Source organism: Pseudomonas sp. S44 (assembly GCF_016624805.1).
GTDB lineage: Bacteria > Pseudomonadota > Gammaproteobacteria > Pseudomonadales > Pseudomonadaceae > Aquipseudomonas > Aquipseudomonas machongensis.
Window position 1 is genome coordinate 1 of the sequence record NZ_JACVTY010000019.1, and the last position, 57,671, is coordinate 57,671.

The 57,671-nt window shown below is 66.0% G+C and carries 36 protein-coding genes, 1 pseudogene and 1 riboswitch (1 of these 38 running past the window's edge); of the genes and pseudogenes, 21 read left to right on the plus strand and 16 right to left on the minus strand.

The genetic code is table 11. From position 1 onward, the window contains the following. Positions 1-69 precede the first annotated feature (69 nt). Positions 70-681 carry an FMN-dependent NADH-azoreductase gene (locus IAE40_RS15445; RefSeq protein ID WP_197889526.1) on the minus strand — a complete coding sequence of 204 codons (612 nt, stop codon included), beginning with the start codon at positions 679-681 and terminating at the stop codon, positions 70-72. A 133-nt stretch (positions 682-814) separates the two neighbouring features. Here IAE40_RS15445 and IAE40_RS15450 point away from each other — a divergent pair, with 133 nt between their 5' ends. Beyond that, positions 815-1,717 (plus strand): LysR substrate-binding domain-containing protein, encoded by a 903-nt coding sequence (locus tag IAE40_RS15450; RefSeq protein WP_112898011.1) that lies wholly within the window; start codon positions 815-817, stop codon positions 1,715-1,717. Continuing rightward, positions 1,710-2,072, plus strand: coding sequence for an MmcQ/YjbR family DNA-binding protein (locus IAE40_RS15455; RefSeq protein ID WP_200603484.1), 363 nt, complete (start codon positions 1,710-1,712; stop codon positions 2,070-2,072). Before IAE40_RS15450 ends, IAE40_RS15455 begins: the two co-directional genes overlap by 8 nt. An 18-nt stretch (positions 2,073-2,090) precedes the next feature. Here IAE40_RS15455 and IAE40_RS15460 read toward each other — a convergent pair whose 3' ends face one another. Next, positions 2,091-2,525: a DUF1294 domain-containing protein gene (locus IAE40_RS15460; protein WP_200603485.1), complete on the minus strand. Its 435-nt coding sequence runs from the start codon at positions 2,523-2,525 to the stop codon at positions 2,091-2,093. Then, entirely contained in the window at positions 2,525-3,355 is an 831-nt protein-coding gene (locus IAE40_RS15465; RefSeq protein ID WP_054893935.1) for an undecaprenyl-diphosphate phosphatase, read from the minus strand. Before IAE40_RS15465 ends, IAE40_RS15460 begins: the two co-directional genes overlap by 1 nt. 399 nt (positions 3,356-3,754) lie before the next feature. On the opposite strand from IAE40_RS15465, the pseudogene IAE40_RS26090 reads away from it, so the two are divergent. The 11 genes and pseudogenes from IAE40_RS26090 to IAE40_RS15515 form a co-directional block, all read left to right on the plus strand. Beyond that, positions 3,755-4,426: pseudogene (locus tag IAE40_RS26090) on the plus strand (cache domain-containing protein); the annotation flags it as partial. A 138-nt stretch (positions 4,427-4,564) separates the two neighbouring features. Beyond that, positions 4,565-5,299, plus strand: a complete 735-nt coding sequence (locus tag IAE40_RS26095; protein WP_370671098.1) for a methyl-accepting chemotaxis protein — start codon at positions 4,565-4,567, stop codon at positions 5,297-5,299. A gap of 95 nt (positions 5,300-5,394) precedes the next feature. Beyond that, the gene (pnuC, locus tag IAE40_RS15475) at positions 5,395-5,961 is read left to right on the plus strand and encodes a nicotinamide riboside transporter PnuC (protein WP_054893933.1); all 567 of its coding nucleotides are present in this window, start codon (positions 5,395-5,397) and stop codon (positions 5,959-5,961) included. Continuing rightward, entirely contained in the window at positions 5,958-6,479 is a 522-nt protein-coding gene (locus tag IAE40_RS15480) for an AAA family ATPase (RefSeq protein WP_200603486.1), read from the plus strand. Before pnuC ends, IAE40_RS15480 begins: the two co-directional genes overlap by 4 nt. Before the next feature lie 331 nt (positions 6,480-6,810). Continuing rightward, a complete protein-coding gene (locus IAE40_RS15485; RefSeq protein ID WP_063544474.1) occupies positions 6,811-7,263 on the plus strand; it encodes a hypothetical protein in 453 nt (150 codons plus the stop codon). Positions 7,264-7,265: 2 nt separating this feature from the next. Next, complete coding sequence (locus IAE40_RS15490; protein ID WP_054893966.1) at positions 7,266-7,847, plus strand: hypothetical protein; 582 nt, start codon at positions 7,266-7,268, stop codon at positions 7,845-7,847. A 51-nt stretch (positions 7,848-7,898) separates the two neighbouring features. Beyond that, on the plus strand, positions 7,899-8,864 hold the full coding sequence (locus IAE40_RS15495) for a hypothetical protein (protein ID WP_054893930.1): 966 nt from the start codon (positions 7,899-7,901) through the stop codon (positions 8,862-8,864). 60 nt (positions 8,865-8,924) lie between these two features. Continuing rightward, positions 8,925-9,605: a C39 family peptidase gene (locus IAE40_RS15500; protein ID WP_200603487.1), complete on the plus strand. Its 681-nt coding sequence runs from the start codon at positions 8,925-8,927 to the stop codon at positions 9,603-9,605. Between the two features lie 35 nt (positions 9,606-9,640). After that, positions 9,641-10,387 carry a hypothetical protein gene (locus IAE40_RS15505; RefSeq protein WP_054893928.1) on the plus strand — a complete coding sequence of 249 codons (747 nt, stop codon included), beginning with the start codon at positions 9,641-9,643 and terminating at the stop codon, positions 10,385-10,387. A gap of 46 nt (positions 10,388-10,433) precedes the next feature. Then, on the plus strand, positions 10,434-11,714 hold the full coding sequence (locus tag IAE40_RS15510; protein ID WP_054893927.1) for a transporter: 1,281 nt from the start codon (positions 10,434-10,436) through the stop codon (positions 11,712-11,714). A 145-nt stretch (positions 11,715-11,859) separates the two neighbouring features. Continuing rightward, the gene (locus IAE40_RS15515) at positions 11,860-14,055 is read left to right on the plus strand and encodes an LTA synthase family protein (RefSeq protein ID WP_234465166.1); all 2,196 of its coding nucleotides are present in this window, start codon (positions 11,860-11,862) and stop codon (positions 14,053-14,055) included. Positions 14,056-14,111: 56 nt separating this feature from the next. Here the strand turns inward: IAE40_RS15515 and IAE40_RS15520 are convergent, their stop codons facing one another. Beyond that, a complete protein-coding gene (locus IAE40_RS15520) occupies positions 14,112-15,437 on the minus strand; it encodes a sigma-54 dependent transcriptional regulator (RefSeq protein WP_125930165.1) in 1,326 nt (441 codons plus the stop codon). Between the two features lie 332 nt (positions 15,438-15,769). Between IAE40_RS15520 and IAE40_RS15525 the strand changes: the two genes are divergently transcribed. After that, complete coding sequence (locus IAE40_RS15525) at positions 15,770-16,039, plus strand: hypothetical protein (RefSeq protein WP_054893924.1); 270 nt, start codon at positions 15,770-15,772, stop codon at positions 16,037-16,039. Between the two features lie 102 nt (positions 16,040-16,141). On the opposite strand, the gene IAE40_RS15530 is transcribed toward IAE40_RS15525, so the two are convergent. The 5 genes from IAE40_RS15530 to IAE40_RS15550 all read right to left on the minus strand — a co-directional run bounded on the left by IAE40_RS15530 (position 16,142) and on the right by IAE40_RS15550 (position 23,854). Beyond that, positions 16,142-16,756, minus strand: a complete 615-nt coding sequence (locus IAE40_RS15530; protein WP_234465167.1) for a vWA domain-containing protein — start codon at positions 16,754-16,756, stop codon at positions 16,142-16,144. A 53-nt stretch (positions 16,757-16,809) separates the two neighbouring features. Beyond that, entirely contained in the window at positions 16,810-17,808 is a 999-nt protein-coding gene (locus IAE40_RS15535) for an ATP-binding protein (protein WP_200603489.1), read from the minus strand. A 1-nt stretch (position 17,809) separates the two neighbouring features. Further along, positions 17,810-21,559, minus strand: coding sequence for a cobaltochelatase subunit CobN (cobN, locus tag IAE40_RS15540; protein ID WP_200603490.1), 3,750 nt, complete (start codon positions 21,557-21,559; stop codon positions 17,810-17,812). A gap of 3 nt (positions 21,560-21,562) precedes the next feature. Continuing rightward, entirely contained in the window at positions 21,563-22,630 is a 1,068-nt protein-coding gene (gene cobW, locus IAE40_RS15545) for a cobalamin biosynthesis protein CobW (protein WP_054893920.1), read from the minus strand. 99 nt (positions 22,631-22,729) lie between these two features. Further along, positions 22,730-22,927, minus strand: a riboswitch (cobalamin riboswitch). A 45-nt stretch (positions 22,928-22,972) separates the two neighbouring features. After that, a complete protein-coding gene (locus IAE40_RS15550) occupies positions 22,973-23,854 on the minus strand; it encodes a LysR substrate-binding domain-containing protein (protein WP_054893919.1) in 882 nt (293 codons plus the stop codon). A gap of 163 nt (positions 23,855-24,017) precedes the next feature. On the opposite strand from IAE40_RS15550, the gene IAE40_RS15555 reads away from it, so the two are divergent. Then, positions 24,018-24,665, plus strand: a complete 648-nt coding sequence (locus IAE40_RS15555) for an ankyrin repeat domain-containing protein (protein WP_200603491.1) — start codon at positions 24,018-24,020, stop codon at positions 24,663-24,665. 114 nt (positions 24,666-24,779) lie between these two features. Here IAE40_RS15555 and pobA read toward each other — a convergent pair whose 3' ends face one another. Then, positions 24,780-25,967, minus strand: coding sequence for a 4-hydroxybenzoate 3-monooxygenase (gene pobA / locus IAE40_RS15560; RefSeq protein WP_197889517.1), 1,188 nt, complete (start codon positions 25,965-25,967; stop codon positions 24,780-24,782). A gap of 165 nt (positions 25,968-26,132) precedes the next feature. Between pobA and IAE40_RS15565 the strand changes: the two genes are divergently transcribed. From IAE40_RS15565 to IAE40_RS15585, 5 genes are all read left to right on the plus strand, one after another. Beyond that, entirely contained in the window at positions 26,133-27,017 is an 885-nt protein-coding gene (locus tag IAE40_RS15565; protein ID WP_197889516.1) for a helix-turn-helix domain-containing protein, read from the plus strand. A 53-nt stretch (positions 27,018-27,070) separates the two neighbouring features. Beyond that, on the plus strand, positions 27,071-27,463 hold the full coding sequence (locus IAE40_RS15570) for a MerR family transcriptional regulator (protein ID WP_054893249.1): 393 nt from the start codon (positions 27,071-27,073) through the stop codon (positions 27,461-27,463). A 20-nt stretch (positions 27,464-27,483) separates the two neighbouring features. Further along, positions 27,484-28,383, plus strand: coding sequence for a hydroxymethylglutaryl-CoA lyase (locus IAE40_RS15575; RefSeq protein ID WP_197889515.1), 900 nt, complete (start codon positions 27,484-27,486; stop codon positions 28,381-28,383). 120 nt (positions 28,384-28,503) lie between these two features. Continuing rightward, positions 28,504-29,403: a LysR family transcriptional regulator gene (locus IAE40_RS15580; protein ID WP_125930170.1), complete on the plus strand. Its 900-nt coding sequence runs from the start codon at positions 28,504-28,506 to the stop codon at positions 29,401-29,403. 144 nt (positions 29,404-29,547) lie between these two features. Then, the gene (locus IAE40_RS15585; protein ID WP_153774892.1) at positions 29,548-30,342 is read left to right on the plus strand and encodes a class II aldolase/adducin family protein; all 795 of its coding nucleotides are present in this window, start codon (positions 29,548-29,550) and stop codon (positions 30,340-30,342) included. Between the two features lie 39 nt (positions 30,343-30,381). On the opposite strand, the gene IAE40_RS15590 is transcribed toward IAE40_RS15585, so the two are convergent. Further along, the gene (locus tag IAE40_RS15590) at positions 30,382-31,842 is read right to left on the minus strand and encodes an aspartate/glutamate racemase family protein (RefSeq protein WP_153774891.1); all 1,461 of its coding nucleotides are present in this window, start codon (positions 31,840-31,842) and stop codon (positions 30,382-30,384) included. Between the two features lie 13 nt (positions 31,843-31,855). Then, a complete protein-coding gene (locus tag IAE40_RS15595; protein WP_200603492.1) occupies positions 31,856-33,139 on the minus strand; it encodes a dicarboxylate/amino acid:cation symporter in 1,284 nt (427 codons plus the stop codon). 363 nt (positions 33,140-33,502) lie between these two features. Here IAE40_RS15595 and IAE40_RS15600 point away from each other — a divergent pair, with 363 nt between their 5' ends. Then, positions 33,503-34,405: a LysR substrate-binding domain-containing protein gene (locus tag IAE40_RS15600; RefSeq protein WP_153774889.1), complete on the plus strand. Its 903-nt coding sequence runs from the start codon at positions 33,503-33,505 to the stop codon at positions 34,403-34,405. A 50-nt stretch (positions 34,406-34,455) separates the two neighbouring features. Here IAE40_RS15600 and IAE40_RS15605 read toward each other — a convergent pair whose 3' ends face one another. The 4 genes in view from IAE40_RS15605 to IAE40_RS15620 are tightly spaced (at most 60 nt apart) and all read right to left on the minus strand, a layout consistent with a single transcriptional unit that may run on beyond the window. Continuing rightward, positions 34,456-37,434 carry an autotransporter outer membrane beta-barrel domain-containing protein gene (locus IAE40_RS15605; protein WP_200603493.1) on the minus strand — a complete coding sequence of 993 codons (2,979 nt, stop codon included), beginning with the start codon at positions 37,432-37,434 and terminating at the stop codon, positions 34,456-34,458. A 45-nt stretch (positions 37,435-37,479) separates the two neighbouring features. Continuing rightward, on the minus strand, positions 37,480-38,466 hold the full coding sequence (locus IAE40_RS15610; RefSeq protein WP_200603494.1) for an alpha/beta hydrolase: 987 nt from the start codon (positions 38,464-38,466) through the stop codon (positions 37,480-37,482). 60 nt (positions 38,467-38,526) lie between these two features. After that, positions 38,527-47,124 (minus strand): non-ribosomal peptide synthetase, encoded by an 8,598-nt coding sequence (locus IAE40_RS15615; RefSeq protein WP_325167281.1) that lies wholly within the window; start codon positions 47,122-47,124, stop codon positions 38,527-38,529. 12 nt (positions 47,125-47,136) lie between these two features. Further along, on the minus strand, positions 47,137-57,671 hold the 3' portion of the coding sequence (locus IAE40_RS15620; protein ID WP_200603495.1) for a non-ribosomal peptide synthase/polyketide synthase. 1,846 nt of this gene lie beyond the right edge of the window; 10,535 of the gene's 12,381 nt are visible here — the last part of the coding sequence; its start codon lies off the right edge, out of view; its stop codon occupies positions 47,137-47,139.

The following is a 57,671-nucleotide window of genomic DNA, read 5'->3' on the forward strand; positions in this document are numbered from 1 at the left end:
ACCCCCCTAAAAACCCACCAAAACCCGGCGGGCCCCCCCGGGCCACCCCGGGCTTTTTCGGGGTTCGGATCAGGCTGCGGCGAACAGCTCGTTGGCAATCTGCGCCTGGGCAGCGTCGATGGCCTTGCTGCGATGCTCAGGGCCATACGCCAGGCCGTGGGCGCGGACGATTTCCAGGTCGGTGATGCCGATGAAGCCCAGGAACACCTTGAGGAAGTCTTCATGGCCGACGCCGCTTGGCTGGCCCTGGTGCAGGCCACCGGCAGTGGACACCAGCACGACTTTCTTGTCGCCGCACAGGCCTTCCGGGCCCGCTTCGGTGTAGCGGAAGGTCTGACCGGCGACGGCCACGCGATCGATCCAGGCCTTGAGCTGGGTCGGCACGGTGAAATTGTACATCGGAGCACCGATCACCACGGCGTCGGCGGCGAGGAACTCGGCCAGGGTTTCGGCACTCAGGCGGGCTTCGTGGGCCAGGGCGGCGTCACGGGCTTCTTCGGGGGTGCCGGCGGCAACCAGGGTCGCGGCCGAGAAGTGGCTGATGGCATCGGCAGCGAGGTCGCGGTAGATGACTTCGACGCCAGGATCGGCGGCCTTCCAGGCATCGACCACTTCGCGGCTCAACTGGCGGGAGGCGGAATTGTCGCCCAGGATGCTCGAATCGATGTGCAACAGTTTCATGGGACTCTCCTGTGAATGAAGACCGCGGCGGTGGGCGATCACGATGGAGAGAATCCTACACAGGCGACGAATAGCTGATTAGTCGGCAAAAATGCGTTAGTTTGTTCCACTGATGGAACAGTGAGATATCCATATGCAAGACCTCAACGACCTCTTCTACTTCGCCCGAGTGGTCGAGGCCGGTGGCTTCGCCGCCGCCGGGCGCCAGTTGGGCATCCCCAAGTCGCGCCTGTCGCGGCGTATCGCCGAACTCGAGGAGCGCCTGGGCACGCGCCTGCTGCAGCGCACGACCCGGCAACTGAAGCTGACCGCCGTCGGTGAACGTTACCTGCACCACTGCCAGGCCATGCTGCTGGAGGCCGAGATGGCCGACGAAGCCGTCGCCAGCATGACCAGCGAGCCGCGTGGACGCCTGCGGGTGTCTAGCCCGGTAGCCCTGGCACATGCCTTTTTACCCGACATCATCAGCCGCTTTCTCGCCCAGTACCCGCTGGTTCAACTGGAGATGGTGCTGCTCAATCGCCGTGTCGACCTGATCGCCGAAGGTATCGATGTGGCGCTGCGGGTGCGCGACCTGGGGGACGAGGACCCGGCCCTGGCCACCCGCCGCTTGCGCCAGGCGCAGATGTACTTGGTGGCAGCACCTGGATTCGCCGACGGGCTCGAGCACCCGTCGCAATTAGCGGGGCTGCCGGTCCTGGGAGCAGCGGATGCCGATCGCCTGGTGCACTTTCGCCTCATCGGGCCTGGCGGTGAGGAGCAGGAGATCGCCCTGGAACCGCGCCTGACCATCGATGACTTCGTTGTGCGCAAGGCCTCGGCCCGTGCAGGCCTGGGCTTCACCGCCCTGCCAAGCAACTATTGCGAAGAAGAACTGGAAAGCGGTGAACTGGTGCACCTGCTGCCGGAGTGGTCACTGCCAGGGGGTTACCTGCAGGCAGTGTATCCGCACCGACGGGGTGTGTTGCCTGCGGTGCGAGTATGGATCGATCACCTGGCAGCCTCGTTCGAGGCCTGTGGAGAGCGTTATGTCTGAACGACGCATCAGCCCCGAGCAGGTGGCAGCGTTCTGCCTGAGCCTGCCCGGCGCGCGGGAGGATTACAAATGGGGCGGAATCCGGGTGTTCTCGGTGGCCGGCAACAAGATGTTCGCCGTGCTTGACCTGCCGGGAGCAGGCTTGATGTTCAAGGTCGCCGACGAGCTGTTTCTCGGTTATTGCGACCGTCCCGGCGTACGCCCGGCGCCTTATCTGGCGAGGGCGCGCTGGATCAGCATGCTGCCTCCCTACCCCATGGGCCGGGAGGAGCTGACCGATCTGCTGCAGCGTTCGCACCAGCTGGTGGTGCGACGCTTGCCCAAGCGCTTGCAGGTGGGCTTGTTGGCGGATTGAGGATTGCGCGGCGCTCGCTCAGCCCATCAATCCCAGCCAGCGCCCACCCAGCACCAGGCGATCCAGCCAGAACACCTGGTGCAACGCGACGATTGCCCAGAACACCATCTGGTACGACAGCTTGCGGGTCTTGTGCCGGAACAGTTGCTGCGCCAGCAAGGCCCCCGGCCAACCGCCGAGCAACTCGCAGGCATGGAGGATTTTCTCTGGCGTGCGCCAGGCCTGGGTGCGGGCCTGCCGCTTGTCCTGCCAGTACAACAACAGGCAGATCAGACTGGCCGCCGGATACAGCGCCAGGGGCAGCCAGGACTGGCCGCTCCAGGCCATCTGCGCCACCCCCACGCCCGGTAGCAGGCACAAGACCAGCAGCACCAGCAACTTCAGACGCAGGTTGCGCACGCCCTCGCCTGCCTGGCCAGCGTCGCGCCGCCCGGCACTTTGCCCGCGTGCCATCAGCCGTGCGCCGTGGCCCAGTCAACCCAGCCGAACTGCCAGGTCGCCAGGATCAGCAAGCCGAAGGCAATGCGGTACCAGGCAAAGACCGCGTAGCTGTGGTTGGCGATGAACTTGAGCAACGCACGCACCGCGATCATGGCGAAGATGAACGACACCACGAAGCCGATGGCGAACACCGGCAGGTCGGCCGGCTGGAACAGGTCGCGGTACTTGTAGCCCGAATACACCGCGGCACCGACCATGGTCGGCATCGCCAGGAAGAACGAGAACTCGGTCGCGGCCTTGCGCGACAGGCCGAACAGCAAGCCGCCGATGATGGTCGAGCCCGAACGCGAGGTCCCCGGGATCATCGCCAGGCACTGCACCAGGCCAACCTTCAGGGCATGGGACCAGCGCATGTCATCGACATGGTCGACCTCGATACGGTGATCGCGGCGCTCGGCCCAGAGCATGATGAAGCCACCCACCACCAACGCCACCGCCACGGTGATCGGGTTGAACAGGTACTCGTGGATCAGGTCGGCGAACAGTACGCCAAGCACTACCGCCGGCAGGAAGGCGATCAGCAGGTTGGCCGTGAAGCGCCGCGCCCTGGGCTGGCTCGACAGGCCGAATACCACTTCGAAAATCTTGCTGCGAAACTCCCACACCACCGCCAGGATCGCGCCCAGCTGAATGATGATGTTGAACGCCATCGCGCGCTCACCGCCAAAATCGATCAGGTCGGCCACGATGATCTGGTGGCCGGTACTGGAAATCGGCAGGAACTCGGTCAAGCCCTCGACGATACCCAGGATGATTGCCTGGAAGGCACTCCAAAAATCCATCAACTCCCCCAATGGACACTGCTCCTGGCAGCACCCTAGTTCTTTTCGATTACAAATATTCACCGCACGCGCGGCGACGCGTGTTTTACAGCCTTCGTTAGTCACAACACCAGCGAAAAAGTGCGCCGCGGCTAAAGGTTTCATCTTGCGCGGCCGAAATCCTATCAGAGGCCCCGCACGAAGGCTTGCGCGGGATGCAACATGGATTGTCGAGCGCGGCACTTAGCCGTTGGTCGACTGGGTTGCCGGCATCCGGTCATGGTTGGATGCTGCTCATATAAAAAGAACAAGACATGGAGTGACCTTTTGATGAAGACCTTGAGATCGATGTCGATCAGCCGTCGTCTGTGGCTGATCCTGCTCGTGGCCGTCGCCATGCTGTTGGTCCTGGGGCTGCTGATGCTGCGCCAGATCCATGGCGACCTGTACCAGGCCAAGGCGCAGAAGACCCAGCACGTGGTCGAGACTGCCGTGGGCGTGCTCGCCTACTACCAGGGGCTGGAGGCCGCCGGCAGCCTTGATCGGCAAAGCGCCCAGCAGCAGGCGCTGCAGGTGGTGCGAAGCCTGCGCTACGACAAGGATGACTATTTCTGGATCAACGACCTGCAACCGAAGATGGTCATGCATCCGGTCAACGCCAAGCTCGATGGTCAGGACCTGTCGGCGATCCGCGATCCTGACGGCTTTGCCGTGTTCAACGAGATGGTGACCCTGGCCAAGGCCCAGGGCGCAGGTCCGGTCAACTACCGCTGGCCCAAGCCCGGCGCCAGCGAGCCGGTGGCCAAGACCTCCTATATAGAACTGTTCAAACCCTGGGGCTGGATCATCGGCTCGGGAGTCTACGTCGACGACGTCCAGGACGAATTCGCCCGCCAGGTCCGCGAGGCCTCGCTGGTCGGGCTGGTCATTGCCCTGGTGATGGGGCTGGTGGTGTGGCTGATCGCCCGCAGCATCGCCCGTCCGCTGCACGAGGCGGTGCAGGCCATGGGCAACATCGCCAGTGGCGAGAGCGACCTGACCCGCCGCCTGGACACCCACGGACGCGACGAAATCACCCACCTGGGCGAGTACTTCAACCGCTTCAACGGCAAGCTGCAGGGCGTGGTCGGCCAGTTGCAGGGCACAGCCCATGCCTTGGCCCAGTCTGCCGGGCACGTCGGCGACAACGCCGGCAGCGCCCAGCAGCGCAGTGCCCAGCAATCATTGCAGATGGACCAGGTGGCCACGGCGGTCAACGAGGTCACCTACGCGGTGCAGGATGTGGCAAAGAACGCCGAGCAGGCGGCCGTGGAAATGCGCGCCGCGCAGCAGCAGGTCGGTCAGGGCCAACAGGCGATCCATGGCAGCCTGCAGCAGATCGACCGGTTGTCGGCGACCATCGATCAGGCCCAGGGGGTGATCCGCGACCTGGCCGGGCACAGCACCAAGATTGGTGGCGTACTGGAAGTGATCCGCTCGATCGCCGAGCAGACCAACCTGCTGGCCCTCAACGCCGCCATCGAGGCCGCCCGCGCTGGCGAGCAGGGCCGCGGCTTTGCCGTAGTCGCCGACGAGGTACGTCTGCTGGCCCAGCGCACGGCGCAGTCCACTGCCGAGATCCAGACCATGATCGAGCATCTGCAGGGCCAGTCGGATGCCGCCGTCCGGGCCATCGACACCAGTAGCGAAGCATCGCGCCAGACCGTCGAACAGGCCCGCGAAGCCGGCACCAGCCTTGCGGCCATCGAACAGGCACTGCATACCCTGGCAGCGCTGAACACCTCGATCGCCAGCGCCACCCTGCAGCAGTCCCATGTGGTCGAGGAAATCAACCGCAACGTGCTCGACACCGCGGGCCTTTCGCAACAGACCGCCGAGGCGGCGCGCCAATCCAGCGATGCCGGTGTTGCCCTGGCCCGCCTGAGCGAGGAGCTCGAGCAGTTGCTGCGTCAATTCAGGGTCTGACCTCCAGGGGGCGCTACGGCGCCCCTTGTTGCAGAGATTCACCTTCCCCTGCCCTCAAGCTACAATCGCGCCCTTTCCCTTCCGAAGGATCGCCGATGTCCGGCCTCGAACTCTTCGCCGCCGCGCTCGGCGTCATCGCCGTCTGGCTCACGGTCAGGCAAAACATCTGGTGCTGGCCGATCGGCCTGGTGATGGTGCTGCTCTACAGCTGGATTTTCTACGACGTGAAGCTGTATTCGGACATGCTCCTGCAAGTGGTCTATGCCGTGCTCAACCTCTATGGCTGGTGGCAATGGACGCGGCCGGACCGCGTCGAGGACGCGCGCCGGGTATCACGCCTGGACACTGCCACGGTGCTGCGCGGACTGGGCTTGGGCCTGCTGGCGAGCGCAGCCCTGGGGGCCGCCATGGCCCACTGGACCGACGCCGCCCAACCCTGGCTGGATGCAGCGCTGACCGGGTTCAGTCTGGTCGCGCAGGTGTGGATGGCACAGAAACGCCTGCAATGCTGGGCGTTGTGGTTCGTGGTCGATGTGATCTTCGTCGGACTGTTCCTGTACAAAGGCTTGTACCTGACCGCCGCGTTGTACGCCCTGTTCACCCTGATCGCCGTGCGCGGTTGGCTGGAGTGGCGGCGCGATCCGGCGCTGGCCGGCGCATGAAGGTCCTGGTCCTGTGCGGCCCTGAATCCAGTGGCAAGAGCTGGCTCAGTGGCGAGATCCAGCACCGTTTCGGTGGCATCACCGTCGGCGAATACGTACGCCATTTCATCGACACCGAGCAGCGCGATACCTGCTACGCCGATATCCCGGCCATCGCCCGCGGGCAACTGGCCTGGGAGGACGAGGCGCGGGCAGCCTCGCCTTCGCTGCTGATCCTCGATACCCACCTGCTGAGCAACATGTTGTGGAGTCGTGTGTTATTCGGCGACTGCCCTGCATGGCTGGAACAAGCGCTGCTGGCCAGGCACTACGACCTGCACCTGCTGCTCAGTCCCGAGGGTGTGGAATGGATTAGCGATGGCCAGCGCTGCCAGCCGCGGCTTGAGGAGCGCCAGGCGTTCTTCGATGACAGCCTGCACTGGCTACAACAGCATCGCCAGCCACTGCGGGTGATTGACGGGGACTGGCAGCAGCGCCGGGATGACGCGCTGGCGGCGGTGGCCGAGCTCATGGGGTGAGCCCAGCCCGGCCCCTCAGCCCGGCCGGGCTGTTAACTCACTGATACACCCACTCGCCATCAAACCCCTATTGCCGGGGCCTTTCCCACACTTTCGTGGGAACTGTCACAGTGCTGATACACCCCCTCCGCATCCCGCCAGATCGCCCGTGCTTCAGCCCTTGACGGGCGGCGACCCGGCACCTTGTATCAACGCTGATACAGCAGAAAACCGGCACTGCCACCCCCCTCGCACAACCCACTGATAAATCGGCAAAAAGCAAAACCGGCACGGCTTTCGCTCTCTGTTCTGGCAACGCTCAAGGGCCAGCGCACAGAAAGGGAGCACCGCCGTGGGGAACCAGCACAACACACTGCCTGCACTGCTCGTTCTGGCTTGCCTTGCCGCCACATCGATTGCACCGCCGGTCTTCGCTGGTGGCAACGGGGTGATCGTCCTCAATCGCGATGTCCAGCCGCGTCAGGCTGATCGCCGAACCGGCACGCCAGACCCCTACCCGACCACCGCCAACACCAACGAGTCGGCACGCATCCAGGCCCAGACCAACAACGAACTGACCGATGGCGACTTCGCCAGCGTCGCCAGCGGTTCGACCGTCAGCCGCATCTTCCAGCCCGACAACTCCGGCAACCTGCGCGGCATGGGCACCGCCCAGTCGCAATTGCCCGGCATGCCCGGCGGTTCCGGTGCAGGGGCGTCCGGCGCCAACAGCATCTCCAACACGGTCAACCAGAACGTTCAGCGCGGCATGGCGCCGCTGCAGATCCTGACCCGGGGCCAATGATCATGCAGACCCTCAACCTCTCTCTGCTGTGCCTGGCCCTGGGCTGCAGCGCAAGCGCCTTCGCCGGCTCCCCTGTGGTCGACAACGCCACCCTCGACGCCAGTGGCCGCGCCTACCAGGGCAACCTCAACATCAACCAGGCCGCGGGTGACGCCCTGCAACAGGCCAACGTGAAAGCCATCGCCATCGGCACCGAAGGCCAGGCCAGCACGCAGATCCGCCAACGCAGCGACTTTCGCGCCAACAGTGCGCTCGACGCCCACGCCAGTATCAATGGCAATGCCTTCAGCAACGGCAACGGCATGCTGGGCATCAACCAATCGGCGGGCGCCGCCACGCAGCAGGCCAACGCGGTGCGCATCAGCATCAGCGCAATTGCACAGAGCATCGACGACAGCATTCTCAGCCAGCAGAACGTCTCGCTGGCCAACAGCTCCGACGCAACTGATCACACACCCGGCAGTCGCCAGGTCACGACCAGTGACCAGGCCTTCACCGGCAGCCGTGGCGTGATCCAGTTGAATCAGAGCGCCGGGGTGGGCAACCGAATGGCCAACACCCTGAGCGTCCGGGTCGCAGATTGACCCGATCAGCAACACAACACTTAACAACGAAAATATAAGCGGAGAAACACCATGAAACCAAAAATGGCACTCAAGCCTCTGGTATTCGCCCTCGCTGCGGTCATGGCAGTTGCTGCACAAGCCGGCGGCCGTGGCAACGACAACCACGGCGGCCACAACAACGGCCATAACAACAACGAAAGCCTGCTGCTGTCCCTGCTGGTGAACGCCGGTTCTGCCGCTACCGTTCTGGACACCCAGAACAACTCCGGCAACCGTGTGCTGAACCAGGGCACCCGCAACGATGCCCGCATGGACAACTCGGCCAACGGTTCTCAAGGCAACCTGGGCGCCAACGTCGCAGCCGGCGACGGCAACCAGCAGGACAACGTTGCCGCGATCGCCACCGCCGATGAGAACTTCATCTTCGGCAGTGCCGTGGCCATGGCTCAAGCCACTCAGACCAACAGTGGCAACACCGTCAAGAACTACTCCACCTCCAACAACGCCAACCTCACCGGTTCGGCCAACGGCAGCTCCGGCAACATCGGTATCAACGTGACCGCCGGGGACTTCAACCAACAGAAAAACAACATGGCCATCGCCGTGTCCGGCGGCCGTGTCGCTGCCGCCACCGGTGCAGCCAACCAGAACGTCGGCGGCCTGAACGTCACCAACAAGGCCGACCGTACCTACAGCAAGGAAACCCTCACCTCCACCTTCGCTGCCTACGGCCACTACCAAGGCAATGGTTACGGCTACGTCGAAGACGAAAGCAGCCGCGATCGCCATGGCAACACCCATGTCGACAAGGACCCGCTGAAGTTCCACGAAGAAGGCACCTTCGGCCTGGCCGGCGTTGCCTCCTATCAGGTCCTGACCCCCACCGGCTGGCGCAACCCTGTGACCAACAACGCCAACCTGAGCAACTCGCTCAATGGCGTGTCGGGCAACGTCGGCGCCAACGTCTCGGCCGGCAGCGGCAATCAGCAGACCAACTCGCTGTCCATCGCCGCAGGTTGCAAAGCCTGCATGTAACAGCAGCCGATCGGGGCCCTTCGGGGCCCCTTTCCCTGTCTCTACCCGGTGGAGAAGGTCATGCGCATTGTCCTGCTTGCCACACTCCTGTTCCTGGCCGGTCTCGTAGAAGCGGCACAGATGCCGATTGCCGCCTTGCCAGGCGGCACCCTCGTCTACAAGCCGGTGCAGAGCCTGCGTGAGCGGCGCTTCGCCGACCTTGTGCAACAGAAGACCGATTTCAGCTGCGGCGCCGCCGCCCTGGCCACCGTCCTCAAGCAGGCCTACTGGCTCGACGTGGACGAACACCAGGTCATCGAAGGCATGCTCGCCCATTCCGACCAGGACACCGTCAAGGTGCAGGGATTCTCCATGCTCGACATGAAGCGCTACGTCGAAAGCATCGGCATGCGCGCCCGGGGCTATCGGGTCGAACCCGACACCCTGGAAAAGGTGAGCATTCCGGTGATCGTGCTTATGGACATCCGTGGCTACAAGCACTTTGTGGTGCTGCAGCGCATCGACAAGGGCTGGGCCTATATCGGCGACCCTGTCCTGGGCCACAAACGCTACAAATTCGATGATTTCCTCAAAGGCTGGAACGGCATCATCTTCGCCGTCATCGGCCCCGGCTACGACAAGGCCAACGCCCTGCTCGACCCGCCGGCACCTCTGACCGCGAAGAACCGCGTCAACGGTTTCTATCCGGTAGAAGACGCGCAACTGATGGAGTTCGGTTTCATCCAGAGCGATTTCTTCTGACGATTACAAGGGGCACGAAGTCCCGGGGAGCAGCGATGAAGACTACCACCTGGCTGGTCGCAGCATGCCTGGCTGCCAGCCTCCCCGCCCACGCCCAGGTGTTCAAGCCCATCGAGGTCAAGGACCAGGAGCTTGCCCAACTGCGTGGGAAATACGTGATGCCGGGACGGATCATCAGTTTCGGTGTCGTCATGAGCAGCACCTGGCAGAACGCCGCCGGTGATCGCATCGGCGCCACGACGACCCTGCAGGTCCAGCAGAACGTGATCAAACCGCAGTTCTACGTGTCGATGACCGGCGAGAACGGCTCGGGCAACGCCCCTGGCCGCGGCAATGGCCTGGTCAACGGCGGCGCAGGCCTGGTCAACACTACCCAGGGCGTGACCCAGTCGGTGCGCGCGGCCGGCGACAACAACAGCGCCTATAACGATGTCGCCATCAATGTTCGCGAGGCCAGCCAGGTCGCTGATGCCGGCGTACCGCAAGGCCAGGTCCTGGCCGCAGGCACCACCCTCAGCACCAGCAACAACGCCGGCACGCTCAGCGTCTCGAACAGTGGCAGCGGGATCCAGATGGCTATCCAGGCCAACAACAATCAAGGGCAAAGCCTGCAACGCCTGGCCGATGGTGGGCTGCTCCAGGCAACCACCTTGCTGGGCGGCAGCAACGCCGTCAGCAACCTGACACAGCTCAATGTGGTGCTGCGCGACAACCTGCCTTCGGCAGGTGCGCTGAACTGCAATCTTGATCAACTCAAGGGCCTTCGTGTTTCAGGATATTGATCTACGCTTCGTCTCAATCATCGCAGTTGGAAGGGACGGCTAACTTATGCATCGATCGTTGTCATTGGGGGCAGTTGTCTGCCTGGGGACCTTGGTACCATCGTCACTGCTCTATGCAGCCAGTGACCCTCAGGTAGACGCGCTGAAAGCCGAACTGGCTGCGCTCAAGCAGCGCTACGAAGCGCAGCAACAGGCGCTGATGGTGCTCGAACAGCGCGTTCGCCAGGTCGAAGAGCAACCCGCCGCCCCACCCCCCAAGCGCCTGACCCGCTCGCCGGCCTCCGAGCCGCGCAACAACCAGGCGATCGCCGCATCCGGCGGCAGCGGTTCATCCTATGGCGAGTCGCTCAAGGATGATTCGGAGCCGGCGCAGAGTGTGTCCAACCTCTACGACGAAGCCAGTGGCTTCTTCGGTGGCGGCAAGTTCAGCGTCGAGACCGGCATTACCTATGCCCGCTACGACACCCGCCAACTGATCCTCAACGGCTTCCTGGCGCTGGACTCGATCTTCCTGGGCAACATCAACCTGGACCGGATCAAGGCCGACAACTGGACGCTCGACCTTACCGCGCGCTACAACCTCGACAACCGCTGGCAGTTCGACGTGAACGTGCCGATCGTCTACCGCGAGTCGACCTACCAGTCCGGGGGTGTCGGCGGTAACGCCCAGGGCATTTCCGAACGCACCATCACCCGCGACCCAACCCTTGGCGACGTCAACTTCGGCGTGGCCTACAAGTTCCTCGACGAGTCGGAGAACACCCCGGATGCGGTATTCAGCGTGCGGGTCAAGGCACCGACCGGCAAGGATCCGTTCGGTATCAAGCTGCTGCGCGACACCGAGAACGACAGCCTCAGCTACCCAGAAGACCTGCCCACCGGCAACGGTGTCTGGTCGATCACCCCAGGCATCTCGCTGGTCAAGACCTTCGACCCGGCAGTGCTGTTCGGCAGCCTGTCGTACACCCACACCTTCGAGGATTCGTTCAGCGACGTCAGCTCGACGATCAACCAGAAAGTACCGGGCAAGGTGAAGATCGGCGACAGCTTCCAGATCGGTGCAGGCGTGGCCTTCGCCCTCAACGAGAAGATGTCGATGTCGTTCTCGGTCTCGGACCTGATCGCCCGGCGCTCGCGGATCAAGTCCGCGGAAACCGGCGACAGCTGGGCCGACGTCAAGAGCAGCGATGCTAACGCCGCCTACTTCAACGTCGGCATGACCCTCGCGGCCACCGACAACCTGACCATCGTGCCGAACCTGTCGATCGGCCTGACCGACGATGCACCGGACTTCACCTTCAGCCTGAAATTCCCCTACTACTTCTGATCCATCCAGCCCGGGGGCGCCTCGCGCCCCTGCACTTCAATTGGTAACCAACCTTGTCGCGTCCGGCCTTCCCGTGAGGGGGCTGTTATGATGCAGCACATTTTTGTGACTGTTTCATGGCAAGGAAGGACGTTTCGTGAAGAACATGCTTGGCCATCCCCGCGCTCGGCTCGCCACCCTGGCAGTGCTGGTCGTGGTGATCCCCCTGGCCGCCCGCGCACTGCTGGGTTGGTCCGATCCGCTGGGGTACCTGTCGGACCTGGCGATCGGCATCCTGCTGGTACTGCTGTTGCAGCGCAGCCCCTGGTGGCTGGCGCTGCCGGTGCTGCTGGCATGGGGTGGGCTGCTGGTGGCTTCGGCCGAGCTGGTCAGTGCGGTCGGGCGCCTGCCGAACAGCAGCGATCTGGGCTATCTGTTCGACCCACAGTTCATGGAAAACTCCACCGGCGGAGCCCTTGCTCACCCCTGGCTGCCCTGGACCCTCGGTGCCGGCCTTTTCGTCTGGCTGCTGACCCGCTGGCTGCAGCGCGGCCAATCCGCCCCGGCGTTGCCACGTGCGGCCTGGGCCGCCCCTGCAGTACTGCTCGCCGCGCACTGGGGCAGCGAGCACCTGATACCGTCCGATGCCGACCAGTGGCGTCAGTACAATCTCTCCCATCAACTGCTCTCGGCAGGCACCAGCGACCTGCAACTCAAGGCACAGGCCTGGCTGGGCCACGACCTGACGGTCACACCGCTGCCCAGCGCCGGCCTGACCCAGGCCGACCTCGACGGCCGCAGGCTGTTCGAAGCCCCCGGCAGTGCAAGCAACCTGCTGGTCATTACCCTCGAAGGGATCCCCGGCGCCTATGTGCGCGCCAACCGGCAAGCCCTGCACAGCCGTTTCGATGACGACCTGATGCCCAACCTCAGCCGCTGGGCCGAACGCGGCATGAACACCCCCGATTATGTCCTGCACACCCATCAGACCATTCGTGGCCTGTACGCCATGCTCTGCGGCGATTACGACAAGCTCGCCAACGGCACGCCCAAGGGTGTCGAGCTGCTGACCCAGGACTTGCGCAACCAGGCCTGCCTGCCCGCACAATTGCGCCAGGCCGGCTTCAGCACCCACTACCTGCAGGGCGCCGGCCTGCGCTTCATGGCCAAGGACCGGATCATGCCGCACATCGGCTTCGACTCGGTGCACGGCCTTGAGTGGTTCCGCAACGACAACTACCTCGAGTTCCCCTGGGGCAAGGACGACAAGGCCTTCTTCGAGGGCGCGCTGGGCTATGTCGGTGAGCTGCGCAAACAGCGCCAGCCGTGGATGCTGACCCTGCTCACGGTCGGCACCCACCAGCCCTACTCCGCACCAGACGATTACCTGCAACGCTACGACAGCGCCAAACAGGCGGCGGTCGCCTACCTGGACGACGCCCTGGGCGCGTTCCTCGACACCCTGGAGCGCCAGGGCGTGCTCAAGGACACCCTGGTGGTCATCACTTCGGACGAGTCCCACGGCATCGACGGGGTGCGCCTGGCCTCGTCCTGGGGCTTCAACCTCACCCTCGCACCCGAACAGGCACAGTTGCCGAAGATCAAGCACGGCACCTACGGCCATGTCGACCTTGCCACTTCGCTGCTCGACTACTTCGCGCTGCCGATTCCCGCCGCCCTGGCCGGCCGCTCGCTGTACCGCGACTACGACAGCGGCCGGGAAATGATCTCTTTCACCAACGGCATGCTGCGTTACCACGATGGCCGCGGCACCTTCAGCGAATGCGACTTCCAGCAACGCTGCCGACGCTACGCAAGCGAGGGATTCATCGCCGACCAGGCGCAGTTCCTCGGCCGCGGCGAAGCCCCGCTGGGGCGCCAGATCACAGCGCTGGCCGGCGTGCTGGACCAATCGTTGCTGCAAACCCCGTTGAACCTGCGCTACCAATTTGGCGGGCCGTCGGCCATTCCTCTGCACAAGCGCATTCGTGATGACTGGGCCGACAATCTGATCGGCGCGCAGTACCTGGAAATGCCCCAAGGCTCGTACACCCGGGTGCGGGTCAAGGTGCGCTCGCTCGACCCTGCCCACCGGGCGCACATCCAGCTCAAGGCCAAGCAGCAGGAACAGGACGTACCGCTGGGGTTGCCCGAGGAGATCCTGGTCACGGCCGACCAGCCGATGGAGCTGGAGTTCGGCTTCGACAACCCCATCGAGCGCAAGGCGTTCTCCTTCCACCTGCTCGGCTATGGCGGGGGTGAAGTGGAAGTCAGCGATTTCAGCGTGATCACCGCCCTGCCGGGAGAAGAGGACTTGATCGAGGAAATACAGGACGACGGCCACATCGCGCAGTCGAGTTGAATCAAAAGCGGCGTGATCCGTGCCAGGCATCGCGGTGTCCTTTTCGCGGGCAGGATTCAGCGGATCTGATGCTTGTGCAGCAAGCGGTAGAAGGTCGGTCGGGACACCCCCAGCACCTTCGCTGCGATGCTCATGTTGTCACTGTGGCGGTTGAGCACATCGCACAGCGCCTGGCGTTCAGCCCGGTGCTTGTAGTCTTCCAGCGTCCCTAGCGGAGCGTCGGCTTCCTCCAGCACCTGCAACCCCAGGTCCTGCGCCTCGATCTGCCGCCCCTCGGCCAGCACCAGTCCGCGACGTACACGGTTGGCCAGTTCGCGTACGTTGCCCGGCCACTCGTGGCGCCCCATGGCCGCCAGGGCATTGTCGCTGAACGAGCGTGGCCGTCGCCCGGTTTCCAGGCTGTAGAAATGCGAGAAATGGCTGGCCAGCATCGACAGGTCACCGTGGCGGTCACGCAGAGGCGCAGTCACCACTTGCAGAACATTGAGCCGATAGTACAAGTCTTCACGAAACCTGCCACGCTCGATCGCCTGCTCCAGGTCCACGTGGGTCGCCGCCAGCACCCGCGCATCCACTGGAATCGGCTGGCTACCGCCGACGCGCTCGATGTGCTTTTCCTGCAGAAACCGCAACAGATTGGCCTGCAACTCCAGAGGCAGGTCGCCAATCTCGTCGAGGAACAGCGTACCGCCGTGCGCCGCCTCGATACGCCCGACCTTGCGTTGATGCGCGCCGGTAAAGGCGCCTTTCTCGTGGCCAAACAGCTCGGACTGGATCAGATGCTCGGGGATAGCCCCGCAATTGATGGCAATGAATGGCTTGTCATGCCGCTGCGACTGACGATGCAGCGTACGCGCCACCAACTCCTTGCCGGTGCCGCTCTCGCCACGGATCAGTACGGGCGACTCGGTCGGCGCCAGCTTGCCGAGCAGCTTGCGCAACTCGCGGATGGGTCGGCTCTCGCCGAGCAGTTCGTGCTCGGGCTCATCGACCCGCACTGCCCCCTTGCCCCGCAGGCGCGCCATGCCGAACGCCCGCCCGAGGGTGACCTGCACCCGGGAAACATCGAATGGCAGGGTATGGAAGTCGAAGAACCACTCACAGACGAAATCGCCGACGTTCTGCATGCGCAACTCTTCGGCGCTGAGCACGGCGATCCATTCGGTATTGCTGCGCTTGATCAGATCCTTGACGGCATCCTGGTGACGCAGGTGCGAGGCCTGCAATCGCAACAGGCCGACGTCACAAGGATGTTCGAGCGCAGCGCCCAGGGTGCAACTGCGCACATCCCAACCGGCGCCCCGCAGGCCCGGCAGTAGACGGTGGCAATCGTCGCAGGGGTCGACAATCAGCAGACGGCGTTGGGATGCAGGTTCAAGCATGACCTATCCTTGGCGCCAATTTTCAGTTTTTTAATTAGAAACAGTAAGTTGCGGCGCCCGAATTAACAGTAGCAACGAACCTGACGGTGCCCACTACCGTTTGTCTGCCAAATGCCGTCACACAAAGCGAACCTGGAATTTTTGCCAATAACCGGCGTCACAGGCGGCACATACAACGGATAACTTTTACCGTTATAAAAAAATTTTCGACTGCCATGTGACTTCACCCACGACCCGGAGCATCAGTACCAATAACCCCGCGCTGCAATCGTTCATTTCTTTACCCGCGCGGACACACATTTGCTGTTTGGGACTACAAGAGAGACCGAACCATGAATGCCCCGCTCCGTGTCAACGAAGCACTGCTGATCGCCGACCACGCCTTCGAACCCTTCCAGTGCGTTGCCTGGGATGCACCCAACGGTACTGGTGAACTGAGCCTGGCAGTGATCGACCGGACCAGCACCCGCATCGGCAGCAAGCAGGTATCCTCGCGCATCTATTCGGACCCGGCACAATGGGCCAGCCTGATCGAGGAAGTCCGCGCCGAGCTGTTCGAAAAAGGCTACGACCTGCAACCCTGGTCCATGCCCAAGGCATAACTTGCCGTTGCACAGGTGCGCGTCTTGTCGCGCACTTGTGCAACTTTCCCCCTGCCGCTTCGGCAACTTTCAGTTTGTGCGACTTATTGTCGCGCGCCCACTTTATTCAACAACGCTGAACTGCTCGACATGCTGGTAATCCGCCTGCAGTTGCGCAGCGAGTTGCCGTGCCCGCCCCAGGCGCACCGGCGCCGTTTCGATATCGACCAGCACGCAGGCACAGGGCATGGGCTGCACAGGCTTCCAGCGTTGCAGGCGACCGTCGGTCAGCACCAGGCAGCGCTGGACCTCCCCGGGGTGCGCTTTGCCACGGCGCAGCAACCACTGGCGCGCCTCTTCCAGGGCCGCGAGCAACGGCGTGCCGCCCCCCGCCCCGAGCGCACGCAGCCAGGGCTGAAGCGCAGCCGAAGCCTTCAGGCCATGACGCTGCCACTGTGGCGTGCTGCCGCTGGCGGTCAGCAACGCCAGGCGCGCACGCTGGCGGTAGGCCTGGTCGAAGAAGGTCTCCAGCAGCCCCTTGGCTTGCGCAAGGGATTGGTGGCGGCGGGTTGACGCCGACGCGTCGACGATCACCAACCACAGTTCCGGCGGCTGTCCACGGCGTTGCTGCCAGCACAGGTCCTCGACACGGCGCGGCCGCCCCTTGAGCAGGGTCGGCAGCCAGGCGACCCGACCGTCAGCGGCTGCACGGGCGCGTCCACGGCTGGCTCCTGTCAGTTTTCCGGCACGGGGCCTGGCATCCGCCGCTGAACCACTTCGTGCGCGGATGCTCAGGGCTTTTTTGCCCAGTTCGGCACCTCACGCCGGGCACCTGCGCTCACCGGTTGTGCCTCCATTGCCCCCCAGTCACCTTGTCCACTCGGGTCTTGCGACTGCTGGCCGCCCTGAGGTGGCGTGTTCGAGCCAGCGGGCGGCTCTGCGCTACGGCGGCGATGGCGCAAGGCAAATTCGGCCACAGCCTCTACATCTTCCTCGCCGATGGCCGCAGCACCGCGCCACGCGGCATGGGCGCGTGCCGCCCGCAACCAGACCAGGTCGGCACGCAGGCCATCGACACCCGCAGCGAAACAACGCTCGGTGATCCAGGCCAGCGCCTGGTCGTCCAGGGCGATGGCCGGCAGGCGCTCACGCGCGTGCTGGCAGCGGTCGCGCAACTGCGCCTGGGCCGCTGCCCACTGCGCGCAGAACGCCTCGGGGTCGCTGTCGAATGCCAGACGGCGGCGGATGATCTGCTGACGGTCGTTCGGCTCAGGCGTGCCTTCAAGGGCAATGTTCAAGCCGAAACGGTCGAGCAACTGCGGACGCAGCTCGCCCTCTTCCGGATTCATGGTGCCGATCAGCACGAAACGCGCGGCGTGACGGTGCGAGATGCCGTCGCGCTCGACACGGTTGGTGCCGCTGGCCGCCACATCCAGCAGCAGGTCCACCAGTGGGTCGGGCAGCAGGTTGACCTCATCCACATAGAGCACCCCACCATCCGCCTGGGCCAGCACGCCCGCCGAGAAGCGTGCCTTGCCCTGCCCCAGCGCAGCATCAAGATCCAGAGTACCGACCAGCCGCTCTTCGGTCGCGCCCAGCGGCAGGGTCACGAAAGGGCCTGCGCCGAGCAGGTCGGCCAGGCCCCGGGCCAAGGTGCTCTTGGCCATGCCACGCGGACCTTCGATCAGCACACCGCCGATCTTCGGGTCGATGGCGGTCAGGCACAGCGCCAGCTTGAGGTCTTCGGCACCGACCACGGCGGCCAGGGGAAACTGCAGGGGTTCGGTCATTTCAGGCCTCTTCCTCGCCGTCGAGCAACTGCTGCTCGAGGGCCTCGCGGTAATCGCCCGGCGCCTGCCACAGACCGCGCTGCTGGGCTTCCAGCAACCGTTCGGTCAGATCGTGCAAGGCGTGCGGGTTATGCTCGCGCATGAATGCTCGGGTCGCCGGATCGAGCACGTAGGCATCGGCCAGCGACTGGTAATGGTGATCGTCGATCAGGTGAGTGGTGGCATCGAAGGCGAACAGGTTGTCGACCGTCGCCGCCAGTTCGAAGGCACCTTTATAGCCGTGACGCTTGACCCCGTCGATCCATTTCGGGTTCAGCGCACGCGCGCGGATCACCCGGTTCAGCTCCTCCTTGAGGGTGCGGATACGCGGGCGATCGACCTGGCTGTGGTCGCCGTGGTAGCTGGCGACCGTGGCGCCGGCCAGGGTTTCGGCAGCTGCGAGCATGCCGCCCTGGAACTGGTAGTAGTCGTTGGAGTCGAGCAGGTCGTGCTCGTGGTTGTCCTGGTTCTGCAACACCACCTGGACCTGCCCCAGGCGCTGGGCGAACTGGGCCCGTGCCGGCGTGCCTTCATCGGCAGCACCATAGGCATAGCCGCCATGGTTGAGGTAGACCTCGGCCAAGTCGGCGCGCCCCTGCCAGAGGCGTCCGTCGATGGCGTTCTGCACACCCGCGCCATAGGCACCCGGCTTGGCGCCGAACACCCGCCAACCCGCCTGACGCGAGGCCTGCTCGGCATCGACACCCTGCGCCAGCAGCGCCGCGCGCTCGGCACGCACGCGGGCAGCCAGCGGGTTGAGGTCGTCCGGCTCATCCAGCGCCGCCACGGCCTGTACCGCCGCGTCGAACAGGCGGATCAGGTTGCCGAAGGCATCACGGAAGAACCCCGACACGCGCAAGGTTACATCGACCCGCGGGCGATCGAGCAGGCTCAGGGGCAGGATTTCGAAGTCATCGACCCGCTGGCTGCCGGTGGCCCATACCGGCCTCACCCCCATCAGCGCCATGGCCTGGGCGATGTCATCACCGCCGGTGCGCATGGTCGCCGTGCCCCAGACCGACAGCCCGAGCTGACGCAGGTGATCACCATGCTCCTGCAGGTGGCGCTCGAGGATCAGGCTGGCCGAGGCAAAGCCCAGGCGCCAGGCGGTGGTGGTGGGCAGGTTGCGCACATCCACGGTATAGAAGTTGCGTCCGGTAGGCAGCACATCCAGACGCCCGCGACTGGGTGCGCCGCTGGGGCCTGCCGGCACAAAACGCCCGGCCAAGGCCGCGAGCAAGCCGTCGATCTCGGCGGCGCCACAGGCATCCAGGTTCGGCGCGACTTCGTCGGCGAGTGCCTGCAGCACGGCATGCACCGCCTGCCATTGCGCGGTATCGGGTGCTGCCAGGCGCCCTTCGATCAGGGCCAGGGCGAGTATCTCCAGACGTTCACGGGTATCGCCCTGGGTGCGCCACAACGCAGCATCCAGCGCCTGCAGCAGCTCGGGACGCGGCCCTTGCCAAGCCTGGCCAAGATCGCAGTCCAGCGGGTCGAAGGCCAGTTCCAGAGCACGTGCCAGCGCGCGCAGCAGGCTGGCATTGCCGCCGCGGCCGTCACCACGATCGACCCGCAGCAGCGCCAGCAGCGTATCGCTGCGCAGGCGCCCCTGCGGCGACTGACCAAAGACATGCAAGCCATCGCGAATCTGCGACTCTTTCAAGTCGCACAAATAAGTGTCCAGGCGCGGCAGCCAGACAGCCGCATCGTCCAGTTGCCCTTCGAGCTGCAGGTCACGGTCGATATGGTTGGCCTTGACCAGCTCGAGAATGTCGCGCTGCAGTTCGCGGGCGCGGCGTGGGTCGAGCAACTGCGCCTCGTAATACTCGTCGGCCAGCTGTTCAAGATGCCGCAGCGGCCCGTAGGTTTCGGCGCGGGTCAGCGGCGGCATCAGGTGATCGATGATCACCGCCTGGGTGCGGCGCTTGGCCTGGGCACCTTCACCGGGATCGTTGACGATGAACGGGTAGATGTTCGGCAGCGGGCCAAGCAGCGCATCCGGCCAGCACTCGGCGGACAGTCCGACACCCTTGCCGGGCAGCCATTCCAGGTTGCCGTGCTTGCCGACATGGATCAGCGCATCGGCGGCAAAGCCGTTGCGCAACCAGAAATGGAACGCCAGGTAGCCGTGCGGCGGCACCAGGTCCGGGTCGTGATACACCGCGCTCGGGTCTACCTGATAGCCCCGGGCCGGCTGGATACCAACGAAGGTCAGGCCGTAGCGCAGACCGGCGATCATCATCCGGCCGTTGCGGAACATCGGGTCTTGCTCAGGTGCGCCCCAGCGTTCCCGCACCGCCTGCTGGTTGGCTTCGGGCAGGCAGGCGAAGGCCGCGAGGTAGTCGTCCAGGGACAGGCTCTGGGCACAGGGACGCTGGTCGAGGTGGTCCAGGTCGTTGGTCACGCCGCCGAGCAGTTCGTGGATCAGCGCCGTGCCCGTCTGCGGCAGGCCCGCAACCGGGTAGCCCTCGGCCTGCAGGGCATGCAGGATGTTGAGCGCGGCGCCCGGCGTGTCGAGCCCTACGCCATTGCCGATACGCCCGTCGCGGGTCGGATAGTTGGCCAGCACCAGCGCCACACGCTTCTGGGCATTGGGCAGTCGCGCCAGCTCGACCCAGCGCCGCGCCAGTTCGGCGACGAAATCCATGCGTTCGGGATGGGCCTTGTAGCAGACCACATCGGACTGGCTGCGCTCGCTGCGCCAGGCCAGGTCCTTGAAGCTGACCGGCCGGGTGATGATGCGCCCGTCCAGCTCCGGCAAGGCGATGTGCATCGCCAGGTCGCGCGCGCCCAAGCCCTGCTCGCTGGCTTCCCAGCCGGGCTGGTTGTCCTGGGCGCAGATCGCCTGCAACACCGGCACGTCGCGGCGCAGCGGGCGCAGGTTGGGCCGCTCCGGGCTGGACAAGGCAAAGCCTGTGGTGTTGATCACCACCTCGGCGTCGACCTCGTCGAGCCACGCCTCGACCTGTTCCAGACAGGCCGACTCCTTGAGGCTGGCGACTGCGATCGGCAATGGGTTCAGCCCTGCCGCCTGCAAGCGCTGGCAGAACACATCGATGAACGCGGTGTTGGCGGCCTGCAGGTGCGACCGGTAGAACAGGATCGGCGCCACCGGATGCTCCGGGTGCCACTCGGGGAACCAGTCTTCAAGCCCCGCACTGGGCTTGCCGGGGTGGTAGACCGTGGTGCGCGGCAGCGGCTGGGGTTCGTCCCAGGCATAGTCGCGCCCCAGCCACTGGCTGGCCAGGCAATTGAACAGGTTGACCGCATTGGCCTTGCCGCCCTGGCGCAGGTAGTGCCAGAGCCGCTCGGCCTGCTCGGTCGGCACCGTGCCCAACTGCGTCAGCTCAGGGTCGGGGCGGTCATCGCCGGGCACCAGGATCAACTGCACGCCACGCGCCGCGAGTTCGACCAACTGTTCTACGCCATAGCGCCAGTAGCCGACACCGCCGTGCAGCGACACCAGGATCACCTTGGCGTGACGCAACACCTCGTCGATGTACAAGTCGACGGAGGCGTGGTTCTGCACCTGCATGGGGTTGGCCAGGCGCAGGCTGGGGAAATCGTCCGGCAACTGCTCGGCGGTTTCGGCGAGCAGTGCCAGGTGAGAGTCGCCGCTGCAGAGAATCACCAGCTCGGCGGGCGTCTGGCCAAGGTCGGCAATGCTGTCGTCCGGCACGAAGCCGCCGGGCTGGGTCCGCAGCAGGTGCATGGATCAGGCGCCCAGGGCCTGGCGCAGGCGCGCTTCCAACTGTGCCGCGTCGAGGTCCTGACCGATCAGCACCAGACGGGTGATGCGCGGCTCGTCGCTGCGCCAGGCGCGGTCGAAGTGCTTGTCGAAGCGCGTGCCCACACCTTGGATCAACAGGCGCATCGGCTTGCCGGGGATCGCGGCAAAACCTTTGGCACGCAGGATGCCGAACTCGGTGACCAGTTGCGTCAGGGCATCGAGCAGCAGGCTTTCGTCCGCTTCAGGCAGGTCGATGGAGATGGAGTCGAAGGCGTCATGATCATGATCGTCATGATCGTCGCCGTCGTGGTGCGAATCGTGGTGGGTGCGACGGCCATCGATATGCACTTCGGACTCGGCCCCTACGCCCAGCAACACATCCAGCGGCAGGCGACCGCTGCTGGCCTCGATCACCTTGACGGCCGGCGGCAGTTCTTCGGCGACTTCGGCGCGGACCTTGGCCAGGCCCTCGGCGTCGATCAGGTCAGCCTTGTTCAGCACCACCAGATCGGCACTGGCCAGCTGGTCGGCGAACAGCTCGTGCAGCGGGGATTCGTGGTCCAGGTTGGGGTCCAGCTTGCGCTGGGCGTCGACCTGGTCCGGGTAGGCGGCGAAGGTGCCGGCGGCCACGGCCGGGCTGTCGACCACGGTGATCACCGCATCGACGGTGCAGGCATTGCGGATTTCCGGCCACTGGAAGGCTTGCACCAGCGGTTTGGGCAAGGCCAGGCCACTGGTCTCGATGAGAATGTGGTCCAGGTCACCGCGACGGGCGACCAGCTCACGCATCACCGGGAAGAACTCTTCCTGCACGGTGCAGCACAGGCAGCCGTTGGCCAGCTCATAGACGCGGCCGTTGGCCTCTTCCTCGGTGCAGCCGATGCTGCACTGCTTGAGGATTTCGCCGTCGATACCCAACTCGCCAAACTCGTTGACGATGACCGCGATGCGTCGCCCCTGGGCGTTGTCGAGCATGTGGCGAAGCAAGGTGGTCTTGCCCGAGCCGAGGAAGCCGGTGACGATGGTGACGGGAAGTTTGGCCAGTGTTTTCATGTGGCGATGCCCTTGGCAGCAATGGTGCGGGCATGCGGGACGAAAGCCGCGGCCGACCGGCCGGACTCGCTCGCCACCGGATCACCCCGCCCGGTTGAAAGTCGAAAACGTTGCGAGGCAGGTCTCCTGGCTTGCACTGCACGACGTCCAGCCGTCAGGGCGACGCCTTCCCGCGCGTGGGCGCAGTGGCTGTGTCGAACCTGTTCAGTGCTTACAGTTGCGGGGGCAGCCGCGGCTTGTACCGCGTTCCCGTCTTAGCTCCGGCAGCGCCGGAGAACCTCGAAGCGGCAAGGCTACGCAGTGGTGCGCAGGTGGTCAACCGTCTGACGCTGATCGGAGCCTTCAGATGCCATCCCCGGCCAGCAGCTCGGTCAGCACCTGCGCCAGGGCCTTGACCATCACGTCGGCCGTTGGCCGGTGGACGATGACGATCTCGTAGCTGTCCACCTCCGGCAAACCTTGCGCCGCCCCCAGCACCCGGTGCTCGGCGGTGGCCGCGCGCGGCGGCAGCAGGCTCACGCCCATGCCGTCGGCCACCGCGGCCTGGATCCCGGACAGGCTGGAGCTGGTGAAGCTGATTCGCCAACGGCGGCCCATGCCTTCGATGGCATGGATCATGTCTTCGCGGTACAGCCCGCGCGGCGGAAAGGTGACCAAGGGTACCGGGTCAAGCTCGAAGGCCGGCATGCGTACGCTGTCGATCCATTGCAGACGCTCGGGCCAGCAGGACACGCCCTCGCGGCTGTTGCGTCGCTGCTTGAGCAGCACCAGGTCGAGTTCGCCATTGTCGTAGGCCTGGCTCAGGTCGCGGCACAGACCGCTGGTGACTTCCAGCTTGACCTGCGGGTGCAGGCGGCTGAACGCCGACAGCGCATTGGTGGTTCGCCCGCCGACGAAGTCTTCGGGCACGCCAAGGCGCACGGTGACGCCAACCATGGCCCCGGCCAGGGCCTCGAGCATCTGGTCGTTCAGCGCCAGCATGTGCCTGGCATAGCCAAGCAGCGTCTGCCCGGCGTCGGTGGGCAGCACGTCGCGATTGCCACGCACCAGCAGGCGATGGCCGACCATCTCCTCGAGGCGTCGCACCTTCTGGCTGATGGTCGACTGGGTCGAATGCAGGCGCGCTGCAGCCGTGGTGAAGCTGCCGCAATCGGCGACCACGACGATGGCGCGCAACAGGTCGAGGTCGAACAGAGCCCTATTCGGTTTTACGCTGATGGACATGAGGGTATTCGGTTTTCAAATGACGAGCCTGACTTCTAGCATGGCCCTTCACGCCGGGCAACGTTGATGCATTCGGAAATCCACTACCGGTCATCCAGATAATTCGTTTCAGTCGCCGGCAACTTTTTCCCTAGGATGAGGTTTTGCCTCAGGAGCCCCACGCATGCGCCACACCCTCGCCGCCTGCCTGCTGGCCTTCACCTGCCTTGCCGCCCACGCCGAGACCACCTCCATGGATACCCGCCTGCTTTATGCCGCCCAGCGCAACGATGCACCTGCCATCCGTCGCTTGCTCAAGGAACCACTGGCGCTCGACAGCCGCGATGGCCAAGGGCGCACGCCCCTGCTGGCGGCGACCCAAGGCAACCATATCGACGCGGCCAAAGTGCTGATCGAAGCCGGCGCCGATGTCAACGCCAAGGACAACATCCACGACAGCCCCTACCTGTATGCCGGTGCCCGCGGCCTGAACGAGATCCTGCGCCTGACCCTGGCCCACGGCGCCGACCTCGCCAGCACCAACCGCTACGGCGGCACCGCGCTGATCCCGGCGGCCGAGCGTGGTCATGTGGAAACGGTGCAGATATTGATCGACGCGGGCGTGGACGTGAACCACCTCAACCGGTTGCACTGGACCGCCTTGCTGGAGGCAGTGATCCTTGGCGACGGCGGCCCGCGCCATGTGGACATCGTGCGTCGGCTGCTGGCGGCAGGCGCGGACCCTGCGATTGCCGACAAGGATGGCGTGACGGCGCTGGAGCATGCGCGCGCACGCGGGTATACAGAGATGGTGGCGATGCTGGAGCGTTGATGAAGCGCTGGCCCGTGCCAAGTGCACCGCGCTGCCTGGCACGGGCTACGCCCGTGTTCGCGGGACAAGCCCGCTCCCACAGGGATTGGGCTGAATAAGGTGTTCGCAAGCCCGCTACTCCACCGCCTCGTACGGCAAGCCCACATAATTCTCGGCAATGTTCACCAGGCCGGCCTCGGACGACAGGAAGTACTCCCGGTCGGCCTCCTGCATCTTCTGGTCCCAGGCATCCTTGTGCTCGCCAAAATCATGCAGCAGCTGGGTCATGAACCAACTGAAACGCTCGCCCTTCCAGACCCGCCGCAGCGCCAGCGGTGAGTAGCGCTCCAGCAGGTCGGTGCGGCCTTCGCGGTAGACCTTGACCAGGATGCGATACAGGTAGTTGACATCCGAGGCTGCCAAGTTCAGGCCCTTGGCCCCGGTCGGTGGCACGATATGCGCCGCATCCCCCACCAGGAACAGGTGCCCGTACTGCATCGGCTCGACCACCAGGCTGCGCAGCGGCGCGATGCTCTTTTCCAGCGCGGGGCCGGTGACCAGGCGCGCGGCGACGTCCTCGGGCAGACGCGCCCTGAGTTCGTCCCAGAAACGTGCATCGGGCCAGTTCTCCACCCGCTCGTCCAGCGGCACCTGCAGGTAGTATCGGCTGCGGGTGGTGGAGCGCTGGCTGCACAACACGAAACCACGATCATGATACGCATAGATCAGCTCGTGGTTGACCGGCGGGGTATCGGCCAGCAACCCCAGCCAACCAAACGGATAGACCCGCTCGTACTGCTTGAGCACGCCCTGTGGAATGCTCTGGCGCGAAACGCCATGAAAACCGTCGCAACCCGCGATGTAATCGCACTCGACGCGGTGCAACTGGCCGTCCTTCTCGTAGGTCACGTAGGGCCGCTCGTCCTTGAGCCCGTGCGGCTGCACGTTGCTCGCGCCATACACGATCGGCGCCCCGCTCTGCTCGCGGGCCTGCATGAGGTCGCGGGTGACTTCGGTCTGGCCGTACACCATCACCGTCTTGCCGCCGGTCAGGGCCTTGAGGTCCAGGCGCTGGCGGCGCCCTGCCACCAACAGTTCGACACCCTCGTGCACCAGCCCCTCACGGTCCATGCGCGCCGATACCCCGGCCTCGCGCAGCAGGTCAACGGTGCCCTGCTCCAGCACACCGGCGCGGATACGGCCAAGCACGTACTCAGGGGTCTGGCGTTCGAGAATGAGCGTGTCGATGCCCGCCTTGTGCAGCAGTTGACCAAGCAGCAGGCCAGAAGGGCCGGCGCCAATGATTGCAACCTGGGTTTTCATTGTTGTTGTCTCGCCTTGTCGATGCCGTACTGGCGGCAGCCGGCATACGTTATTCGGGTTAGCCCCTGCATTTTTACTGGCGCAAAAAGCTGAAAAGGTGTCATATCCGATGGAAAATCTGCACTTTTCAAAATTCCGTGCGATCAGCGCACAGGTGTCCCGACCATGAAATTCTCCCTTCCCGGCGTACCGCTGTTTCAGCTCTATGGCGAGAACCACGCCTGGCCCGGCACCGATCTGCTGCACTGCGAATCGATCCCCGCACGCAGCCGCCTGCACCACTGGGAAATCAAGCCGCACCAGCATGCCGAACTGTTCCAGTTGCTCTACGTGCAGCGCGGGCACGCGCTGGTGGAAATCGAAGGTCGACGCAGCGAGATCCACGAGGCGGCGATCCAGGTGGTGCCACCGCTGACGGTGCATGGCTTTCGCTTCAGCGCCGACATCCAGGGCCATGTGCTGACCTTCGGTACGGCGCTGGTGGCCGACCTCGAGCAGCGCCTGGGAGCACCACTGGCGGTGCTGGCATCGGCGGCCTGCTACCCGCTGGGCCGCGATCGCACGCGCCTGCGCGGGCTGATCGACACCTTGCAGCAGGAGTACCAGGGCAGCGCACCCGCTCGCGCCGCCATGCTGCAGGCGCTGGTGACCGCCCTGATGGTGTGGATCAGCCGCCGCCAGCAACTGGGCCAGGCACCGCGTAATCGCGACGAGCGCGACCGCCACCTGCTCGGGCACTACCTGCGCTTGGTCGAAGCGCATTACCGCCAGCACCTGTCGGTCGATGAGTTCGCTGCACGCCTGGGCGTCACCAGCCTGCAGCTCAACCAGCTGTGCCGTGCGCTGAGCGGGCAGACCGCGCTGCAGGTGATCCACCAGCGCCTGCTGCTCGAAGCACGGCGCAACCTGACCTACACGCGCATGAGCATCGGCCAGTTGTCCGACAGCCTGGGTTTCAGCGATCCCACCTACTTCGCACGCTTCTTCAAACGCCTCAGCGGCCAGACGCCCAATGCCTACCGACGCAGCGGCACCACGCAATCACCTTGACGTATACGTCAACCTGCCTTTAGCTTACTCACATCCCACCCCCGAGCCCGAGCATGAGCAGCCAGACCTACAGCATCTCCGACCTGTCCCGCGAGCTGGACATCACCACCCGCGCCATCCGCTTCTACGAGGAGCAGGGTCTGCTGAGCCCCGAGCGTCGCGGCCTGGAGCGCATCTATTCGGCGCGTGACAAGGTGACGCTCAAGCTGATCCTGCGCGGCAAGCGCATCGGCTTCTCGCTGGCCGAATGCCGCGAGCTGATCGAGCTCTACGACCCCAGCGGCGGCAACCTCAAGCAGCTCACCAGCATGCTGGCCAAGATCGCCGAACGCCGCGCGCAACTGGAGCAGCAGATGCTCGATATCCAGCAGATGCACCTGGAGCTGGACACCGCCCAGGAGCGCTGCGAGCAGGCGCTGGCCGCCACCCTGAACAATAACCGTTGATTCGCCACAGGAACCCCGCCATGTCATTGCCCGCACACGTGCGCCTGGTCGAAGTCGGCCCGCGCGACGGCTTGCAGAACGAAGCCCAACCCATCAGCGTCGCCGACAAGGTGCGGCTGGTGGACGACCTCACCGACGCCGGGCTCTCCTACATCGAGGTGGGCAGTTTCGTCTCGCCCAAGTGGGTGCCGCAAATGGCTGGATCGGCCGAGGTGTTTGCCGGTATCCGCCAGCGTGCCGGGGTGACCTACGCGGCCCTGGCGCCGAACTTGCGCGGTTTCGAGGATGCACTGGCAGCCGGGGTCAAGGAGGTGGCGGTGTTCGCCGCGGCGTCCGAGGCGTTCTCCCAGCGCAACATCAACTGCTCGATCAGCGAGAGCCTGCAGCGCTTCGAACCGATCATGGGCGCCGCGCGCGAGCACGGTATCCGGGTCCGCGGCTATGTATCCTGCGTGCTCGGCTGCCCTTATGAAGGCAAGGTCAGCGCCGAGCAGGTCGCCCCGGTCGCCCGGGCCCTGCACGACATGGGCTGCTACGAAGTGTCGCTGGGCGACACCATCGGCACCGGCACCGCCGGCGATACCCGGCGCCTGTTCGAGGTGGTCTCGGCGCAGGTGCCGCGCGAGCAGCTTGCCGGCCACTTCCACGACACCTACGGCCAGGCCCTGGCCAATGTCTATGCCAGCCTGCTCGAAGGGATCAGCGTGTTCGACAGCTCGGTGGCCGGGCTCGGCGGCTGCCCCTACGCCAAGGGCGCCACAGGCAACATCGCCACCGAAGACGTGCTGTACCTGCTGCAAGGCCTGGGCATCGAGACCGGTATCGACCTGGACAAACTGGTCGCCGCCGGCCAGCGCATCAGCGACGTGCTGGGGCGTGCCAACGGCTCGCGGGTGGCACGGGCGCGCAACGCCCGCTGACGCTCGCCCGGGGCGGCGAGCGCCGCCCTGCTTGCCTCACTCATCGAACTGTGACAATCCCGACCATCAGGATTATGCTCTGCGGGTATGTCCTCCAGTCTCAATATGTGAGCGCCGAATATGAAAATCGATGACATGGACGCCTTCGTGGCCGTCATCCGTTGCCAGTCGACCAACCTTGCCGCCGAAGCGCTGCAACTGACCCAGCCGGCCATCACCCGGCGCGTGCAGAACTTCGAGGAAGACCTCGGCGCCACCTTGCTCGACCGCAACACCAAGCCACTCAAGCCCACGCCCATGGGCCTGCGTGTGTACGAGCAGTGCAAGGCCATCCTGCGTGAAATCGACGCCCTGCGCGAACTGGTGGCCAACGATGGCGCGCCGTCCGGCACCCTGCGCCTGGGCGTGCCGCAGACACTGGGCGATGTGGTGCTGCTCGAGGCCCTGGCGCAGATCCGCCAGGCCTACCCTGAGCTGCGCACCCAGGTCACCAGCGGCTGGGGCAGCAGCCTGATCGCGCGCATGGAAAACGGCGAGCTGGATGCCGCTGCCGCCCTCTTCCCACCGGGCAAGATCTTCCCCGAGGGCATCGCCAGCCATTCCATCACGCGTATGCCGTTGCGGGTGGTCGCGGCCAAGGGCAGCGCCGGCAAGCGCAGCTACAAGTTGCGCGACTGCTATACCCGCGGCTGGGTGCTCAACCCCGATGGTTGCGGCTTTCGCGCCGGGCTGCAGCGCGCATTGAGCGAACAGGGGTTGTCACTGTCGATCAACCTCGAAACCTTCGGCACCGAGTTGCAACTGGGGCTGGTCGCCAACGGCCAGGGCCTGGGCCTGGTGCCCGAACCGCTGTTGCTTGCCAGTCGCCATCGAGACCTGCTGGACATCGTCAACGTCAGCGATTTCAAGCCGCAAGTCGACCTGTGGCTGTTCCATCCACGCTACCTGGGCAACCTCCAGGAGCCGGTGGAGCTGTTCGGCGCCGTGGCAGGCACCCGCCTGAACAGCGCAGCGAGCTGACCCGGCTAAATGATCACCTTGCATAAAAATAAAAAAGATAATTCTTAAAACGAATAATTAGCATAGAACCAAAAAGACTTTTACAGCGTTGCGCCAGACGCCTACGGTCCTGTTCACACCGTACTGCTTGCACTGGAGCACCGCATGAGTTCACTGTCCGTCGTACCTCCCAGCCAGGAGGCCGTGCGCCTACGGGTCAGCGCCGAGGAATGGGAGGTGCGGGTCAAGCTCGCCGCCGCCTATCGCCTGGCGGCCCTGTTCCGCTGGACCGATCACATCTACACGCATTTCTCGGCACGGGTTCCCGGCCCGGACGAGCACTTCCTGATCAACGCCTTCGGCCTGCTGTTCGACGAAATCACCGCGTCGAACCTGGTCAAGGTGGATGTCGACGGCACGATCATCGACGACCCGCTGGGCCTGGGCATCAACCAGGCCGGCTACGTCATCCACAGCGCGATCCACCGCGCCCGCCCCGACCTCAAGGCCGTATTGCACACCCACACCCGCGATGGCGCGGCGGTGTCTGCCCAGCGTGACGGCCTGCTGCCGGTCTCCCAGCATGCGTTGGCCTATTACAGCCGCGTGGTGTATCACGACTACGAGGGCGTCGCGCTGGACCTGGATGAACAGCAGCGCCTGGTGGCCAACCTGGGGCAAAGCAATATCCTGATCCTGCGCAATCACGGCTTGCTCACCGGCGGCATCAGCGTCGAGCATGCCTTCCGTGAGCTGCACGGCCTGGAGCGCGCCTGCAACATCCAGATCGCCGCCCAGGCCGGTGGCAACGACCAGCTGCAGTACACCTCCCCGGCGGCGATTGCCAAGGTGCATGAGCAGTCGAAGCGCTTTTCCGACGGGCTTGGCGAAGGGATCCAGCGGCACTGGGATGCGTTGATCCGGCAACTGGATCGCGAGGGGCGCGATTACCAAAACTGACCACAGCACCTCCTGCGGCAGCGGGCATGCCCGCTGCGCTTACCTCAGCCCTCGCGCCAACGCCACGCAGCGGCGCGCCAGCACATCGGTCGGGTCCACCAGTGCCACCTGTACCCCGTCGATGGGGAAGCCATCGGCCTGGGCCAGAATCAACGGCAATTCGGTACAACCCAGGATCAACACCCGCGCGCCCTGCCCGACCAGTTGCCCGGCGCCTGCCAGCAGGTCTTCCCGACACTGCCCTTCGGTAAACCCCGCCTTGACGCCTTCCTCACCATAGATCGCACGCATCACCCGCGCCTGCGCCGCATCGTCCGGCACCAGCAACGACAGGCCGACGCGTTCGGCCGCCGCGTGATAGACCCCACTCTGCAACGTGCCCGAGGTCGCCAGCAGCCCCACCCGCACCTCACGACCATAGCGGTGCAGAATGAAATCGATGGTCTCGCTCAGCATGTTGACGATCGGCACCGCCAGATGCTCCTGGATCCGCTCGACATAGGCATGCGCGGTGTTGCACGGGATCGCGATGGCATCGGCGCCCTCCTCTTCCAGGCGGCGGCAGGTCGAGTACATCGCCACGGTCGGGTCGGCCTCCTGGCGCAGCAGGTTGGCGGTGCGATCGGGAATCTGCGGGTTCTGCTCGACCACCATCCTGATATGGTCCTGGTCACGCCCGGCCGGAGTGTTCTTCACTACCTTGCCCATGAAATCCACGGTCGCCGCCGGCCCCACGCCACCGACGATCCCCAGCTTGAACGGCGCAAGGCTGGGCACCGAATCGGTGGCGCTGGCGAAGTCGGCATACACCTGGTTGGCATCGATGCAGTGAATGCCACGGCGCATCAGCTCTGGCGCCAGCAACGACAGCTCGGTCATGCCCGGCAGCAACAGCGTCGCGCCCTGGCCCTCGAGCTCCAGGCAAACCTGATGCAGCAGCTCCAGCGCCACCCCATCCAGATGTCCGGCCTTGATGCCTGCAGGCCCGTACACCGCCTCCATCAACGCCGCCTGTTGCACCGGCGAGGGATGGATCAGTTCGTAGTCGTCGGCAAGATGCCGCTCGAACAACCCCGAGGCACGCACATAGTCCGAAGCCAGCACCCCCAGGCGCGCGCCGGGCGGGGCGATGTGCGCCACATGGGCCTTGAGCGCCGCCATCAGGTCGACGATGGCGATCTGCAGCTCGGCGCGCAGTTCGTCGATGAAGGTATGGCTGGCGAAGCACGGCACCAGCACGGCGTCGGCACCGCTGTCGGCATAGCCCTGGCAGACCTGGAACACGTAGAGCTTGCGCGAGGTCATGCTCGCGCCCGCGCTGAGCGGCAACGCCAGGTCCTTGAAGGGGTGCTGCTCGAACAGCAGGTGGTAGCGGCCCTGTTCGGCCAGCAGGGGCTGGCTCTTGAGCAGCTTGAGGAACAGATCGCCACCGGCCAGCGAGCCGAGGCCGCCGATGATGCCGAGGGTGCGCGCGTTGGCGGTCTTGCGTGGGCTTATCATGGGACGGTCCGGATCAGGCGTGGGTGGCAGGTTTCAGCGCAGGTTCGACAGGCGTCGGGGCATCCTCATGGCGCCGTTCGAGGTCGGCGATCACCGCCGTGGCGATGCTGTTGCCCACCACGTTGGTCGCGGTACGGCCCATGTCGAGGAACTGGTCGATGGCCAGGATCAGCAATAGCCCGGCCTCGGGCAGGTGGAACATCGGCAGCGTCGCCGCGACCACCACCACCGAGGCCCGCGCCACACCGGCCATGCCCTTGCTGGTGACCATCAGGGTCAACAGGATCAGCACTTGCTGGGTAAAGCTCAGCTCGATGTTGTAGGCCTGGGCGATGAACATGATCGCGAAGGCCTGGTACATCATCGAGCCGTCGAGGTTGAACGAGTAGCCCAGCGGCAGGACGAAGCTCGACACACGCTTGGGTGCACCGAATTTCTCCAGCGCATCGATGGTCTTGGGGTAGGCCGACTCGCTGCTCGCAGTGGAGAACGCCAGCAGCACCGGCTCGCGGATCAACTTGCCCAGGGTGAAAACCGGGCGCCCGAGGAAGCCGTAGCCCACCGCGAACAGCACCATCCACAGCAGCAGGATGCCCAGGTAGAACTGGCCGATCAGCTTGCCGTAGTCGAACAGCAGGCCAATGCCCTGGGTGGTGACGGCGGCGGCCAGCGCGGCGAAGACGCCGACCGGGGCGAACATCATCACGTAGTCGGTGATGCGGAACATCACCTTGGCAAGCTCGTCCACCAGCTCGCCGATACGGGTGTTGCCACGTTGCTTGACGAACGCCAGCGCCAGCCCGAAGAACAGCGAGAACACCACGATCTGCAGGATCTCGTTGTTGGCCATGGCTTCGGCGATGCTGCGCGGGAACACATGGCTGATGAAGGTCTTGAGGCTGAAGTCCCCGGCGTTGACCGCCACAGCGCTCACTGCCTGGCCCGATTCCACGCTCAGGTTCAGGTGGGCGCCAGGCTGGAAAAGATTGACCAGCAGCATGCCCAGGGCCAGGGAGAACACCGAGGCGCTGACGAACCAGATCATCGAGCGCAGGCCGATGCGTCCCACCGAGCCGGAATTACCCAGGCTGCTGATCCCTGCGACCAGGGTGGCGAACACCAGCGGGGCGATGATCATCTTGATCATGCGCAGGAAGATGTCGGTGACCAGGCTGAAGTAACCGGCAATCTGCTTGGCGGCGTCCGCGGAGCCTGCGTAGGTGTTGCACAGCCAGCCGACGACGATGCCGAGCAGGATCGCCACGGCGATGTAACGGGGTAGTTTCTTGTTATTCATCTCGACCTCTGTCTGTCGAATGCGGGAGGGACAGCAACAGGCTACGACGCACGGTCGGGGCAGTTGATGAGGATGCGCGATGGGTTCATGCGTAATTCGCATAGTTGTCGAATGGCGGTGAATTCGCGGCGAAGCGAGGATAAAATCCGGCATTGAACCGCCCCACTAACCTGTAGCAGCGGCGGTTCGCCGCTGCGACTTGTCCCACGATTGGGCGCGCAGCGGCCATAACACCGGACACCGAGTTACATCAGAAAGACCTCGGTTGCCTGGCTTGCGGCCGCTACGCGCCCGATCGCGGGACAAGCCCGCTCCCACAGGGTGCGGCTGCAGAGTCTGCGCACCAACCACAGGCCCACCACCATGCAGACCAAATGGATCGATGACCTGCTGGCCATCGCCGAGACCAAGAGCTTTTCCCGCGCGGCCGAGATCCGCTGCATCACCCAGTCCGCGCTGTCGCGACGCATTCGCTCGCTGGAGGAATGGGTCGGCGTCGAGCTGGTCGACCGCAGCACCTATCCGGTGCAACTGACCGCCGCCGGCAAGACCTTCTGCGACGAAGGCCGAGACGCGCTGTCGATCTTCCATGACCTGCGCTCGGCGCTGCGCCGTGGCGAGCGCATGCCCGGGCGCTCGATCCAGGTGGTGGCCGGGCACACCCTGTCGATGACCTTCCTGCCCACCTGGTTCGCCGGTTTCCAGCGCCGCTACGGCTACTTCAATGCGCGGGTGCTGGCCGCCAACGTGCAGGAGGCGGTCATCGCCCTGGCCGAAGGCAGCTGCGACCTGATGATCGGCTACAGCCACGCGCGTGCACCGATCATCCTCGACCGTGACAAGTTCGTCGGCCTGCGCCTGGGCAGCGATGCCTTCTTCCCGGTGTCGGCGCCCGACGCAGATGGGCGCCCGCTGTTCGCCCTGCCGGGGGCAGCGGGCAAGCCCATCCCCTACCTCGCCTACACCTCTACCTCGTTTCTCGGGCGGGTGGTGGATGTGCTGCTGCAGGGCAACGCGCAACCTCACCTCAAGCGCTTCTACGAAGCCGACATGGCCATGCACCTGATGCGCATGGCCCGCGAAGGCTATGGCATCGCCTGGCTGCCGGAGTCGGCGGTCGAGGAGGAACTGGCCAGCGGTCGGCTGGTGCGCGCAGGCGGGGACGAGTGGAGCGCGGAACTGGAAATCTGGTCATTCCGCTCGATCGGCAACAGCAACCCGACCATGCTCGAGCTGTGGAAGTCGCTGGAGCACGACCTGCGCTGAAACGCTGCCGGGGCCCTTGCGGCCCCGGCTTCAAGTGCATCGACGGGCGATCAGAACTTCAACTGCCATTGCCCCATCACGGCGTGATTACGCGCATTGCTGCCCAACTCGCCGTTGTAGCCCAGGCCCACACTCTGCCGTGCACTGAGTCCCAGCTCCAGCCCGGCCTCGACGACCAGGCTGTCACGGTCCAGCGCACTGCCCTGGACGCTGAACGCATCGCCGCCGGCCAGGAACGCCTGGCGCGTGCGGGTGTCGAGGTTGCCATAGGTGTGGCGCCAGCCCAGGCTGGCGCGGGGCGTCAGGCTCATGCCGTTGTCCAGTTGCCCCAGGTGTGCGATGCGCACGCCGAAGGTACTGGTGACGTTGTCCTGCGTGTCGGCATCCACCGCCAACGCAGCATCGCCGCCCTTCTCGCGGTAGCTGTCGCGGTGATAGCGCTGGTAGCCCAGGTTGGCGAAAGGCTCGGCACTCAGGCGCCCGCTGCCCAGGGCATAGCCCAGCTCGGCGAAGGCCTGCTGGCTGTCGGCATCGTAGTTGCCCTTCAGGCGCTCATCGAAGCCATCGAAGGCCACGCTGCGCTTGCTGTCGCCGTCATGGCTGCTGTACGCCGCGCCCAGGCGCAGGGCCAGCGGGCCACTCTGGCGTTGGGCGTAGACGCCGGCATGCCAGCTGCGCACCTTGCCGTCCAGGCCGCTGGCGTCCAGACGGGTGCGCGAGTAGCCGCCCAGCACGCCCAGGCGCCAGTCGCTGCCCACCGCCCAGTCCAGGCCCATCACCGCGCCGCCGGTGCGCTGTTCCAGGCTGCTGGCGCCGTGGCTGCCATCGACCTTGCCGTAGCTGCCCAGCGCCTGGCCCCACACTCGCCCCTGGGCGTTCGGGTCGTTGAGGTTGCGCACGCCCTGGGGCAGGCCGGTGGCAGCGAGCACCGGGGTGTCCTGCTGATCCAGGCCCACCAGCAACCCGGCATTGCTGCCCATCGACTGCAAGGCGCCGAGCATGGTGCTGCCCACCTGGGCGCTACCGGCCAGGGTGGCCGCAGCGAGGTTGGCGGTGTTGCTGCCCGACAGCTGCTCGATGGCATTGCCTGCGCTGGCGTTCGAGGTATTGAGCAGCGCACTGTACAGCGCACTGCCGCTGCCCAGGCTGGCCAGGCTGCGCGCCGCAGCGCCAGCGTTGGCGCTGCGGGCGAACTGGTCGAAGGCGACATCGTTGCGGGTGTAGGTCAGGCCCACCGACTGGCTGCTGTAGCTCAGTTTCGGGGTGAGGAAGGCGTAGTCACTGGTGACCTGGCCAAAGGTGCCGTTGATCGCACCGGCGTTGAGCACGGTGTACTGGCTCTGCCAGGGATACTGGCCGGGGGTCGGTTGGATGCGCAGGGTGGCGCCGCCCAGACTGGCGGTCCCGGTGACGCTGATCGGCGCGCTGCTGCCGTCGGCGTTGACGCCATAGACCAGGCTGGCGCCCGAGTCGAACTTCAGGTCGCCCTTGACCGTGGCCACGCCCAGCCCGGTGTTGGTCAGCATCGTGCCCCTGACGTCGAGGCCACCGACCACACCACCGCCCGCGTAGGTCGCCCCCCGGTCTACCCGCAAACTGCCGAGCACGCTGCCCTGGTTGACCAGCGCCGCGCCCTGGGTGATCTCGCCACCCTGGCTGAAATCGTTGACGCTGCTCAGCGTCCAGGTGCCCCCGGAGACCAACAGCTTCTCGAAGTTGGCGCTGTTGCCGAACTGGCCACTGCCCTCGAGCTGCAGCGTATCGACGCCATCGCCCGCATCCACCAGGCCATTGAACACCCCACCGGTACGCACGATCAGGCGGTCGTCGCCGCCGCCCATGCTCAATGCCAGGCCGTTGCCGCCGCTGATGGTGCCGCTGTTGATCACGGTGTCATCGAAGTTGCCGATCAGCTTGATGCCGAAGCCACGCTCACCACGAATGGTGCCGGCGTTGTCGATGGTGGTGGCGCCGACACCCGAACCTTCGGCACCGTCGTCCACCAAAATACCGTTGTCGACGCTGCGGATCAGGCCGGTGCTGGTGTTGGTGACCGTACCGCCGCCCATGGCGATGCCTTCGCTGCCGTTGGGCCTCCCGCCGCTGTCCACGCCCTTGGCGCCCAGGCCCTGGATGGTGCCGGCGTTGTAAATGTGGCCGATCAAGTCGATATCGACGCCATCGCCATCGCCATTGATCTTGCCGTCGGCGATGGCACCGGTGATGGTGCCCCAGTTGTACACAGTGCCGGTACCGTCGGAGCCGAAGCCCGAGCCGTTGCGCCCGGTGACGCTGGCACCGGCATAGTTGTAGAGGGTGGCGTCGGTCTTGAGGTCGATGCCGTGACGGTCGGCACTGATGCTGCCGTAGTTGTACACGGTGACGCCGGTCGAAGTGCCGATCTTGATGCCGTCGTATTTCTGGTCCAGGCCCTTGGCATCCTGGGGCGCGGTGTCGGTATAGATACGCCCGTAGTTGGTGATGGTGGCGTTGGAGCCGGTCTTGATCGCGTCGTTGCCCACGGCGTGGATCACGCCGCTCGCCTCGTTCACCAGGGTGGTGCTGAAGCCTGGGTTGTTGAGGGCCTCCAGATCGATGGCCTGGCCATCGGTGATGGACTCGATGGTCCCGGCGTTGCTGATCTTGAGGCTGCCGCCCGCGCTGGGGTTGGTCTGGAAACGGATACCGTCGTTGGTACCCTGGATCAGCGCCCCGGCACGGTTGGTGATGACGAAGAAGCTCTGGTCGGTGCCGCCATCCTTGGTATCGATACCACGGGCCACGGTGGAGCGAATGATCCCGGCATTGTCGACGCTGACCGTGGTGCCACTGGTCTGCTTGGGCAGGATCACCCCGTCGTCGGCACCCGAGACGATGCTGCCGGTCGGCGTCACCTTGAGCGTGTCGCCCTTCTTGAGTTCCAGCGTGCTGGTACTGGCATTGCCAACCTGGTAATCGGTGGCGTTGGCGGCCAGGGCAGCACTGGCCAGGGCGACACACAGGGCCAGACGGTGCGGCGTGAAATGCATGTTGGGGCGACCATTGTGATTGTTGATGGCCGGCCAATATGGCTATCAGATATTACCGTTTGATTGACAACCTGCGCCGACCGCCTTCAACCAGCGCCCCACTTCGGCATAAATCCCCTCCACGGCCTCGACCATCCCCTGCATCCGCAGGAAATCATGGGTCAGTGCCTCTTCCACCCGCCACTGCAGCGGCACGCCGGCCTTTTCCAGGGCATGCGCCCAGGCAACACCTTCATCGAGCAAAGGATCATGCCCGGCCAGGGCCATCCAGGTGGGCGCCAGCCCTTCGAGCGCCGTCAGGTGCAACGGCGACACCCGCCAATCGAGGCGCTGCGATGCGTCACGCACGTAGTGCCGGTAGAACCATTCCAGGGTTTCGCTCTCGAGCAGGTAACCCTCGGCATATTTCCCATGGGACGGCCGCTGGCAGCTGATATCGGTGACCGGATAAAACAGCAACTGCGCCAACGGACGCAACACCGCCTTCTCCGGCTGCTGCGCGGCCACGGCGGCGACGACGATGGCCAGGCTGGCTCCCGCGCTGTCGCCACTGACCACCACCCGGCGGGCATCCAGGCGCTGCGCCTCGCCGTGCTCCACCAGCCAGCGGGCACTGGCCAGGGCATCGTCCGCAGCCGCCGGGAAGGGTGCTTCCGGCGCCAGGCGGTAGGCTGGCGCGAGGACCGCAAAATCGCTGCACATCGCCAGGCGGCGACATACCGCATCGTGGGAGTCCAGGCTGCCGACCACATAGCCGCCACCGTGAAAATACAACAGCACCGGCTGCAGACCGTCCAGCGGTGACTGCCGACGGTACAAGCGTGCCGGCAGCGGTTGGCCGTCACCATCCACCATCTGCAGGTGCTCGACCTGCAGGTCATCAGGCGGGCTCGGGTCGAGCACCTGGGAGCTGCGCTCGAATTCGGCACGGGCCTGCTCGACGCTCATCTGGTGCATGGGTTGGCTGGCACCGGTCAGTCGGCCCAGTTCGACCAGTTCGAGAAAACCGGCCAGGTCAGGATGCAGAGACATTGGGAAAATCCTCGGAAGACGCGATACGGGCGCCCCCCTGTGCGGCGGGCGCCCGAGGTTTCAATGACTGAACGTCGGGGCCAGGCTGTCGCGGATATCCGCCAGTACGCTGGGGTGCTGCAGCAATTCGAAGTGCCCTGCCGCCACCACCGCACTGGCCTGGCACTGCCCGAGCGCCGCTTCGAAACTGGCACGCTCGCGGCTGCCGACGCCTTCGCCCCACCAGCAGCGCGCCTCGGCCGCCACCGCCGGCAGGCTGTGCAAGGCCTCACCCAGGGCTTTCAGGCGCATGGCCACGACGAAGGTGTGGGCCAGGTCCTGTGCCTCGATTCGGGCATACACCTCGGAGGTGCTGCCCTGCTCGCGCAGTTGCCCGATCTGCACCGCCAACGCATCGGCGTCCAGTTGCGTCAGCGTTGCGGGGTCGAGCGCCGCTGCGGGCGCATCGCCCAGGGTGACCGCCACGAAACCGTGGAAGTCGTCACGCCAGTCGCCGCCCGCTGCGGCCAGCCCCGGCAGGTAACTGTCCACCAACCCCAGCAGGCTGACTTCGCGGCCAAGGCGGATCAGCTCGGCGGCCACCAGCACCGCCAACGGCCCACCCAGCGACCAGCCCAACAGCCGCAGCGGCCCTTCAGGCTGCTTGCGCAGCACGACCTGGGCGTAGTCGCCAGCCATTGCCGCCAACGAGCTGTCCTGCCACTCGCGGTCCAGGAGCATACGGCATTGCAGGCCATAGACCGTGCACTGCCCATCCAGGTGGCGGGCCAGCGGCTCGTAGTCGAACACCGTGCCGAAGCCGGCATGCAGGCAGAACAGCGGCGAGCTGCCGTCGACGATACGGTTGAGCGCCAACAGCGGATCCGGCGCCTGCGGCTTGCGTTCGCTGCCGCACAGTTGGGCGATGGTCGGTTTGCTCATGATGTCGCGCAGCTTCAGGCTCAGGCCCAGCTCAGGTGCCGCGCGGACCTTGCCCAGCACCTTGAGCACGCGCAGCGAGTCGCCGCCCAGTTCGAAGAAGTTGTCGGTGATCCCGACCTGGTCGAGCTCCAGCACCTCCTGCCAGATGCGCACCAGCGCCTGTTCCTGCGGGGTGCTGGCCGGCACGTGCTCACGCGCCTTGAACTGCGGGTCAGGCAGGGCCTTGCGGTCGAGCTTGCCGTTGGCGCTCAGCGGCAGCGCTGCGAGCAGGATGATCTGCGCCGGGACCATGTAGTCCGGCAGCTCATCGGCCAGGTGCGCACGCAGGCTTTCGGCCAGGTTGTCACCCGCCTCGGCCACCACGTAGGCGACCAGTTGCTTGCTGCCATTGACCTCCCGCGCGACCACCACGGCATCGCGTACCTCGGCCCGCCCACGCAGGCGCGCCTCGATCTCGCCCAGCTCGATACGGAAACCGCGGACCTTGACCTGGTTGTCGAGGCGGCCGAGATAGTCGAACACGCCATCGGCGCGACGGCGCACCAGGTCGCCAGTGCGGTACAGACGCCCGCCCGCCTGCGCGAACGGGTCACAGACGAAACGCTCGGCCGTCACATCCGGACGTTGATGGTAGCCGCGCGCCAGGCCCTCACCGCCGATGTAGAGCTCACCGGCAACCCCGTCCGGCACCGGATTGAGTGCAGCGTCCAGCACATACAAGGTACGCTCGCCGACGCGGGTGCCGATCGGTGCGTACACCGCCTCGCACGGTTGGTTGGCGGCAACGCGCCAGAGCAGCGGCGTGACCACGGTTTCGGTCGGGCCGTAGCCATTGGTCAGCGCCTGCGGGCGCAGGTTGCGGCGCACCAGGTCGTAGTTGGCCTGGGCCACCGCATCGCCACCGAAGCAGTAGATGCGCACTGCCGGCGGCTCGCGGCCTTCGGCGTACTCGGCCAGTTGTTGCAGGTAGGCTGGCGGGAAGCAGGCGATGTCGATGCGCTCGGCATGCAGCGCTTGCCAGGTCTGTTCAGGCGTCCACAGTTCGCCCGGGCGGATCACCAGGCAGCCGCCATTGCTCAGGGTCGACAGCCAGCGCTCCTGGGCGCCGTCGAAGGCGAACGACATGAACAGCAGCTCGCGGGTGCGCGCGTCCATCTCGTAGCGCTCGGCGATCGCCGCGCAGTGCATGGCCAGTGGGCCATGGGTGACCGCCACACCCTTGGGCTTGCCGGTCGAACCCGAGGTGTAGATCAGGTAGGCCAGGTTGTCGGGCGACACCGTCGCGGCGCCACGGGTGATGCCCGCAGCATCGAGGTCAAGGCTGTCGAGGGGCAGCCAGTTCACCCCCTCGCGCTGCGGCAGGCGTGCCTGCACGCTGTGCTCGGTGAGGATCAGGGCAGCGTTGCTGTCTTGCAGGATCCAGTCCAGGCGCTCGCGGGGGTAGTCGATGTCCAGCGGCACGTAGGCGCCACCGGCCTTCATCACCGCGTAGAACGCCACCACCATGTCCACCGAGCGCTGCAGGGCCACGCCCACCCGCACTTCCGGGCCGACACCTTGCGCCACCAGCAACTCGGCCAGGCGGCTGGCCCGCTGTTCGAGTTGGGCGTAGGTCAACTGGCGACCGGCACACACCAGCGCGACCTGCGTCGGACGCTCACGGCTGTGGCGGGCGATCTGCTCGCCCAGCAGCGCCGTCGGCGCCTGTCCGCCCAGGCGGTTGGCCTCGAGCAACTGGCGCTGTCCGGCCTGATCGAGCAAACCGAGATTGCCAAGCCGGGCCTGCGGCTGGTCGAGCATCGCCTGCAGCAAGGTCTCGAAGCTGGCGAGGATCTGCTCGACGCTGGCCGGCGTGAAACGCCCGACCAGATAGAGGAACTCGATCTTCAGGGTCGTGCCCAGGTGCACCGCCAGGTCCATGGCGTAGTTGGTCACGTCACGCGTGCTCACCTGGCCGAACTGCAACTGCTGGTCCTGGGCCTGGGCCAGGCGCTCGTCCACCGGGTAGTTCTCGAACACGATGATGCTGTCGAACAGGCCACCGGCGCCCTGCCCGGCCCAGCGCTGGATATCGGCCAACGCCGTGTGCTCGTGGTCGCGCACCTCCAGGTTCCAGGCCTGCAGGGCCTGCAGCCATTGGTCCAGCGGCTGCTGGTCGGACAGGGTCTGGACGATCGGCAAGGTGTTGATGAACAGGCCGAGCATCTCACCCGAGCCTGCCAACTCCGCCGGGCGCCCGGCCACCGTGGCGCCGAAGCAGACGGTCTGCTGCCCGCTATGGCGCTGCAACAGCAACAGCCAGGCCGCCTGCACCAGCGTGTTGGGGGTCACCCGCAATTGCTGGGCGACCTCGCGCAGGCGTTGGGTGCGTGCGCCATCCCAGTCCAGGTACAGCGCCGCATGGCCTTCAGCCTGCGCATCGGCCGGCAACGGCAGGCTGCTGCTGAGGCTGGTCGGCCCCTCCAGGCCTGCCAGGCGCTCGCGCCAGAAGGCTTCCTGGCGCGCCGCCGGCTGCGCGCGCAACCAGCCGATATAGTCGCGGAAATGCCCGCGCTTGGTGGGCAGCGGATGCCCGGCATAGCACTCGAAGACCTCGCCCATCAGGCGCGAATTGGACCAGCCATCCATGAGGATATGGTGGCTGGTCCAGATCAGTTGCGTGGTGTCGTCATCCAGGCGCACCACGCTCAGGCGCGCCAGCGGCGCCTCGAGCAGCTCGAAGCCGCGCGCACAATCCTCATCGGCCAGCGCCTGCAAGGCGCCTGGCTCGACGGTGCGTTCGCGCCAGTCCAGGCAGCGCGCCGGCAGGCTGCCCTGGCGGTAGACCACCTGCAGCGGCTCGGCCAGGTGGCTGGCGGTCCAGAAACCGGTGCGCAGGATCTCGTGGCGCGCCACCACCTGCGCCCAGGCGGCGATGAACGCCTCGGCGTCGAGGCCCTTGACCTCGATGCTGGTCTGGTTGATGTACAGGTTGGCCGCCGATTCCTGGGTGTGGAACAGCATGCCCAGCTGGGTCGGCGATAGCGGGTAGATGTCCTCGACCTGCTCCAGCAGGCCGGGGAAGCGCTCGAGCTGGGCCTGATCGAGCCCGCACAGCGGGAAATCCGAAGGCGTCGCGCCGCGCAGCGGCAGTTCCACGCAGTGGCGCACCAACGCGCCGAGCTGCTCGATGTAGCGCTCGGCCAGGGCCTGAATCTCGTCGGGGGCGAACTGCGCACGGCTGAAGATCCAGTTCAGGCTCAGCTCGCCGCCATACAGCTGGCCATTGACCGTCAGCCAGTTGCCCAGCGGTGCATCCTCGCCCTGCTCCGCCCCGGCAGACTCGTTTGCCGGGGTGAACAGCGCACCATCGTCCACGGCGAAACTGCCGTCGAACTGGCCCAGGTAGTTGAAGGTCACCCGCGGCTGCGGCAATGCCGCGAGCAGCGCACGCACCTGCGGCTCGCCGTAGTAACGCAGCGCCCCGAAACCGACGCCGCGATGCGGAATGGCGCGCAGTTGCTCCTTGACCTGCTTGATCGAGGCCCCCAGCTCGGCAGCCGGCGTCAGGCACACGCTGAACATCGAACTGAACCAGCCGACGGTACGGGTCAGATCGATGTCGTCGAACAAGGCTTCGCGCCCGTGCCCTTCCAGTTGCACCAGGGCGTGCTCGTCACCGGTCCAGGCCACCAGGGTGCGCGCCAGGGCCGTCATCAACAGGTCATTGATCTGGGTGCGATAGGCCGCAGGCGCCTGCTGCAGCAATTGTCGGGTCAGGGCCGCATCCAGGCGCACTTGCACCGTGGCGGCGTCGCGATTAAGCAGAGGTTGCGTCGGCGCGGCTACAGGCCAGTGCACCTGCACCTCGCGCAGACGCTCCCAGTACGCAAGCTCCGCCTGGCCCTGCTCGCTGTGCGCATAGCTTTCCAGGCGCTCGGCCCAGGCCTTGACCGAGCTGGTGCGTGGCCCGAGGTCCGGTGCCTGGCCAGCCAGGCTCTGCTGGTAGGCGCTTTGCAGGTCGTCGAACAACACCCGCCACGACACGCCATCGACCACCAGGTGGTGAATCACCAGCAACAGGCGCTGGCTGTCGTCGGCAAGGGTGACCAGCACGGCGCGGACCAGCGGGCCGTCGGCCAGGTCGAGGCTGCGCTGCACCCGCTCACCCAGGGCTTGCAGGGCGTCGGGCTGTACCCCCTCGACCCGCTCCAGCAACGTACCGACCGTGGTCACCTCACGGAATTGTGCCTGCCACTGCCCGTCCACCTCGGTGAAGCCCAGACGCAGCGCGTCATGCTGCACCAGCAGCGCCTGCAAGGCGCGCTCCAGGGCATCGGCGTCCAGCGCCCGGGTCGGCTGCAGCAACACCGATTGGTTCCAGTGCGCGCGCTGCGCCAGCGGCAGCTCGAAGAACGCGTGCTGGATCGGCAGCAGTCCCGCCCTACCCGTCACCGGCCCCTGCTCGGCTTCCTGGCCCCCGGCCTCGATGCGCACCGCACCGGCCAGGCCCTGGATGGTCTGGTGGCGGAACAGGTCCTTGGGCGTGAAGCGGATACCGGCCTGCCGCGCACGGCTGACCACCTGGATGGAGATGATCGAGTCGCCACCCAGTTCGAAAAAGTTGTCGTTGACCCCGACCTGCTCCAGCTTGAGCACGTCCTGCCAGATCCCGGCGAGGGTCTTTTCCACGGCGCTCTGCGCCGCGACATAGGCCTGTTTCGACTGGCCGACCGCAGGGTGCGGCAGCGCACGACGTTCCAGCTTGCCGTTGGGGCTCAGCGGCAGTTGCTCGAGCAACAACAGGTGTACCGGCACCATGTAGTCCGGCAGCACCGCACCGAGGCGCTCGCGCAAGGTGGCGCGCAAGGCTTCGGCCGCCGCGTCGTCCGCCACTGGCGTGCTTGGCACCAGATAACCCGCCAGTTGCAGGCCACCGGCACCCGGCACCGCCAGCACCACCGCTTCGCGTACTTCGTCCTGCTCCATCAGCCGTGCTTCGATCTCGCCCAGCTCGATGCGCAGGCCGCGAATCTTCACCTGATGGTCGATACGCCCCATGTACTCGATCACCCCGTCGGCGCGGTAGCGCGCCAGGTCGCCGGTGCGGTACAGCCGCTCGCCGTCACCGAAGGGGCTGGCGACGAAGCGTTCGGCAGTCAGCCCCGGACGACGGTGATAACCCCGCGCCAGGCCGGTGCCGCCCAGGTACAGCTCGCCTACCACGCCCACCGCCACCGGGCCTAGGCCAGCGTCCAGCACATAGGTCTGCAGGTTGGCGATGGGCTCGCCGATCGGCACGCTGTCGCGGCCTTCTTCGCGGCAGGTCCAGTGGGTCACGTCGATGGCCGCTTCGGTCGGGCCATACAGGTTGTACAGCCCGGCATTCGGCAGCTTGTCGAACACCTGGCGCTGGGCATCCACCGGCAGCGCCTCGCCGCTGCAAACGATGCGGGTCAGGCTGGCGCAGCCCGTCACCGCCGGGTCGGCGACGAAGGCCTGCAGCATCGACGGCACGAAGTGCAGCGTGGTGATGCGCTCGCGGCGAATCAGCTCGATCAGTTGCGCCGGGTCGCGGTGCAGCCCCGGCGCGGCGACCACCAGGCAAGCGCCGGTCATCAGCGGCCAGAAGAACTCCCACACCGACACGTCGAAGCTGAACGGGGTCTTCTGCAACACGCGGTCCCCAGCAGTCAGGCCATAGGCCTGTTGCATCCAGCACAAGCGGTTGGTCAGCGCCCGGTGGCGGTTGCCCGCGCCCTTGGGCTTGCCGGTGGAGCCGGAGGTGTAGATCACGTAGGCGAGGTTCTCGCCAGTGACCTCGATCACCGGCGCTTGCTCGGCATAGCCGGTCAGCGGCTGGTCGAGCAGCAGGCACTCCAGGCCCTGCGGCAGCGGCAACTGCTCGCGCAGGTGCGATTGGGTCAGCAGCAGTTCGATGCCGCTGTCCTCGATCATGTAGGCCAAACGCTCGCGCGGGTATTCCGGGTCCAGCGGCACGTAGGCGCCACCGGCCTTGATCACCGCCAGCAGCGCCACGACCATTTCCACGCTGCGCTCGGCCGCCACGCCCACCAGCACATCCGGGCCCACGCCCGCCGTTTGCAGGCGGTGCGCCCACTGGTTGGCCAGGGCGTCGAGCTGGCGGTAGCTGAGCTGACGTTCGCCGAACACCAGCGCCGTGGCATCCGGCGTGACCTCGACCTGGCGCTGGATCAGCGCCTGGACGCTGTGCTCCAGCGGGTACTCGACTGCGGTGGCGTTCCAGCACGCCAGGGTGTCGCGCACTTCGTCGGCAGCGATCAGCGGCAGGTCGTCCAGCGTGCAGTCGAGGTTGGCGACCATCGCCTGCAGCAGGTTCTGCCAGTGCCTGGCCAGGCGCTGCGCGGTCGCCGGTTCGAACAGGTCCAGGGCGTAGGTGAACTGCGCATCCAGCGCATCGCCCTGCTCCAGAATGTTCAGGGTCAGGTCGAACTGGGCGGTATGGCCCTCGCTCTTGAGGTTTTCGATACGCAGGCCGGACGCCTGGGCGCCGTCACCGCCAGCGCCCAACGCCGCACCACCCTGGTGATTGAACATCACCTGGAACAGCGGGCTGTGGCTGAGGGTACGTTGCGGGCGCAGTGCTTCGACCAGCTGCTCGAACGGCAAGTCCTGGTGCGCCTGCGCGCCCAGGGCATCGGCCTTGACCTGCTGGAGAAACGCCCGCACGGTCGTCTGCCCCGAGATCTCGACGCGCTGCACCAGGGTGTTGACGAAGAAGCCGACCAGTCGCTCGGTCTCCATGCGATTACGGTTGGCCACCGGCACGCCGATGCGCAGGTCGCGCTGGCCACTGTAGCGGTACAGCAAGACCTGATACGACGCCAGCAACAGCATGAACAGTGTGACGCCCTGCGCCTGCGCCACACTGCGCAGTTCACGGCACAGCTGCGCCTCGAGCTTCACCTCAAGGCTCGCACCGCGCAGGCTCTGCTCCGCCGGGCGCGGATGGTCGAACGGCAGCTCGAGCACCGGATGCTCGCTACCCAGGCGTTCGGTCCAGTAGGCCAACTGACGCTCCTGCTCACCGGCCTCCATCCACTGGCGCTGCCACAAGGCGTAGTCGGCGTACTGCACCGGCAGCGCCGGCAGTTGCACGGTCCGCCCTTCGCACGCGGCGGCGTACAGCTGGACCAGCTCGTCGATCATCACCTGCATCGACCAGCCATCGGTGACGATGTGGTGCTGGGTGAGCACCAGCACATGCTCCTGCTCGCCGAGCCGCAACAGCTTGACCCGCAACAGCGGGCCGGCCTGCAGATCGAAACGGCGCTGGATCTCCTCCTCGACACACGCCTGCAACTGCGCCTGGCGTCGTTGCGGCGCGTCGTCGAGGGCCAGGGTCTGCTGCTCGATCCCGGCCCAGTTCGGCGCATCGATCACCTGCAGCACCTGCTCGTCATCCTGGACGAAGCGGGTGCGCAAGGTTTCATGACGGGCCACCAGCGCGGCAAAGCTGGCATCGAGCGCAGCGATGTCGAGCGCGCCCTGCAACTTCAGGGCGGCACTGATGTGATAAGCACTGCTCTCGGGGCTCATCTGCCAGAGGAACCACTGCCGCTCCTGGGCATAGGACAACAGTTGCGGTTCCTCGGGCTGACGCTTGAACACCGGCGCGACGCTGAACAGATTGATGTTCTTGTGCTTGAGCATCACCGCCAAGGCCTTGCGTTCCTTCGGCGACAGCTCGCCCACCCTTTCAATCAACGCTTTCACACCGGTTCCCCTTCACTCAGAAATTAGCTTCTCAAGCTCATCTCCTGTTAAACGTTCCAGGGCCTCCAAGGATTTAGCCAGTTCATCCATCAAAGGATCGTTGCCCACATCCAGTGCTTGCACCGAAGCACTGAACTCGCCCAGGTGCCGCGCGTTGAACAGGGTCTTGAGCGGGACCTCGATGCCCAGGTGCTCGCGAATCCGCACGATCACCTGGGTCGCCAGCAGCGAATGTCCACCGAGGGCGAAGAAGTCATCGTCCAGACCCACCTGCGGTACTTGCAGCACGTCCTTCCAGATCTGCGCCAGTTGTTGTTCGCGCTCGCTGCGCGGTGCCACGTAGCGGGCCTGGGCCAGCTCCGGAGACGGCAACGCACGACGTTCCAGCTTGCCGTTGGGGCTCAGCGGCAGTTGCTCGAGCAGCAGCAGGTGTACCGGCACCATGTAGTCCGGCAGCACCGCACCGAGGCGCTCGCGCAAGGTGGCGCGCAAGGCTTCGGCCGCCGCGTCGTCCGCCACTGGCGTGCTCGGCACCAGATAACCGGCCAGTTGCAGGCCACCGGCACCCGGCACCGCCAGCACCACGGCTTCGCGCACTTCGTCCTGCTCCATCAGCCGTGCTTCGATCTCGCCCAGCTCGATGCGCAGCCCGCGAATCTTCACCTGATGGTCGATACGCCCCATGTACTCGATCACACCGTCGGCACGGTAGCGCGCCAGGTCGCCGGTGCGGTACAGCCGCTCGCCGTCACCGAAGGGGCTGGCGACGAAGCGTTCGGCGGTCAGCCCAGGGCGGCGGTGATAACCGCGCGCCAGGCCGGTGCCGCCCAGGTACAGCTCGCCCACCACACCCACCGCCACCGGGCCTAGGCCAGCGTCCAGCACATAGGTCTGCAGGTTGGCGATGGGCTCGCCGATCGGCACGCTGTCGCGGCCTTCTTCGCGGCAGGTCCAGTGGGTCACGTCGATGGCCGCTTCGGTCGGGCCATACAGGTTGTACAGCCCGGCATTCGGCAGCTTGTCGAACACCTGGCGCTGGGCATCCACCGGCAGCGCCTCGCCGCTGCAAACGATACGGGTCAGGCTGTCGCAGCCCGCCACCGCCGGGTCGGCAACGAAGGCCTGCAGCATCGACGGCACGAAGTGCAGCGTGGTGATGCGCTCGCGGCGAATCAGCTCTATCAGTTGCGCCGGGTCGCGGTGCAGCCCTGGCGCGGCGACCACCAGGCAAGCGCCGGTCATCAGTGGCCAGAAGAACTCCCACACCGACACGTCGAAGCTGAACGGGGTTTTCTGCAACACGCGGTCCCCAGCAGTCAGGCCATAGGCCTGTTGCATCCAGCACAAGCGGTTGGTCAGCGCCCGGTGGCGGTTGCCCGCGCCCTTGGGCTTGCCGGTGGAGCCGGAGGTGTAGATCACGTAGGCCAGGTTCTCGCCAGTGACCTCGATCTCCGGCGCGTGCTCGGCATAACCGCTCAGCGGCTGGTCGAGCAGCAGGCACTCCAGGCCCTGCGGCAGCGGCAACTGCTCGCGCAGGTGCGACTGGGTCAGCAGCAGTCCGATGCCGCTGTCCTCGATCATGTAGGCCAGGCGCTCGCGAGGGTATTCCGGGTCCAGCGGCACGTAGGCGCCACCAGCCTTGATCACGGCCAGCAGCGCCACGACCATTTCCACGCTGCGCTCGGCCGCCACACCCACCAGCACATCCGGGCCCACGCCCGCCGCGTGCAGGCGGTGCGCCCACTGGTTGGCCAGGGCATCGAGCTGGCGGTAGCTGAGCTGACGCTCGCCGAACACCAGCGCCGTGGCGTCCGGCGTGGCCTCGACCTGACGCTGGATCAGCGCCTGGACGCTGTGCTCCAGCGGGTACTCGACAGCGGTGGCGTTCCACACCTCCAACGGCAAGGCACGCTCATGGGCGTCGAGCATCGACACCTCGCCCAAGGCCCGTGTGGCCGACACGGCCAGGCCTTCCAGCAGCAGGCCCAGGTGCACGGCCAGGCGCTCGATGGTCGCCGCCTCGAAGCTGTCGCCGTCGTAGCTGTAGTGCAGCAGCAGGCTTGCCCCCTGGTTGACCGCCAGGGTCAGCGGGTAGCTGGTCTGCTCGTGGTTGCTCACCGCGTCAAAGCGCAGCGCCTCGGGCGCCGCCTGCTCCAGCACTTCAGAGACCGGGAAGTTCTCGAACACCAGCAGCGTGTCGAACAGGGCGCCACCGCCCTGCCCGGCCAGGCGCTGGATCTCGTACAACGGCGCATGCTCGAACTCGCGCAGCGCCAGGTTGCGCGCCTGCACGGCCTGCAGCCAGTCGGCCACGGTCTGTTGCGGCGTCGGCGTGGCGACCACTGGCAAGGTGTTGATGAACAGCCCCATCTGCTGCTCCATACCCGGCAACTCCGCCGGACGCCCGGCCACCGTCGCGCCGAAGCACACGCTCGCCTGGCCGGTGTAGCGCTGCAGCAGCAACAGCCAGGCCGCCTGTACCAGGGTGTTGAGGGTGACTTTCTGCTCACGGGCAAAGTTCGCCAGGCGCGCAGTGACGGCCTCGTCCACGGCGATGCGGTAGTCGCCATGGGCGGCGCTGGCCGCTCGGGGCTCCTGGCGGATGGCACGGGCCAGGTGGGTCGGCTCGTCGAGCTCGGCCAGTTGCTGGCGCCAGAACGCCTCGCACGCCTCGGCGTCCTGCACCTGCAACCAGGCGATGTAGTCGCGGTAGCGCCCGATCGGCGCGGCGACCGCCTCACCGGCGTAGCGCGCCAGGACTTCGCCGAGCAGCTGCGAATGGCTCCAGCCATCCATCAGGATGTGATGGTGGGTCAACAACAGGTGATGACGGCCCGGCGCCGTGGCGATCAGTTGCACCCGCAGCAGCGGCGCCTGCTCCAGGTCGAAGCCCTGGGCACGCTCGGCCAATGCCAGCGCGTCCAGTGCGCCAGCCTGGTCGGCGCGGCCCTGCCAGTCGTGCAGCGCGAACGGCACTTCGACCTGGCGTGCCACCACCTGCAGCGGCTGGCTCAGCCCACCTTGCCAGAGGAAACCGGTACGCAGGATGTCATGGCTGAGCAGCGTGGCCTGCCAGGCATCGCGGAAACGCGTGGGCTCCAGCCCCTCGATGTCCACGCGCATCTGGTTGACGTAGTCGCCGCTTGCCTGCTCGTAGAGGCTGTGGAACAACATGCCCTGTTGCATCGGCGACAGCGGGTAGAGGTCCTGGACACTGGAAGCCGCCAGTGGCAAGGCGTCCAACTGGGCCTGGGACAAGCGGGCCAGTGGCACGTCCGAAGGGGTCAGGCCGCCAGCCTGCGGTTGGCAGCAGTGCTCGATCAAGGCCAGCAACGCCTGGGTATAGGCATCGGCCAGGGCCTGGATGGTGTGGTTGTCGAAACGTGCGTCGCTGAAGGTCCAGCCCAGGCTCAACTCGCCATCGAACACCTGGCCATTGACGCTCAGCGCGTTGGCCAAGGGCGCGTCGGGGTGTTGCTCGGCGCCACGGGCCTCGTCGCAGGGCAGCCAGAACGCCGCCTCGCCGCTGGCGAAACTGGCATCGAACTGGCCCAGGTAGTTGAAGGTGATCGACGGGGTCGGCAGGCCGGCCAATCGCTCGCGCACCTGCGGCGCGGCAAGCTGCGACAGCACGCCAAAGCCCAGGCCTTTGTCAGGGACCGCGCGCAATTGCTCCTTGATCTGCTTGAGCGAGTCGCCCAGGCCTGCCGCCGGGGTCAGGCGCAGTGGGAACACACTGGTGAACCAGCCGACGCTGCGGGTCAGGTCGAGGTGCTCGAACAGGTCTTCGCGGCCATGGCCTTCCAGCTGCACCAGCGCATGGGCCTGGCCGGTCCAGGCGCAGACGACCTGGGCCAGGGCGGTCAGCAGCAGGTCATTGACCTGGGTGCGATAGGCGGCCGGTGCATCCTGCAGCAAGCGGCGGGTCTGCTGCTTGTCCAGTCGCGAGTAGAGCGTGCTGCCGTCGCGATTGCGCTGGCCGCCATCGGCACGGTCCCAGGGCAATTCGGCGCTCAGTTCGCGGCCCTGGGCCTGCCAGTACTCCAGTTGTTCCAGCGCATTCGTGCTGGCGTGCTGGCGCAGTTGCTCGACCCAGTCGCGCTGCGAGCTGGTCTTGCCCGGCAGGGCCAGGGGCTTGCCGCTGCTCAGTTGCTCGAAGGCCAGTTGCAGGTCTTCGAACAGGATGCGCCACGACACGCCATCCACCGCCAGGTGATGGATCACCAGCAACAGGCGCTGGCTGCCGTCCGGCAGATCGGCCAGCACAGCGCGCAGCAGCGGGCCATCGCCCAGCGACAGACTGCGCTGGGCCGATTCGGCCAGGGCTTCCAGTTCGTCGGCAGCGTTGAGTGTGCGCTGCCACAACAGATCAGTCGGCTGCTCGCCAAGCGGACGGTAATGCGCCTGCCAGCCGGTCTCGCTTTCGGTGAAGCTCAGGCGCAGCGCATCGTGGTGTGCAACCAGTGCCTGCAACGCTTGCTCCAGGTAACCCGCGTGCAGCGGCTGGGCCGGCTTGAGCAACACCGACTGGTTCCAGTGATGACGCTCGGGGATATCGGTGTCGAAGAACGCTTGCTGGATCGGCAGCAGCGGCATCTCGCCAGTCAAAGGGCCCTGCTCGATCAGTTGCGCACCCTCGCCTTCCTGGGCCACGGTCGCCAGCCCTTGGACGGTCTGGTGCTGGAACAGCGCCTTGGGCGTGAAGCGAATACCCACTTGCCGCGCCCGGCTGACCACCTGGATCGAGATGATCGAATCACCGCCCAGCTCGAAGAAGTTGTCGGTCACACCAATCGGCGAAACCTTCAGCACCTCTTCCCAGATCGCCACCAGGCGTTTTTCCAGCACGCTGCGCGGCGCTACCTGGCGCGTCGGGGCAGTTGCCTGCGGCGCGGTCAGCGCCTTGCGGTCAAGCTTGCCGTTGGGGGTCAGCGGCAGACGTTCGAGGAACAACCAGTGGGTGGGCACCATGTAGTCGGGCAGGGTCTGCTTGAGCCAGGCCTTGAGCGGCTCGGCATTGTCGTGCAGCGCGGGAGCGACGACATAACCCACCAGCTGGGTGCTCAGCTCGCCCTGATGCGCGATCACTGCCACTTCACGGACGTGCGCATGAGCCTGCAGGCGCGCTTCGATCTCACCCAGCTCGATACGCAGGCCGCGTACCTTCACCTGATGGTCCACACGCCCGGCGTACTCCAGCACACCGTCTTCGCGGTAGCGCGCCAGGTCGCCGGTGCGGTACAGCCGCGAGCCGTCCGACGCGAACGGGTCCGGCAGGTATTTCTCGGCGGTCAGCCCCGGACGCAGCAGGTAGCCGCGGGTGATGCCCTCGCCTGCCAGGTACAGCTCCGCCGTCGCCCCGACCGGCACCGATTGCAGTTCGTCGTCCAGCAGGTAGCTGGCGGTGTTGTGCAACGGGCGGCCAATGTTGGCCTGCCCGCCCGCTTCGCGGCGGGTCCAGGTCGAATAGGTGGTGTCTTCCGAAGGGCCGTAGAGGTCGTAGACGTGCTGGATGTGCTCCAGCGCGTAGAGCGCCTCCACCACCGACTGCTTCAGCGGCTCGCCCGCCAGGTTGACGATGCGTACGCTCGCTGGCATCTGCCCGGCGCGCAGCAAGGCGCTGGCTGCCGACGGCACGCTGTTGATCAGACGCACCCGATCCCGGGCTTCCAGCTCCGGCAGCTCCAGGGCATTGCGCGCCCCCACGATGAAACCCCCACCGGCCAGGGTCACGAACAGCTCCCACACCGACAGGTCGAAGCAGATCGAGGTGCTGGCCAGCACGCCTTGGATATCCGCCTGGCTGTAGACCTGCTGCGACCAGGCCACCAGTGCGGCGACGTTGCGATGAGCAATGGCCACGCCTTTCGGGCGGCCAGTGGAACCGGAGGTGTAGATCACGTAGGCCAGATTGTCGGCCACGGCGCGGGCTGGCAGGTCACTGTCGTCGCCGTCCAGATTCAGCTCATCGAGCAGCACGCTCGCGAACGCGCCATCGACCGCCAGTGCATCGAGCACCGCGCGTTCGCTGATCAGTATGCGGGCAGCGCTGTCGTCGAGCATGTAACTGACGCGCTCGGCCGGATAGTCCGGGTCCAGCGGCACATAAGCACCACCGGCCTTGAGCACCGCCAGCAGCGCTACCAACATCGACATGCCGCGCGGCAAGGCCACGCCGACCCGCATTTCGGGGGCGACACCCAGGCTCACCAGGTGGCGGGCCAGGCGGTTGGCGCGGGCGTTGAGGGTGGCGTAGTCCAGCTGTTCGTCGCCCCAGATCACGGCCAACGCCTGCGGCGTGCGACGTACCTGGGCTTCGATCAGGTGATGGATGCACTGGCTGCGGTCGAAGTCCAGGCCAGTGGCGTTCCACTGCCGTTCGATACGGGTCCGTTCACGGCCCTCCAGCAAGGTCAACTGGTGCAACGGTGCCTGAGCGTCGGCACAGAACTGCTCCAGCAGGTGCAGCAGGTGACGCGCCACGCCCTCGACGGCGCTGTCGCGCAACTGTGTGCGGTCGTAGTTGAAATGCAGCGTCAACTCCCGCCCGGCGGCCACCGCCAGGGTCAGCGGGTAGTTGCTTTGCTCGTGGGCACGTACCGCGCTGAAGCGCAGGCTCTGGTCGCCGCCCTGCTCCAGGGCCTCGGCGATGGGGTAGTTCTCGAACACCAACAAGGTGTCGAACAGGCCCTGGCTACCCTGCTCGGCCCACCGCTGGATTTCGAACAACGGTGTGTGCTCGTGCTCGCGCAGGGCCAGGTTGACGCCCTGGACCGTCTGCAACCACTGCGCCAGCGTTTCCTGTGGATCGGGCGCGGCGATCACCGGCAGGGTATTGATGAACAGACCGATCTGCTGCTCGATGCCCTTGAGCTCGGCCGGGCGACCCGCCACGGTGGCGCCGAAGCACACGCTGCGCTGCCCGGTATAGCGCTGCAACAGCAACAGCCAGGCGGCCTGCACCAGCGTGTTGACGGTCACCTTGTGCTGGCGCGCCAGCACGCCGAGGCGCGTCATGGCCTGGGCATCGAGGCCGGCATGATGATCGGCATAACCGCCCTGCCCGCCAGGCTGCGGCGCAGGCAAGGCACGCGACAGCCAGGTCGGGGCCTGCAGACCGTCCAGTTGCTGGCGCCAGAACGCCTCGCGGGCCTGCGCCGGCTGCCGCTGCAGCCAGCCGATGTAGTCGCGGTAGTGCCCGGACGGCGCCGCGATGGCCTGGCCGGCATAGCGCTGCAGCACCTCGCCCAGCAATTGCGCGGTGCTCCAGCCGTCCATCAGGATGTGATGGCTGGTGAAGATCAGGTGATGGCTGTTGGCACCGTTGCCCACCAGCAACAGACGCAGCAACGGCGCCTGCTCCAGGTCGAAACCTTGCTCACGGGCTTCGCGTGCCAAGGCATCGAGCCGTGCACCGTCCGGCACCTGACCATCCCAGCGCACCTCGGTGAACGGCACCTGCACCTGACGCTGCACCACCTGCAGCGGCCGGGTCAGCTCGCCCTGCCAGCGCAAGCCGGTGCGCAGGATCGCGTGGGCCTCGATGGTGGCCTGCCAGGCGGCCCGGAAGCGCGCCACATCCAAGCCCTGTACATCGGCGCGCATCTGGTTGATGTAGTCACCGCCCGCCTGGTCGTAGAGCGAGTGGAACAACATGCCGTGCTGCATCGGCGACAACGGGTAGATGTCCTCGACGGTGCTGGCGTCCAGTTGCAGCGCATCCAGGCCGGCCTGGTCCAGCTCGGCCAGCGGCACATCGGACGGGGTCAGCCCGGCGTGGCCGGCCTCGGTGCAGTGCTCGACCAGGGCGCTGAGTGCCTCGCGGTAGGCATCGGCCAGGCCTTGCACAGTGGCGACTTCGAGCATCTGCGGACTGAAGGTCCAGCTCAGGCTCAACTGGCCGTCGTACACCTGGCCATTGAGGGTCAGCCAGTTGCCCAGTTGCGCAGCATCGCCCTGCTCGCGGCCACGGGCCTCGCCACTGGGGCGCAGCAATGCCTGTTGCGGGTCGAAGCTGGCGTCGAACTGGCCAAGGTAGTTGAAGGTGATACGCGGCTGCGGCAGCGCCTGCAATGCCGCACGATCATCGGCGCTGCCAAGGTAACGCAGCACGCCGAAGCCCAAGCCCTTGTCGGGCACTGCGCGCAGTTGCTCCTTGACGCGCTTGATCGCGCTGCCCAGGTCGGCGCAGTGGTCCAGGCGCACCGGGAACAGGCTGGTGAACCAGCCAACGGTACGGGTCAGGTCGATGTCGTCGAACAGCTCCTCGCGGCCATGGCCTTCAAGCTGTACCAAGGCACTGTCGCTACCGCACCAGGGCGCCACGACCCGTGCCAGGGCGGTCAGCAGCAGGTCGTTGACCTGGGTGCGATAGGCCGCCGGTGCCTCTTGCAGCAGGCGCCGGGTGGTCTCGGCATCCAGCCGGGTGTGCACGGTGTGGGCCAGGGCGTTGGCCAGCGAGCCCTGCGGGTCGTTTACCGGCAAGTCGCGCGGTGCGCCGGCCAGTGCCGTCTGCCAATAGGCCATCTGCCCGCGCATATCGCCCTCGGCCGCAGCCGCCAGGCGCTCGGCCCAGGCCTTGAGCGAGCTGGTCTTGGCCGGCAGCACGCACGGCTGGCCAGCGTCCAGTTGCGTCAGCGACTGTTGCAGGTCATCGAACAGGATGCGCCAGGAAATACCATCGACCACCAGGTGGTGGATGACCAGCAGCAGACGTTGGCTACCGTCGGCGAGCTGCGCCAGCACCGCGCGCAGCAGCGAACCGTCCTCCAGCGCCAGGCTGCCCTGGGCTCGGTCGGCCAGGGCCTCCAGCGCAGCCTCGTCCTCGACCTCGGCCTGCCACAGCAAGGCCGACTGCTGGTAGAGCGCCTGCATCGCCTCTGGGGTTCGGAAGTAGGCGCCCTGGGCGCCGAACGACAGGCGCAGGGCATCGTGGTGGTTCACCAGTTGGCTCAGGGCTGCGGTGAGCGTCTCGGCCGACAAGGCGCGGGCGGGCTTGAGCCAGACCGACTGGTTCCAGCGCGCAGGTTCTTCAGGCAACGCGGCGAAAAACGCCTGCTGGGCCGGCAGCAGCGGCAGGCTGCCGTGCACCGGGCCCTGGTCGATGACCAGCCCCTGCCCGCCCAGCTCGGCGACCTGGGCCAGGGCGCGGATGGTCTGGTGCTGGAACAATTGTTTGGGGGTGAAGCGAATACCCGCCTGGCGCGCGCGGCTGACCAGCTGGATGGAGACGATCGAGTCGCCGCCCAGTTCGAAGAAGTTGTCGGTCACACCCAGCGCCTGGCACTTGAGCACGTCCTGCCACAGCGCGTGCAGGCGCAGTTCCAGGTCGTTGGCCGGTGCGACCTGCTCGCTGCCCGCGTTGGCTTCAGGCAGCGGCAACGCCTTGCGGTCGAGCTTGCCGTTGCTGGTCAGCGGGAACGCGTCCAGCAGCAACAGATGGTTGGGCACCATGTAGGCAGGCAGCAGCCCTTGCAGCGCCTCGCGCAAGGCCACCGCCAATGGCTCGTCCTGGCCCGGTTCGGGCACCACGTAGGCCAGCAACTGCTGCTCACGCGCCAGCACCAGCGCCTGTCGGACACCCGGCAGCGCGACTAGGCGCGCCTCGATCTCGCCCAGCTCGATGCGCAGGCCGCGGATTTTCACCTGATGGTCGATGCGCCCGAGGTAGTCGATCACCCCGCCGTCGGCCTGGCGCACCAGGTCGCCACTGCGGTACAGGCGCGCGCCGGGTCGGCTGGAGAACGGATCGGGCACGAAACGCTCGGCGGTCAGCGCCGGGCGCTGGTGGTAACCGCGCGCCAGGCCTTCGCCACCGATGCACAGCTCACCGGCAGCGCCCGCCGGACACACCTGCAACGCCTCGCCCAGCACGTAGGCGCTGGCATTGTCGATCGGCATGCCCAGCGGCACTACCGCCCCTGCCAGCACGGCCGGGACTTCGCACGCGGTGCTGTCGATGGTCGCCTCGGTCGGGCCATAGAGGTTGACCAGGCGCCCTTGCCAGCGCTCGCGCAGCTGTGCACACAACTGCGCACTCAGGGCCTCGCCGCCGCACAGCACGGTGCGCAGGCTGGCCAATTGCTCAGGGCGCGCCTGCGGCAGCATCGCCTGCAACAGCGACGGCGCCGATTGCAGCACGGTGATGCCGTGCGCCTGAACCTGCTCCCACAGTTGCGCCAGCGACTCGTCCTGCCCCGGCGCCGCCAGTACCAGGCGCGCGCCGCAGATCAGCGGCAACCAGAACTCCCACACCGACGCATCGAAGCTGATCGCGGTCTTCTGCAGCACGCGGTCCTCGGCCGTCAGCGGCAAGCACTCGCGCATCCATGCCATGTGGTTGCCAAGGCCGGCATGCCGCACCGCCACGCCCTTGGGCTGGCCGGTGGAGCCGGAGGTGTAGATCAGGTAGGCCAGGTGCTCGCCATCCACCGCAACCTGCGGCGCGATGAAATCCCCATCCTGCACCGCGCTCGCAGGCTCGAGCGCCAGCACGTCCAGGCCCTGCGGCAGCGGCAGTTGCGCCAGCAGGGCTGGCTGGGCGAGCA

Coding starts and splice junctions, on each gene's coding strand:
- IAE40_RS15565 (WP_197889516.1), top strand. CDS start 26,133: ATGAAATTCTCCCTTCCCGGCGTACCGCTGTTTCAGCTCTATGGCGAG.
- pnuC (WP_054893933.1), top strand. CDS start 5,395: ATGTCCGGCCTCGAACTCTTCGCCGCCGCGCTCGGCGTCATCGCCGTC.
- IAE40_RS15450 (WP_112898011.1), top strand. CDS start 815: ATGCAAGACCTCAACGACCTCTTCTACTTCGCCCGAGTGGTCGAGGCC.
- IAE40_RS15570 (WP_054893249.1), top strand. CDS start 27,071: ATGAGCAGCCAGACCTACAGCATCTCCGACCTGTCCCGCGAGCTGGAC.
- cobW (WP_054893920.1), bottom strand. CDS start 22,630: ATGAAAACACTGGCCAAACTTCCCGTCACCATCGTCACCGGCTTCCTC.
- IAE40_RS15610 (WP_200603494.1), bottom strand. CDS start 38,466: ATGTCTCTGCATCCTGACCTGGCCGGTTTTCTCGAACTGGTCGAACTG.
- cobN (WP_200603490.1), bottom strand. CDS start 21,559: ATGCACCTGCTGCGGACCCAGCCCGGCGGCTTCGTGCCGGACGACAGC.
- IAE40_RS15510 (WP_054893927.1), top strand. CDS start 10,434: ATGCATCGATCGTTGTCATTGGGGGCAGTTGTCTGCCTGGGGACCTTG.
- IAE40_RS15585 (WP_153774892.1), top strand. CDS start 29,548: ATGAGTTCACTGTCCGTCGTACCTCCCAGCCAGGAGGCCGTGCGCCTA.
- IAE40_RS15455 (WP_200603484.1), top strand. CDS start 1,710: ATGTCTGAACGACGCATCAGCCCCGAGCAGGTGGCAGCGTTCTGCCTG.
- IAE40_RS15535 (WP_200603489.1), bottom strand. CDS start 17,808: ATGACCGAACCCCTGCAGTTTCCCCTGGCCGCCGTGGTCGGTGCCGAA.
- IAE40_RS15505 (WP_054893928.1), top strand. CDS start 9,641: ATGAAGACTACCACCTGGCTGGTCGCAGCATGCCTGGCTGCCAGCCTC.
- IAE40_RS15490 (WP_054893966.1), top strand. CDS start 7,266: ATGCAGACCCTCAACCTCTCTCTGCTGTGCCTGGCCCTGGGCTGCAGC.
- IAE40_RS15555 (WP_200603491.1), top strand. CDS start 24,018: ATGCGCCACACCCTCGCCGCCTGCCTGCTGGCCTTCACCTGCCTTGCC.
- IAE40_RS15515 (WP_234465166.1), top strand. CDS start 11,860: ATGCTTGGCCATCCCCGCGCTCGGCTCGCCACCCTGGCAGTGCTGGTC.
- IAE40_RS15480 (WP_200603486.1), top strand. CDS start 5,958: ATGAAGGTCCTGGTCCTGTGCGGCCCTGAATCCAGTGGCAAGAGCTGG.
- IAE40_RS15460 (WP_200603485.1), bottom strand. CDS start 2,525: ATGGCACGCGGGCAAAGTGCCGGGCGGCGCGACGCTGGCCAGGCAGGC.
- IAE40_RS15580 (WP_125930170.1), top strand. CDS start 28,504: ATGAAAATCGATGACATGGACGCCTTCGTGGCCGTCATCCGTTGCCAG.
- IAE40_RS15445 (WP_197889526.1), bottom strand. CDS start 681: ATGAAACTGTTGCACATCGATTCGAGCATCCTGGGCGACAATTCCGCC.
- IAE40_RS15525 (WP_054893924.1), top strand. CDS start 15,770: ATGAATGCCCCGCTCCGTGTCAACGAAGCACTGCTGATCGCCGACCAC.
- IAE40_RS15465 (WP_054893935.1), bottom strand. CDS start 3,355: ATGGATTTTTGGAGTGCCTTCCAGGCAATCATCCTGGGTATCGTCGAG.
- IAE40_RS15495 (WP_054893930.1), top strand. CDS start 7,899: ATGAAACCAAAAATGGCACTCAAGCCTCTGGTATTCGCCCTCGCTGCG.
- pobA (WP_197889517.1), bottom strand. CDS start 25,967: ATGAAAACCCAGGTTGCAATCATTGGCGCCGGCCCTTCTGGCCTGCTG.
- IAE40_RS26095 (WP_370671098.1), top strand. CDS start 4,565: ATGGACCAGGTGGCCACGGCGGTCAACGAGGTCACCTACGCGGTGCAG.
- IAE40_RS15500 (WP_200603487.1), top strand. CDS start 8,925: ATGCGCATTGTCCTGCTTGCCACACTCCTGTTCCTGGCCGGTCTCGTA.
- IAE40_RS15520 (WP_125930165.1), bottom strand. CDS start 15,437: ATGCTTGAACCTGCATCCCAACGCCGTCTGCTGATTGTCGACCCCTGC.
- IAE40_RS15595 (WP_200603492.1), bottom strand. CDS start 33,139: ATGAATAACAAGAAACTACCCCGTTACATCGCCGTGGCGATCCTGCTC.
- IAE40_RS15600 (WP_153774889.1), top strand. CDS start 33,503: ATGCAGACCAAATGGATCGATGACCTGCTGGCCATCGCCGAGACCAAG.
- IAE40_RS15590 (WP_153774891.1), bottom strand. CDS start 31,842: ATGATAAGCCCACGCAAGACCGCCAACGCGCGCACCCTCGGCATCATC.
- IAE40_RS15605 (WP_200603493.1), bottom strand. CDS start 37,434: ATGCATTTCACGCCGCACCGTCTGGCCCTGTGTGTCGCCCTGGCCAGT.
- IAE40_RS15550 (WP_054893919.1), bottom strand. CDS start 23,854: ATGTCCATCAGCGTAAAACCGAATAGGGCTCTGTTCGACCTCGACCTG.
- IAE40_RS15575 (WP_197889515.1), top strand. CDS start 27,484: ATGTCATTGCCCGCACACGTGCGCCTGGTCGAAGTCGGCCCGCGCGAC.